At 67.9% G+C, this 54,875-nt stretch carries 59 protein-coding genes and 1 pseudogene (2 of these 60 only partly in view); 33 read left to right on the top strand and 27 right to left on the bottom strand.

All coding sequences use genetic code 11. From position 1 onward, the window contains the following. The 5 genes in view from tolB to ftsH are tightly spaced (at most 57 nt apart) and all read left to right on the top strand, a layout consistent with a single transcriptional unit that may run on beyond the window. Window positions 1-1,220, top strand: partial view of a Tol-Pal system beta propeller repeat protein TolB gene (gene tolB, locus FA740_RS12235; RefSeq protein ID WP_420873146.1) — the 3' portion only. It extends 100 nt beyond the left edge of the window; the window shows 1,220 of its 1,320 coding nt (coding positions 101-1,320); the start codon falls outside the window, past its left edge; its stop codon occupies window positions 1,218-1,220. Window positions 1,221-1,230: 10 nt separating this feature from the next. Further along, window positions 1,231-1,824: an OmpA family protein gene (locus tag FA740_RS12240; protein WP_136857060.1), complete on the top strand. Its 594-nt coding sequence runs from the start codon at window positions 1,231-1,233 to the stop codon at window positions 1,822-1,824. Next, window positions 1,824-2,726, top strand: a complete 903-nt coding sequence (locus tag FA740_RS12245) for a tol-pal system YbgF family protein (RefSeq protein WP_136857061.1) — start codon at window positions 1,824-1,826, stop codon at window positions 2,724-2,726. Before FA740_RS12240 ends, FA740_RS12245 begins: the two co-directional genes overlap by 1 nt. Next, window positions 2,723-3,949 (top strand): tRNA lysidine(34) synthetase TilS, encoded by a 1,227-nt coding sequence (gene tilS, locus FA740_RS12250; protein ID WP_136857062.1) that lies wholly within the window; start codon window positions 2,723-2,725, stop codon window positions 3,947-3,949. Before FA740_RS12245 ends, tilS begins: the two co-directional genes overlap by 4 nt. A 57-nt stretch (window positions 3,950-4,006) precedes the next feature. Continuing rightward, a complete protein-coding gene (gene ftsH, locus FA740_RS12255) occupies window positions 4,007-5,896 on the top strand; it encodes an ATP-dependent zinc metalloprotease FtsH (protein ID WP_136857063.1) in 1,890 nt (629 codons plus the stop codon). A 62-nt stretch (window positions 5,897-5,958) separates the two neighbouring features. On the opposite strand, the gene FA740_RS12260 is transcribed toward ftsH, so the two are convergent. Continuing rightward, window positions 5,959-6,315 carry an Ohr family peroxiredoxin gene (locus tag FA740_RS12260; RefSeq protein WP_338119667.1) on the bottom strand — a complete coding sequence of 119 codons (357 nt, stop codon included), beginning with the start codon at window positions 6,313-6,315 and terminating at the stop codon, window positions 5,959-5,961. 172 nt (window positions 6,316-6,487) lie between these two features. Between FA740_RS12260 and FA740_RS12265 the strand changes: the two genes are divergently transcribed. From FA740_RS12265 to folD, 3 genes are read left to right on the top strand one after another with little or no spacing between them, the layout of a single operon-like run. Next, entirely contained in the window at window positions 6,488-6,946 is a 459-nt protein-coding gene (locus FA740_RS12265) for a MarR family winged helix-turn-helix transcriptional regulator (RefSeq protein ID WP_136857064.1), read from the top strand. Window positions 6,947-6,990: 44 nt separating this feature from the next. Next, window positions 6,991-7,293, top strand: coding sequence for a chorismate mutase (locus FA740_RS12270; protein ID WP_136857065.1), 303 nt, complete (start codon window positions 6,991-6,993; stop codon window positions 7,291-7,293). Beyond that, window positions 7,290-8,165: a bifunctional methylenetetrahydrofolate dehydrogenase/methenyltetrahydrofolate cyclohydrolase FolD gene (gene folD / locus FA740_RS12275; protein ID WP_136857066.1), complete on the top strand. Its 876-nt coding sequence runs from the start codon at window positions 7,290-7,292 to the stop codon at window positions 8,163-8,165. Before FA740_RS12270 ends, folD begins: the two co-directional genes overlap by 4 nt. Here folD and FA740_RS12280 read toward each other — a convergent pair. The 6 genes from FA740_RS12280 to tldD form a co-directional block, all read right to left on the bottom strand. Then, complete coding sequence (locus FA740_RS12280; protein ID WP_136857067.1) at window positions 8,162-8,734, bottom strand: hypothetical protein; 573 nt, start codon at window positions 8,732-8,734, stop codon at window positions 8,162-8,164. The two genes, folD and FA740_RS12280, sit on opposite strands and share 4 nt — an antisense overlap. Window positions 8,735-8,810: 76 nt before the next feature. Next, window positions 8,811-9,440, bottom strand: coding sequence for a 3-oxoacid CoA-transferase subunit B (locus FA740_RS12285; RefSeq protein WP_136857068.1), 630 nt, complete (start codon window positions 9,438-9,440; stop codon window positions 8,811-8,813). Next, window positions 9,440-10,144, bottom strand: a complete 705-nt coding sequence (locus FA740_RS12290; protein WP_136857069.1) for a CoA transferase subunit A — start codon at window positions 10,142-10,144, stop codon at window positions 9,440-9,442. The genes FA740_RS12285 and FA740_RS12290 overlap by 1 nt, the downstream gene beginning before the upstream one ends. A gap of 102 nt (window positions 10,145-10,246) precedes the next feature. Continuing rightward, on the bottom strand, window positions 10,247-12,970 hold the full coding sequence (topA, locus tag FA740_RS12295; RefSeq protein ID WP_136857070.1) for a type I DNA topoisomerase: 2,724 nt from the start codon (window positions 12,968-12,970) through the stop codon (window positions 10,247-10,249). 93 nt (window positions 12,971-13,063) lie between these two features. After that, the gene (dprA, locus tag FA740_RS12300; protein ID WP_136857071.1) at window positions 13,064-14,224 is read right to left on the bottom strand and encodes a DNA-processing protein DprA; all 1,161 of its coding nucleotides are present in this window, start codon (window positions 14,222-14,224) and stop codon (window positions 13,064-13,066) included. Window positions 14,225-14,304: 80 nt separating this feature from the next. Further along, entirely contained in the window at window positions 14,305-15,726 is a 1,422-nt protein-coding gene (gene tldD / locus FA740_RS12305) for a metalloprotease TldD (protein ID WP_136857072.1), read from the bottom strand. A 226-nt stretch (window positions 15,727-15,952) separates the two neighbouring features. Between tldD and coxB the strand changes: the two genes are divergently transcribed. The 10 genes from coxB to FA740_RS12355 all read left to right on the top strand — a co-directional run bounded on the left by coxB (window position 15,953) and on the right by FA740_RS12355 (window position 24,860). Then, on the top strand, window positions 15,953-16,843 hold the full coding sequence (coxB, locus tag FA740_RS12310) for a cytochrome c oxidase subunit II (RefSeq protein ID WP_246053614.1): 891 nt from the start codon (window positions 15,953-15,955) through the stop codon (window positions 16,841-16,843). A 67-nt stretch (window positions 16,844-16,910) separates the two neighbouring features. After that, a complete protein-coding gene (gene cyoE / locus FA740_RS12315) occupies window positions 16,911-17,828 on the top strand; it encodes a heme o synthase (RefSeq protein WP_136857074.1) in 918 nt (305 codons plus the stop codon). A gap of 1 nt (window position 17,829) precedes the next feature. Further along, window positions 17,830-18,045, top strand: coding sequence for a hypothetical protein (locus FA740_RS12320; RefSeq protein ID WP_136857075.1), 216 nt, complete (start codon window positions 17,830-17,832; stop codon window positions 18,043-18,045). Further along, the gene (locus FA740_RS12325) at window positions 18,042-18,614 is read left to right on the top strand and encodes a cytochrome c oxidase assembly protein (RefSeq protein ID WP_136857076.1); all 573 of its coding nucleotides are present in this window, start codon (window positions 18,042-18,044) and stop codon (window positions 18,612-18,614) included. Before FA740_RS12320 ends, FA740_RS12325 begins: the two co-directional genes overlap by 4 nt. A gap of 32 nt (window positions 18,615-18,646) precedes the next feature. Further along, window positions 18,647-19,474: a cytochrome c oxidase subunit 3 gene (locus FA740_RS12330; protein WP_136857077.1), complete on the top strand. Its 828-nt coding sequence runs from the start codon at window positions 18,647-18,649 to the stop codon at window positions 19,472-19,474. 78 nt (window positions 19,475-19,552) lie between these two features. Next, a complete protein-coding gene (locus FA740_RS12335) occupies window positions 19,553-20,224 on the top strand; it encodes an SURF1 family protein (RefSeq protein WP_136857078.1) in 672 nt (223 codons plus the stop codon). Window positions 20,225-20,234: 10 nt separating this feature from the next. Continuing rightward, a complete protein-coding gene (thrC, locus tag FA740_RS12340; RefSeq protein WP_136857079.1) occupies window positions 20,235-21,611 on the top strand; it encodes a threonine synthase in 1,377 nt (458 codons plus the stop codon). Window positions 21,612-21,673: 62 nt separating this feature from the next. Then, window positions 21,674-22,882 carry a M16 family metallopeptidase gene (locus FA740_RS12345; RefSeq protein WP_136857123.1) on the top strand — a complete coding sequence of 403 codons (1,209 nt, stop codon included), beginning with the start codon at window positions 21,674-21,676 and terminating at the stop codon, window positions 22,880-22,882. Beyond that, window positions 22,882-23,463 carry a GNAT family N-acetyltransferase gene (locus FA740_RS12350; protein ID WP_136857124.1) on the top strand — a complete coding sequence of 194 codons (582 nt, stop codon included), beginning with the start codon at window positions 22,882-22,884 and terminating at the stop codon, window positions 23,461-23,463. Before FA740_RS12345 ends, FA740_RS12350 begins: the two co-directional genes overlap by 1 nt. Beyond that, entirely contained in the window at window positions 23,463-24,860 is a 1,398-nt protein-coding gene (locus FA740_RS12355; RefSeq protein ID WP_136857080.1) for an FAD-binding oxidoreductase, read from the top strand. The genes FA740_RS12350 and FA740_RS12355 overlap by 1 nt, the downstream gene beginning before the upstream one ends. Here FA740_RS12355 and FA740_RS12360 read toward each other — a convergent pair. Together FA740_RS12360 and FA740_RS12365 are read right to left on the bottom strand one after the other, a co-directional pair. Then, window positions 24,857-25,390, bottom strand: coding sequence for an adenine phosphoribosyltransferase (locus FA740_RS12360; protein WP_136857081.1), 534 nt, complete (start codon window positions 25,388-25,390; stop codon window positions 24,857-24,859). The two genes, FA740_RS12355 and FA740_RS12360, sit on opposite strands and share 4 nt — an antisense overlap. Further along, entirely contained in the window at window positions 25,387-25,989 is a 603-nt protein-coding gene (locus tag FA740_RS12365) for a flavin reductase family protein (protein WP_136857082.1), read from the bottom strand. Before FA740_RS12365 ends, FA740_RS12360 begins: the two co-directional genes overlap by 4 nt. A 113-nt stretch (window positions 25,990-26,102) precedes the next feature. Between FA740_RS12365 and FA740_RS12370 the strand changes: the two are divergent. Together FA740_RS12370 and FA740_RS12375 are read left to right on the top strand one after the other, a co-directional pair. Then, window positions 26,103-26,582: pseudogene (locus FA740_RS12370) on the top strand (GNAT family N-acetyltransferase); the annotation flags it as partial. A gap of 79 nt (window positions 26,583-26,661) precedes the next feature. Beyond that, on the top strand, window positions 26,662-27,450 hold the full coding sequence (locus FA740_RS12375; protein WP_136857084.1) for an EcsC family protein: 789 nt from the start codon (window positions 26,662-26,664) through the stop codon (window positions 27,448-27,450). A gap of 46 nt (window positions 27,451-27,496) precedes the next feature. Here FA740_RS12375 and FA740_RS12380 read toward each other — a convergent pair whose 3' ends face one another. Next, complete coding sequence (locus tag FA740_RS12380; protein ID WP_136857085.1) at window positions 27,497-29,029, bottom strand: ATP-dependent DNA helicase; 1,533 nt, start codon at window positions 29,027-29,029, stop codon at window positions 27,497-27,499. A gap of 96 nt (window positions 29,030-29,125) precedes the next feature. Between FA740_RS12380 and FA740_RS12385 the strand changes: the two genes are divergently transcribed. Then, window positions 29,126-29,332 (top strand): hypothetical protein, encoded by a 207-nt coding sequence (locus FA740_RS12385; RefSeq protein WP_136857086.1) that lies wholly within the window; start codon window positions 29,126-29,128, stop codon window positions 29,330-29,332. 130 nt (window positions 29,333-29,462) lie between these two features. Continuing rightward, a complete protein-coding gene (locus tag FA740_RS12390; RefSeq protein ID WP_246053615.1) occupies window positions 29,463-29,681 on the top strand; it encodes a hypothetical protein in 219 nt (72 codons plus the stop codon). 8 nt (window positions 29,682-29,689) lie between these two features. Here FA740_RS12390 and ccrA read toward each other — a convergent pair whose 3' ends face one another. Next, a complete protein-coding gene (gene ccrA, locus FA740_RS12395) occupies window positions 29,690-30,979 on the bottom strand; it encodes a crotonyl-CoA carboxylase/reductase (RefSeq protein ID WP_136857087.1) in 1,290 nt (429 codons plus the stop codon). 211 nt (window positions 30,980-31,190) lie between these two features. On the opposite strand from ccrA, the gene FA740_RS12400 reads away from it, so the two are divergent. Together FA740_RS12400 and FA740_RS12405 are read left to right on the top strand one after the other, a co-directional pair. After that, window positions 31,191-33,149: a protein meaA gene (locus FA740_RS12400; RefSeq protein ID WP_246053616.1), complete on the top strand. Its 1,959-nt coding sequence runs from the start codon at window positions 31,191-31,193 to the stop codon at window positions 33,147-33,149. A 56-nt stretch (window positions 33,150-33,205) separates the two neighbouring features. Continuing rightward, complete coding sequence (locus FA740_RS12405) at window positions 33,206-34,129, top strand: acyltransferase family protein (RefSeq protein WP_136857089.1); 924 nt, start codon at window positions 33,206-33,208, stop codon at window positions 34,127-34,129. A 60-nt stretch (window positions 34,130-34,189) separates the two neighbouring features. On the opposite strand, the gene rpmE is transcribed toward FA740_RS12405, so the two are convergent. The 9 genes from rpmE to FA740_RS12450 form a co-directional block, all read right to left on the bottom strand. Beyond that, entirely contained in the window at window positions 34,190-34,411 is a 222-nt protein-coding gene (gene rpmE, locus FA740_RS12410; protein ID WP_136857090.1) for a 50S ribosomal protein L31, read from the bottom strand. A 14-nt stretch (window positions 34,412-34,425) separates the two neighbouring features. Next, a complete protein-coding gene (gene rplS / locus FA740_RS12415; RefSeq protein WP_136857091.1) occupies window positions 34,426-34,809 on the bottom strand; it encodes a 50S ribosomal protein L19 in 384 nt (127 codons plus the stop codon). Then, window positions 34,806-35,681 carry a tRNA (guanosine(37)-N1)-methyltransferase TrmD gene (gene trmD, locus FA740_RS12420; RefSeq protein WP_136857092.1) on the bottom strand — a complete coding sequence of 292 codons (876 nt, stop codon included), beginning with the start codon at window positions 35,679-35,681 and terminating at the stop codon, window positions 34,806-34,808. Before trmD ends, rplS begins: the two co-directional genes overlap by 4 nt. Further along, window positions 35,678-36,193, bottom strand: coding sequence for a ribosome maturation factor RimM (gene rimM, locus FA740_RS12425; protein ID WP_136857093.1), 516 nt, complete (start codon window positions 36,191-36,193; stop codon window positions 35,678-35,680). Before rimM ends, trmD begins: the two co-directional genes overlap by 4 nt. Window positions 36,194-36,245: 52 nt before the next feature. Then, entirely contained in the window at window positions 36,246-36,599 is a 354-nt protein-coding gene (rpsP, locus tag FA740_RS12430; protein WP_136857094.1) for a 30S ribosomal protein S16, read from the bottom strand. Window positions 36,600-36,626: 27 nt separating this feature from the next. After that, window positions 36,627-36,923, bottom strand: a complete 297-nt coding sequence (locus tag FA740_RS12435; RefSeq protein WP_136857095.1) for a chorismate mutase — start codon at window positions 36,921-36,923, stop codon at window positions 36,627-36,629. Next, window positions 36,920-37,462 (bottom strand): GNAT family N-acetyltransferase, encoded by a 543-nt coding sequence (locus tag FA740_RS12440; protein ID WP_136857096.1) that lies wholly within the window; start codon window positions 37,460-37,462, stop codon window positions 36,920-36,922. The genes FA740_RS12435 and FA740_RS12440 overlap by 4 nt, the downstream gene beginning before the upstream one ends. After that, window positions 37,459-38,955, bottom strand: a complete 1,497-nt coding sequence (ffh, locus tag FA740_RS12445) for a signal recognition particle protein (protein ID WP_136857097.1) — start codon at window positions 38,953-38,955, stop codon at window positions 37,459-37,461. Before ffh ends, FA740_RS12440 begins: the two co-directional genes overlap by 4 nt. A gap of 174 nt (window positions 38,956-39,129) precedes the next feature. Then, window positions 39,130-39,717: an FMN-dependent NADH-azoreductase gene (locus FA740_RS12450; protein ID WP_136857098.1), complete on the bottom strand. Its 588-nt coding sequence runs from the start codon at window positions 39,715-39,717 to the stop codon at window positions 39,130-39,132. A gap of 99 nt (window positions 39,718-39,816) precedes the next feature. On the opposite strand from FA740_RS12450, the gene FA740_RS12455 reads away from it, so the two are divergent. The 3 genes from FA740_RS12455 to FA740_RS12465 all read left to right on the top strand — a co-directional run bounded on the left by FA740_RS12455 (window position 39,817) and on the right by FA740_RS12465 (window position 42,163). Beyond that, on the top strand, window positions 39,817-40,662 hold the full coding sequence (locus tag FA740_RS12455) for a LysR family transcriptional regulator (protein WP_136857099.1): 846 nt from the start codon (window positions 39,817-39,819) through the stop codon (window positions 40,660-40,662). A gap of 52 nt (window positions 40,663-40,714) precedes the next feature. Next, the gene (locus tag FA740_RS12460) at window positions 40,715-41,281 is read left to right on the top strand and encodes a peroxidase-related enzyme (RefSeq protein ID WP_136857100.1); all 567 of its coding nucleotides are present in this window, start codon (window positions 40,715-40,717) and stop codon (window positions 41,279-41,281) included. A 111-nt stretch (window positions 41,282-41,392) separates the two neighbouring features. Next, window positions 41,393-42,163 (top strand): division plane positioning ATPase MipZ, encoded by a 771-nt coding sequence (locus tag FA740_RS12465; protein ID WP_136857101.1) that lies wholly within the window; start codon window positions 41,393-41,395, stop codon window positions 42,161-42,163. A gap of 392 nt (window positions 42,164-42,555) precedes the next feature. On the opposite strand, the gene FA740_RS12470 is transcribed toward FA740_RS12465, so the two are convergent. From FA740_RS12470 to FA740_RS20090, 7 genes are all read right to left on the bottom strand, one after another. After that, complete coding sequence (locus tag FA740_RS12470; protein WP_136857102.1) at window positions 42,556-43,887, bottom strand: pyruvate dehydrogenase complex dihydrolipoamide acetyltransferase; 1,332 nt, start codon at window positions 43,885-43,887, stop codon at window positions 42,556-42,558. A gap of 12 nt (window positions 43,888-43,899) precedes the next feature. Next, a complete protein-coding gene (locus FA740_RS12475) occupies window positions 43,900-45,282 on the bottom strand; it encodes a pyruvate dehydrogenase complex E1 component subunit beta (RefSeq protein ID WP_136857103.1) in 1,383 nt (460 codons plus the stop codon). Window positions 45,283-45,297: 15 nt separating this feature from the next. Next, on the bottom strand, window positions 45,298-46,332 hold the full coding sequence (pdhA, locus tag FA740_RS12480; RefSeq protein WP_136857104.1) for a pyruvate dehydrogenase (acetyl-transferring) E1 component subunit alpha: 1,035 nt from the start codon (window positions 46,330-46,332) through the stop codon (window positions 45,298-45,300). Between the two features lie 107 nt (window positions 46,333-46,439). After that, window positions 46,440-46,733, bottom strand: coding sequence for an FtsB family cell division protein (locus tag FA740_RS12485; RefSeq protein WP_136857105.1), 294 nt, complete (start codon window positions 46,731-46,733; stop codon window positions 46,440-46,442). Between the two features lie 72 nt (window positions 46,734-46,805). Continuing rightward, on the bottom strand, window positions 46,806-47,585 hold the full coding sequence (locus FA740_RS12490) for a 23S rRNA (adenine(2030)-N(6))-methyltransferase RlmJ (RefSeq protein WP_136857106.1): 780 nt from the start codon (window positions 47,583-47,585) through the stop codon (window positions 46,806-46,808). Window positions 47,586-47,624: 39 nt separating this feature from the next. Continuing rightward, a complete protein-coding gene (locus tag FA740_RS12495; protein WP_136857107.1) occupies window positions 47,625-47,843 on the bottom strand; it encodes a hypervirulence associated TUDOR domain-containing protein in 219 nt (72 codons plus the stop codon). A 608-nt stretch (window positions 47,844-48,451) separates the two neighbouring features. After that, window positions 48,452-48,811 carry a DUF1127 domain-containing protein gene (locus tag FA740_RS20090; RefSeq protein ID WP_246053617.1) on the bottom strand — a complete coding sequence of 120 codons (360 nt, stop codon included), beginning with the start codon at window positions 48,809-48,811 and terminating at the stop codon, window positions 48,452-48,454. Window positions 48,812-49,017: 206 nt separating this feature from the next. On the opposite strand from FA740_RS20090, the gene FA740_RS12505 reads away from it, so the two are divergent. The 6 genes from FA740_RS12505 to FA740_RS12530 form a co-directional block, all read left to right on the top strand. Further along, window positions 49,018-50,109, top strand: coding sequence for an Mrp/NBP35 family ATP-binding protein (locus FA740_RS12505; RefSeq protein WP_136857108.1), 1,092 nt, complete (start codon window positions 49,018-49,020; stop codon window positions 50,107-50,109). A gap of 608 nt (window positions 50,110-50,717) precedes the next feature. Further along, entirely contained in the window at window positions 50,718-51,230 is a 513-nt protein-coding gene (locus FA740_RS19725) for a division/cell wall cluster transcriptional repressor MraZ (RefSeq protein ID WP_169306291.1), read from the top strand. A 4-nt stretch (window positions 51,231-51,234) separates the two neighbouring features. Next, window positions 51,235-52,197: a 16S rRNA (cytosine(1402)-N(4))-methyltransferase RsmH gene (gene rsmH / locus FA740_RS12515; RefSeq protein ID WP_136857110.1), complete on the top strand. Its 963-nt coding sequence runs from the start codon at window positions 51,235-51,237 to the stop codon at window positions 52,195-52,197. After that, entirely contained in the window at window positions 52,197-52,547 is a 351-nt protein-coding gene (gene ftsL / locus FA740_RS12520) for a cell division protein FtsL (RefSeq protein ID WP_136857111.1), read from the top strand. The genes rsmH and ftsL overlap by 1 nt, the downstream gene beginning before the upstream one ends. Then, on the top strand, window positions 52,544-54,376 hold the full coding sequence (locus FA740_RS12525; RefSeq protein WP_136857112.1) for a peptidoglycan D,D-transpeptidase FtsI family protein: 1,833 nt from the start codon (window positions 52,544-52,546) through the stop codon (window positions 54,374-54,376). The genes ftsL and FA740_RS12525 overlap by 4 nt, the downstream gene beginning before the upstream one ends. Further along, window positions 54,373-54,875, top strand: the start of a protein-coding gene (locus tag FA740_RS12530) for a UDP-N-acetylmuramoyl-L-alanyl-D-glutamate--2,6-diaminopimelate ligase (RefSeq protein ID WP_211243701.1). It continues 997 nt past the right edge of the window; only the first 503 of its 1,500 coding nucleotides appear in the window; it begins with the start codon at window positions 54,373-54,375; its stop codon lies beyond the right edge, outside the window. The genes FA740_RS12525 and FA740_RS12530 overlap by 4 nt, the downstream gene beginning before the upstream one ends.

Consider the following 54,875-nt stretch of genomic DNA (forward strand, 5'->3'; position numbering starts at 1 on the left):
TCACCGATGGCGTGATCGAGCCGATGTCCATCGCCATCCCCGCCTTTCACGGCGATGCCGAGATCGCGGCCCGCGTGCGCCAGGTCGTGGCGGACGACCTGACCGGCACGGGCCTGTTCCGTGAGATCCCGGCTGAGGCGCATCCCGCCCGCGCCGCCAGCTTTGCCGAGGCCGTCAGCTATGACGACTGGCGGGCGGTGAACGCGCAGGGCCTGGTCTCGGCCGAGGTGCGCCAGATGGGCGAGAATATCAGCGTCCGGTTCCGGCTGTTCGACGTCATCTCGGGGCAGCCGCAGGGCGACGGGATGCAGTTCGACGCCCGCGCCAGCGACTGGCGCCGCGCGGCGCACAAGATCGCCGACCAGATCTATGCCCGCCTGACCGGCGAGCAGCCCTATTTCGACAGCCGCGTGGCCTTCGTGCAGGAAACCGGCCCCAAGAACGCCCGCATCAAGCGGATCGGCGTCATGGATTACGACGGCGCGAACATCCTGTGGATGACCGACAGCTCGTCCCTGGTGCTGGCGCCGAAATTCTCGCGCGACGGGCGGCGGCTGCTGTTCACCAGCTATGACAGCGGCTTTCCCCAGATCCAGATCATGGACGTGGCCACCGTCAGCGCCCGGCCCCTGACCACGGAACAGAATGCGATGGCCTTTGCGCCGACCTTCAGCCCGGACGGGCGGTGGGTCGCCTATTCGCGCGAACAGGGCGGCAATACCGACATCTGGCTGATGGACGTGTCGACCGGGGCTCAGCGCGCGCTGACCAATTCGCCGGCCATCGACACCTCGCCCGGCTTCAGCCCGGACGGCCAGCGCATCGTCTTCGAGAGCGACCGATCCGGCACCCCGCAGCTGTACATCATGGGCCTGAACGGCGGAGAGCCCACCCGCATCAGCTTTGGCGAGGGGCGCTATGGCACCCCCGCCTGGTCGCCCAAGGGCGATCTGATCGCCTTCACCAAGCAGATCGGCGACCGGTTCCACATCGGCACCATGCGCACCGACGGATCGTCCGAGCGCATGCTGACCGAAAGCTTCTTGGACGAAGGCCCGACCTGGGCGCCCAATGGCCGCGTGGTGATGTTCACGCGCGCCACCCCCGGCGGAAACGGATTGCCGCGGCTGCATTCGGTGGACATCACCGGGCGCAACATGCGACCGATGAATCTTGACTTTGCCGCCTCGGATCCGTCCTGGGGACCCCTGATGCCATGAGGATGACATGATGAACGCCGCGACCAAGCCTGTCCTGCTGGCCGCCCTTCTGGGGCTGGCCGCCTGTGCCCAGCCCGCGCCGCCCGTGGCGCCGCCGGTGGTCGACCCCTATGCCAGCACGGGCGGAGGCGCGGTGTTCCAGGGCGATCTGGCCGGCGGCGTTCTGGGGGCCGAGGCCACGGCCCAGTATTTCCGCGGCACCATCGGCGACACGGTGCTGTTCCCGGCCGACCAGACCACCCTCACCCCCGAGGCGCGGGTGATCCTGGCCCGCCAGGCCGCCTGGCTGTCGCGTCATGCGGGCTTTACCGCCGTGGTCCAGGGCCATGCCGAAGAAACCGGCACCCGCGAATACAACCTGGCCCTGGGCGCGCGCCGCGCCAGTGCGGTGCAGGAATATCTGGTGGCGCAGGGCGTCGCCCCCGGCCGCATCCGCACCCTGTCCTTTGGCAAGGAGCGTCCCGCCGCGACCTGTTCCGACGAGGGCTGCTATGCCCAGAACCGCCGTGCCGTCACCGTGGTGACCGAGGCCGCGCCCGCACCGGTCGCAGCCATCGCGGCGGCCCCTGCCGCGGTCGGGGGCGTCACCGGGGCAGGCCTGTGATGCGGCTGGCCTCTGCGCTGATCCTGGCGCTGTCGCTGGCCGCACCCGCGCAGGCCGCGCCCGACTCGGCCACGCTGGCCGACATGCGCGCCCAGGTGTCCCAGCTGCGCAGCCAGCTGCAGGGCCTGCGGGCCGAGCTGGTGGCCTCAGGGGCGGCGGGGTTCCAAGCGGCGGGCGGGTCCAGCGCCATCGACCGCATGAACGCGATGGAGGCGCAGCTGATGCGCCTGACCAACCAGGCCGAACAGCTGCAGAACCGCGTCAACCGCATCGCCGATGACAGCGAGCGTCGCCTGGCCGATCTGGAGTTCCGCCTGTGCGAGGCCGAGCCGGGCTGCGATCTGTCGGCGCTGACCGTGCCACGGCCCCCCTCGGGCGTCAGCCCGCAGCTGGCACCCTCGGCCCCGGCGGCCAGCGGGGGCGGGCAGCCGGCCTCGACCCAGGCCGAGCAGACCGATTTCGACGCCGCCCGCGCGGTGATGGCGGCGGGGGACCATGCCCGCGCGGCCCAGCTGTTCGCCGATGTGGCCGAGACCCATGCCGGTGGTCCCTTGACCGCCGAGGCGCTGTTCCTGCGCGGACAGGCGCTGGATCTGTCGGGCGACCCGCGCGCCGCCGCCGCCGCCTGGCTGGAGGGCTTCGCCGCCGACCCGGACGGCGCGCGGGCCGGTGAGAGCCTGCTGGGCATCGCCCGCGTGATCGAGGGGCAGGGCGACGCGACCGCCGCCTGTCTGTATCTGGCCGAGGTTCCGGCCCGGTTTCCCGGCAGCCCGCAGGCCGTCGAGGCCGAGGCTCACGTGACCCGGCTTGGCTGCGGCGTCACCGACCTGGGCGTGCTGGACCCGCTGCTGGACCCCAACATGGACCCCGAGGCCGCCGCCGATCTGGCCGAACACCAGTGAGCCGCGATGTCGCCGCCCTGATCCGGTCGGCCCTGGACCGTCTGGCGGGTGATCTGCCGGCCCTGGGGCTGGCGGTGTCGGGGGGCGGCGATTCGGTGGCGCTGATGCAGGTGGCCGCCGAATGGGCACAGGGCCGCCGCGTGATGGTCGCCACCGTCGATCACGGCCTGCGCGAGGGCAGCGACGCCGAGGCCGAGGATGTGGCCCGCGCCGCCCGCGCCCTGGGCCTGCCGCATGCGATCCTGCTGTGGCGGCGCGACACGCAGGCGGGCAACCTGATGGCGCAGGCCCGCGATGCGCGGCTGCGGTTGCTGTCGGGCTGGGCGCAGCGCAACGATCTGCCTGCCGTTGCCCTGGGCCATACCGCCGACGACCTGGCCGAGACGCTGCTGATGCGGCTTGCGCGCGGGTCGGGCGTCGACGGGCTGTCGGCGATGGCGGATTGGCGCGATGCCTTTGACATGCGCTGGCTGCGCCCGATGCTGGGCGCCGGCCGGGCCGAGTTGCGCGACTGGTTGCGCGCGCGGGATGTGGGCTGGATCGACGATCCGACCAATGACAATGCCGATTACGACCGGGTGCGCGCGCGCCAGGCGATCGCCGCCCTGGGGCTGGACGTGTCGGGCCTGGCCCGCTCTGCCGCCCATATCGCCGAGGCGCGCGATGCCCTGGCCGAATACGCGGCGCTGGTCAGCAAGGAGACCGAGTTCGACCGCGGCAGCCTGATCCTGCCGCGTGGCCCTCTGCGCGACGCCCCGCCAGAGATCCGCCGCCGCATCCTGGTGGCCGCCTGCCGGTGGGTGACGGGTGCCGACTATCCCCCGCGCCGCGCCACGCTGATCCACGCGCTGGAGGCGGTGCTGGCGCAGGGCCGGGTGACGCTGGACGGGGCGATGATCTCTCCGACCGGCAGCGGGCTGCGCGTCACGCGCGAGGCCGCGGCGGCACTGCGTGCGCCTGCGGTCGCGGACGGCCCCTGGGACCGGCGCTGGCGGGTCGCGGGTCTGGCACCGGGCCAGCGGCTTTCGGCGCTTGGGGCGGAGGCGCTGTCGCGCCTGCCCTGGCGCGATTCGGGGCTGCTGCGGGACGAGGCTGCGGCCAGCCCCGCGATCTGGCAGGACGGGGCGCTGATCGCCGCGCCGCTGCTGCGCGACCATCCCGGGATCGCGCTGCGACCCCTGCGGGGCGCGGCAGATTTCCGCAGGCTGGTGAAGGCGCATTGAACCTGACGCGATAATCCCTATTTTCACATCAAACCGCATTCCGCCGGAGGACCCGAATTGGGCAACGCACGCAACTTCGCCTTCTGGGTGGTTCTGTTCCTGATGATCCTTGCCCTGTTCAACCTGTTCAGCGACGGGTCGGGGTCGATGAACCGCAACCAGATCAGCTATTCCGAATTCATTCAGCGCGTGCAGAACAACCAGGTCAGCGCCGTCACCATCGACGGCGAGGACGTGGCCATCACCGGCGCCAATGGCGAACAGTTCGCGACCGTGCGCCCGATGGGCGAGGATATCAGCGACCGCCTGATCCAGCAGGGCGTCGATGTCCGCGTGGTCAAGCAGCAGAGCAGCGGGCTGATGTCCATGCTGGGCGTCTGGCTGCCGTTCATCCTGCTGATCGGGGTGTGGATCTTTTTCATGAACCGCATGCAGGGCGGCGGAAAGGGCGGCGCGATGGGCTTTGGCAAGTCCAAGGCCAAGCTGCTGACCGAAAAGCACGGCCGCGTGACCTTTGACGATGTCGCGGGCATCGACGAGGCCAAGGAGGAGCTGGAAGAGATCGTCGAATTCCTGCGCAACCCGCAGAAGTTCAGCCGTCTTGGTGGCAAGATCCCCAAGGGCGCGCTGCTTGTCGGCCCTCCGGGTACCGGTAAGACCCTTCTGGCGCGCGCCATCGCGGGCGAGGCGGGCGTGCCGTTCTTCACCATCTCGGGGTCGGACTTTGTCGAGATGTTCGTGGGCGTCGGCGCCAGCCGCGTGCGCGACATGTTCGAGCAGGCCAAGAAATCGGCCCCCTGCATCCTGTTCATCGACGAGATCGATGCTGTGGGCCGTGCCCGTGGCGTGGGCATCGGCGGTGGCAACGATGAGCGTGAGCAGACCCTGAACCAGCTGCTGGTCGAGATGGACGGCTTTGAGGCGAACGAAGGCATCATCATTATCGCCGCCACCAACCGCAAGGACGTGCTGGACCCCGCGCTGCTGCGCCCGGGGCGCTTTGACCGCACGATCCACGTGCCGAACCCCGACATCAAGGGCCGCGAGCGCATCCTGTCGGTCCATGCCCGCAAGGTGCCGGTCGGTCCCGATGTCGACCTGCGTCTGATCGCGCGCGGCACGCCCGGCTTTTCGGGCGCCGACCTGATGAACCTGGTGAACGAGGCCGCCCTGGGCGCCGCCCGGATCGGTCGCCGCTTTGTCAGCATGGCCGATTTCGAGAATGCCAAGGACAAGGTCATGCTGGGCGTCGAGCGTCGCAGTCTGGTCCTGACGCCCGAGCAGAAGGAAAAGACCGCGTATCATGAGGCCGGTCACGCCGTCGTGGGTCTGTCGCTGCCGAAATGCGATCCGGTCTACAAGGCCACGATCATTCCGCGCGGCGGTGCCCTGGGCATGGTCGTCAGCCTGCCCGAGATGGACCGCCTGAACATGCACAAGGACGAGGCCAAGCAGCGCATCACCATGACCATGGCCGGCAAGGCTGCCGAGATCATCAAGTATGGTGAGGAGGGCGTGTCGAACGGCCCTGCGGGCGACATCCAGCAGGCCAGCGCCTTGGCCCGTGCGATGGTCATGCGGTGGGGCATGTCGGACAAGGTCGGCGCGGTGGACTATTCCGAGGCGCATGAGGGCTATAACGGCAGCACCGGCGGGTTCTCGGTCTCGGCCGCGACCAAGGAGCTGATCGAGCAGGAGGTCCGCGAGCTGATCGAGGCCGGCTATCAGGAGGCGCGTGCCATCCTGCTTGAGAAGGAGGTCGAATTTGAGCGGATGGCCAAGGGCCTGCTGGAGTACGAGACCCTGACCGGCGCCGAGATCGCCCGCATCCTGCGCGGTGACTCGATCGGCGGGGATGACGACGACACCCCGGCCAGCGTGATCCCCTCGGTGACCGCGATCCCGCGGACGAAGCCCGCCCCGGGCGGCGACCCGGCCCCGGCCTGAGACGACAGAACCCCGGTCCGATGGACCGGGGTTCTTTCTTGGTTCAAGCCAGCGTCCCTGGTTCAGGCCAGCGTCGGGGTGATGTCCAGCGTGCCGCCGGTGGCATGCGAATAGGGGCAGACCTTGTGGCCACCGTCGATCAGGTCCTGCGCCACGTCACGCTCCAGGCCCGGCAGGCTGACCACGATCTGGACGGCAAGGCCAAATCCGGTATCCTCGCGCGGGCCGATGCCGACCGTCACCTCGACCGAGGCATCGTCCGGCACGGCGACCTTGCGCGACGCGGCATAGTGGCGCATCGCCCCCATGAAGCAGGCCGCATAGCCGAGCGCGAACAGCTTTTCGGGGTTCAGCCCCTCTCCGCCGGGTCCGCCCCAGCTCCTTGGGCACGTCCAGGTCGAACGCCTGGCTGCCGTCATTCAGAGCGGTGTGGCCGTTGCGCCCACCCCCCGTCGCGGTTGCGGCGGTGTGATACAGGACCTTGGTGATCGTCGGTATTTCCTTTAACGGTAATATATCGTGCGCGATATAAGTAACCATGTTGCAATTGCAACTGTTGCGATCTGCGTCATGTGCAATTACATCGTGGATATGAGCGATGACCCCGCCTCGTCCAGTCCGTCGCCTTTCGACGCGATGCTGTGTTTCGATGTCTATGCCGCTAACCTGGCATTCGGGCGGGTCTACAAGCCATTGCTGGACCCGTTGGGCCTGACCTATCCGCAGTTTCTGGTGATGCTCAGCCTATGGATGGCCGACGGCCAGAGCGTCGGGCGCATCGGAGAGACCCTGGGACTGGACAGCAGCACGCTGACCCCGCTGATCAAGCGGCTGGAGGGCGCGTCCCTGGTCACCCGCCTGCGCGACACCCGGGACGAGCGGCGCGTGCTGGTGTCGCTGACCCCGCAGGGCGCCGCGCTGAAATCCGAGGCCGATCGCGTGCTGACCTGCGTGACCCGCAATACCGGGCTGGAGTCCGAGACCGCACGGCAGCTGCGCGAACAGCTGCGCCAGCTGCGCCGCGCCCTGCAGCAGCCGCTGAAGGGCTAGTCCCTCTTGCGATTTTGCGTCGCGCGGTGCATGGGTCGGGCACGATGACCCGGATCAATGACATTCCCGACATGCCCGCCCTGCGGGTCGAGATCGACGCCCTGGACGCGCAGCTGATGGCCCTGCTGGCGCGGCGCCATGCGCTGATCGACCGCGCCGCCCAGATCAAGGCCGGAAACGGCATGCCCGCCCGCATCGACGACCGCGTCGAGGAGGTGGTCGCCAATGTCCGCCGCCACGCCCAGGGGCACGGCCTGGACCCCGACCTCTATGACCGCCTGTGGCGGCAGCTGATCGAGGCCGCCATCGCCCAGGAAGAACGCCAGCTGAGCAAGGACCGCCCATGACCGCCCAGACCCTTGACGGCAAGGCCTTTGCCGCCCACCTGCGCGCCCGCATCGCCGCCCAGGTCGCCGATCTGGCGCCCCGGGGCATCGTGCCCGGCCTGGCCGTGGTGCTGGTGGGCGAGGACCCGGCCAGCCAGGTCTATGTCCGCTCCAAGGGGCGCATGACGCGCGAGGTCGGCATGACCTCGTTCGAGCATCGCCTGCCCGCCACCACCGACCAACAGACGCTGCTGGCGCTGATCGCGCGGCTGAACGCCGATCCGGCGGTGAACGGCATCCTGGTGCAGCTGCCCCTGCCCAAGGGCCTGGACGAGGCCGCCGTCATCAACGCCATCCTGCCCGAAAAGGACGTGGACGGGTTCCACATCCTGAACGTGGGCCGTCTGGCCACGGGACAGAAGGCGATGGTGCCCTGCACGCCCCTGGGCTGCCTGATGCTGCTGCGCGACCATCTGGGGTCGCTGGCCGGGCGCAACGCGGTGGTCATCGGCCGCAGCAACATCGTGGGCAAGCCCATGGCGCAGCTGCTGCTGCGCGACAGCGCGACGGTCACGGTGGCGCATTCGCGCACGCAGGACCTGGCCGCGCTGTGCCGTCAGGCCGACATTCTGGTCGCGGCGGTGGGGCGCGCGCATTTCGTTCAGGGCGACTGGATCAAGCCGGGCGCGACGGTGATCGACGTGGGCATCAACCGGACCGAGGCCGGGCTGGTCGGTGATGTCGATTTCGCCGCCGCTTCGCAGATTGCAGGGGCGATCACGCCGGTGCCGGGCGGGGTGGGGCCGATGACCATCGCCTGCCTGCTGGCCAACACGCTGACCGCGACGGCGCGCAGCAACGGCCTGCCCGACCCCGAGGGTCTGACCCCCTAGACCGCCAGCCGCGCCGCCAGCCGCAGCGCATGCGCGGGCTGGGTGGTGGCCACCGGCAGGACCGGGTCATAGGCCGCGCGGATCAGCGCGGCCAGCGCGGCCGAGGGCGTGACCTCGCCCGAGAAGGTCAGCGCGGATTGCATCATCAGCGTCTCGGCCAGAACGCCCGGATGGGCCTCGGCCAGCGGGCCGCCCATGTTCAGGAACATCAGGCAGGCGCGGATGGCCCCGGCCTCGTCAAAGCGGAACAGGCGATAGCGGTCGGCCTGCTGCCCGGCCAGACGCGCGGGCAGGTCGGCAATGCCGGTCAGCCGGTCCAGATCGGGCAGATCGGACAGCTCTGCCCAGTCCCGCACAAAGAAGATCATCAGGCTCGCGCCCGTCTCGGGGTCGGTCTCATCCATCGGATGGCGCGCATGGGCATAGCCCGCGCGCAGTGCGGCGCGCAGGATGTCCAGGCTGCCATCGGCCAGCCCGAAGACGACCGGCGCCACCGGCCGCCCCCACCGCGCGCACAGAAAGCTGCCGTCGGGGCGGGTGAACAGGCGTTCGATCAGGGGCGCGTCCATCGGCGGACCTTTCATCGCGGCTGGAATGACGGACGGGGGGCGCGGGCCCCCCGTCATCGGTTCGGATCGGTCGGTCTCAGACCAGCGTGGCCTGGGTCGCGGCGCGCAGCTCGTCCTCGGTCACGCCATCGGCCAGCTGGACGATGCGCAGCCCGCCCTCGACCACGTCCAGGGCGCCCAGATTGGTGATGATGCGGTCAACCACGCCCTTGCCGGTCAGGGGCAGGGTGCAGTCGCGCAGCACCTTGGATTCGCCCGCCTTGTTGGTGTGGTCCATGACCACGATCACGCGGCCCACGCCCGCCACCAGGTCCATCGCGCCGCCCATACCCTTGACCAGCTTGCCGGGAATCATCCAGTTGGCCAGGTCGCCCTGTTCCGACACCTCCATCGCGCCCAGGATGGCCGCCGCGATCTTGCCGCCGCGGATCATGCCAAAGCTGGTGGCGCTGTCGAAATAGCTGGTGCGCGACAGCTCGGTGATGGTCTGCTTGCCCGCGTTGATCAGGTCGGGGTCCTCATCGCCCTCAAAGGGGAAGGGGCCCATGCCCAGCATGCCGTTTTCCGACTGCAGGGTGATGTCCTTGTCGCCGACATAATTGGCCACCAGCGTCGGGATGCCGATGCCAAGGTTCACGTACCAGCCGTCCTCCAGCTCCTGGGCCGCGCGGGCGGCCATCTGGTTGCGATCCCAGCCCTTGGTCATCACACGGCCTCCTTCTTGCGGGTGGTGCGCTGTTCAATGCGCTTTTCGTGGCTGCCCTGGATGATCCGGTGGACATAGATGCCCGGCAGGTGGATCAGGTCGGGGTCCAGGCTGCCGCGCGGCACGATCTCCTCGACCTCGGCCACGCAGACCTTGCCGCACATCGCGGCGGGCGGGTTGAAGTTGCGCGCCGTCTTGCGGAACACCAGGTTGCCTGTGTCATCGGCCTTCCAGGCCTTGACGATGGACAGGTCTGCCACGATTCCACGTTCCAGGATATAGTCCTGGCCGTCGAAATTCTTGACCTCCTTGCCCTCGGCGATGACGGTGCCGACGCCGGTCTTGGTGTAAAAGCCGGGGATGCCCGCACCGCCCGCACGCATGCGTTCGGCCAGGGTGCCTTGGGGGTTGAACTCCAGCTCCAGCTCTCCGGACAGGTATTGGCGCATGAATTCGGCATTTTCGCCGACATAGCTGCTGATCATCTTCTTGATCTGGTGCGTGTCCAGCAGCTTGCCCAGGCCGAACCCGTCCACGCCGCAATTGTTGCTGGCGATGGTCAGATCCTTGACCTTGGCCTCGACCAGCGCGTCGATCAGCAGCTCGGGGATGCCGCACAGACCGAACCCCCCCGCAGCGATGAACATCCCGTCATGCAGAAGGCCGTCCAAGGCCTCTGCTGCCGTTCCATAGACCTTTTTCATCGGCCCTCCCCTGCTGAAATCCCGGTGATGGCCAAGTTGTTGCCCGCCCCCGCGACGGTGTCAATCGCAGGGGGCGGCTGTTAGCGCCGCGACCTCGGGCGGTCAGCCCTCCTTGGGTGGGGCCTTTGAGGGCGCGGCCTTCTTGGCGGGTGCCTTCTTTGCGGCAGGCTTCTTGGCGGCAGCCTTGGTCGTCGTCTTGGCTGCGGACTTGGCCGGGGCCTTCTTCGCGGCGGGCTTCTTGGCCTTGGCCGGGGATTTCGCGGCCTTCGCGGCGATCAACTCCAGCGCCTGTTCGACGGTCAGATCCTCGGTCGCGATGCCGCGGGGCAGGGTTGCGTTGACCTTGGCCCATTTCACATAGGGGCCGTACTTGCCGTCCATGATCTGGATCGGGCCGCCATCGGGATGCTCTCCCAGCTCGCGCAGGGGGGCGGCCGCCGCGCCGCGGCCCCCGCGGACCTGCTTGGCCGCCAGCACCTCGACCGCGCGGTTCATGCCGATGGTGAACACCTCGTCCACATCCGGCAGGTTGGCGTATTTCGAGCCGTGCTTCACATAGGGGCCGAACCGGCCGATGCTGGCCTCGATCAGCGCGCCATCCTCGGGGTGGGGGCCGACGGGGCGGGGCAGGGACAGCAGCTGCAGGGCGCGGTCCAGCTCCAGCGTGGCGGCATCCCAGCCCTTGGGGATCGAGGCGCGGGGCGGTTTCGGGACCTCTTCGGTCGCCTCGCCGCGCTGGACATAGGGGCCAAACCGCCCGGTTTTGAGGCTGATCTGATCGCCCGCATCCTCGCCCAGCACGCGGTCGCCCACCGGCGCCTCGCCGTCGGGCGATGACAACGGGCGCGTATAGCGGCATTCGGGGTAGTTGGTGCAGCCGATGAAGGCCCCGCCCGACCGCGCGGTCTTCAGGTTCAGCCGCCCGGCCCCGCAGACGGGGCATTCGCGCGGATCGCCGCCATCCGCGCGCGGCGGATACAGATGCGGGGCCAGCGCGTCGTCGATGGCCTCCAGCACCTCGGTGATGCGCAGCTCGGAGGTGCCCTCCAGCGCCTTGGAGAAATCCTTCCAGAAGCGGGTCAGAACCTCGCGCCACAACCGGTCGCCGGCGCTGATCTCGTCCAGCTCGTTTTCCAGATCGGCGGTGAAGTCATAGCTGACATAGCGCGGAAAGTATTTCAGCAGAAAGATCGTGACCAGCCGGCCCTTGTCCTCGGCGATCAGGCGGTTCTTGTCCTTGCGGACATATTCGCGGTCCTGGATCGTGGTGACGATGCTGGCATAGGTCGACGGGCGGCCGATGCCCAGCTCCTCCATCCGCTTGACCAGCGTGGCCTCGGTATAGCGGGGGGGCGGCTGCGTGAAATGCTGGCGCGCGGCGGCCTGCGCGCTGTCATTCGTCAGCAGGCCGGGTGCGCTGCGCTGTCCGGCGGGGGCGGGCGCGGGGTCGCCGCCCTTTTCGCGGGCCTTGACCAGATCGTCGTCAAAGGCGTTGGCGACCAGGCGCGCGACCTCTCCCTGGGTGATCGCGGGCAGGCGGGCGCTGTCCTCGCCGTCATCGTCGTCGCGGCCCTGGTCATAGACGCGCAGAAAGCCGTCGAACAGCATCACCTGACCAGTGGCGCGCAGGCCGACCTGATCGTCGGGGCTGGCGATCTCGACCGTGGTGCGCTCCATCCGGGCGGCCTCCATCTGGCTGGCGATCGTGCGCTTCCAGATCAGGTCATACAGCTTGCGCTGGTCGTCGGCGGTCAGCCGTGCCTTGTCGGGCGACACCATCATGTCGGTTGGGCGGATGCATTCATGCGCCTCTTGGGCGTTCTTGGCCTTGTTCTTGTACATGCGCGGCGATTTCGGCAGGTATGTCTCGCCGAACTTGGCCTTGATCGCGTCGCGGGCGGCCATCACGGCCTCGGGGGCCATGTCGATGCCGTCGGTCCGCATATAGGTGATCAGCCCGGCCTCATAGAGGCGCTGAGCCGCCGACATGCAGGCCTTGGCGCCCATGCCCATCTTGCGGCTGGCCTCCTGCTGCAAGGTCGAGGTCATGAAGGGCGGCCACGGATTGCGGCTGGCCGGCTTGGCCGCGACGGACGTGACCTTGAGGTCGCGGCTGGTCACCGCGCTCAGCGCCATGGCGGCCTGATCGGCGGTGGCCAGGTCGAACCGGTCCAGCTTTTTCCCGGCCAGCGACACCAGGGCGGCGTCGTATTCCTCGCCGCCGGGCGTGGCCAAGCGGGCATGAACGGACCAGTATTCGCGGGCGCGGAACGCCTCGATCTCCATCTCGCGGTCGACGATCAGGCGCAGGCAGACCGATTGCACCCGGCCCGCCGATTTCGCGCCCGGCAGCTTGCGCCATAGAACCGGCGACAGCTTGAACCCCACCAGATAGTCCAGCGCGCGCCGCGCCAGATAGGCGTCGACCAGCGGCTGGTCGATCTGGCGGGGGCGGCCCATCGCCTCGGTCACGGCAGTCTTGGTGATCGCGTTGAAGGTCACGCGGCTGACCTCGGCGCCCTTCTTGAGGGCCGGGGCCAGCGCTTCCAGCAGGTGCCAGCTGATCGCCTCGCCCTCGCGGTCGGGGTCGGTGGCCAGGATCAGCGTCTGGTCGTCCTTCAGCGCGTCCTTGATGGCCTTGAGATGCTTGCGGCTGTCGGCCGCCACCTCCCATTTCATGTCGAAATCGTTGTCGGTATCGACGCTGCCATCCTTGGGCGGCAGGTCGCGGACATGGCCGAAACTGGCCAGAACCCGATAGTCGGACCCCAAGTATTTCTCGATGGTCTTGGCCTTGGCCGGGGATTCGACGACGACGACGGGCATGATCACCTCGGACAACTGCAATGGGGCGGCAAGATGGGTGCCGGGCGGGGCAGTGTCAACGGGGGGTGACAGCACAACACCGCGGGATGGGTGTCACGACAGCGCCAGACGGCCCCCCGCCAGACGGGTGACGCGCCCCTGCAGCTCCAGCGACAGGATCACCGCATTCGCCGTGGCCGCGGGTACGCCCAGGTCGCGGATCAGGTCGTTCTCCTCGGTCGGGGAGGGGCCAAGCCGCGACAGGATGCGGCTCTCCAGGTGGATCGGGCCACCTGAATCGCGCGCGGGGCGCACCGGCTCGGGCGCCGCGATCGCGGATGCTGTGACCTCCCGCGGCGGGGCCAGCGGCAGGGTGGGGGCCAGCGGCCGCGTCAGGGCCAGCGCATCGGCGACATCGGCGGCGCTGCGCACCAGGGTGGCCCCGTCGCGGATCAGCGCGTTGCATCCGGCGGCCCGTGCATCCATCGGGTGTCCGGGCACGGCCATCACCTCGCGGCCCTGGTCCAGCGCGTTGCGGGCGGTGATCAGCGTGCCGGACCGCTGCGCGGCCTCGATCACCACGACCGCCTGCGACAGGCCCGAGACGATCCGGTTGCGGGTCGGAAAGTGCCGGGCCGCAGGCTCTGTCCCCGGGGGCTGTTCCGAAATCAGCGCGCCGGTTTCCGCGATCCGGGCGGCCAGGGCCGCATTTTCGGCCGGATAGATGACATCGACCCCGCCCGCCAACACGGCGATGGTGCCGGTGGCCAGCGCGGCGTCATGGGCGGCGGTATCCACGCCTCGCGCAAGGCCTGCGGCCACGACATAGCCCGCTTCGGCCAGGCCCGCGGCCATCCCCCGCGCCATCCGCAGCCCCAGGGACGAGGCGTTGCGCGCCCCGATTACCGCGATGGTGTCGCGCGACAGCCAGGCCGGATCGCCGCGCACCCACAGCACGGCGGGCGCGCCGTCGATCTGGCGCAGCGCATCGGGATAGGCGGCGCTGTCATGGCGCACCAGCCGCGCCCCGGCACGCCGGCCGGCGGCCAGTTCGGCGGCGGCTACGCCTTCGGGACAGCATTGATAATCGGCGATGCCGGACCCCGCCGCGATCTGGGGCAGGGCCTCCAGCGCGGCGCGGGCGCTGCCATGTTCGGCGATCAGCCGGTGAAAGGTCGCGGGCCCCACCCGGCGCGACCGGATCAGCCGCAGCACCGTCAGGTCGTCATCGACAGAGGGCAGCCCGAAACGGGCAGGCGCAAGTCCGATCGTCATGGGTCACCTCCGTCAGGTCTGCCCCAACAGATAGCCCAAGGGTGGTTAACAATCGGTTAGCGTCGGCGGTCCGGGCGCCCTCAGGCAGCCGATCCGCCGACCGTCAGCCCGCCGATCATCAATGTGGGCTGGCCCACGCCCACCGGAACCCACTGGCCCTGCTTGCCGCAATTGCCGATGCCGGGGTCCAGCGCCATGTCGTTTCCGATGGCGCGGACCTGCTGCAGGGCGGTCGCGCCGTCGCCGATCAGGGTGGCGCCGCGAATCGGGTCGCCCACGACGCCGTTCCTGACGCGATAGGCCTCGGTGCAGCTGAACACGAACTTGCCGTTGGTGATGTCGACCTGGCCGCCGCCAAAGCCCACCGCATAGATGCCGTCCCGGAGGTCGGCCAGGATCGCCGCCGGGTCGGCGTCGCCGCCGGGCATGTAGGTGTTGGTCATGCGCGGCATGGGCACATGGGCGAAACTTTCGCGCCGGCCGTTGCCGGTGGGGTCCACGCCCATCAGGCGCGCGTTCTGGCGGTCCTGCATATAGCCGGTCAGGATGCCGTCCTCGATCAGCACGTTGCGGGCGGGGGGCGTGCCCTCGTCGTCGATGTTGATGCTGCCGCGGCGGCCCTCGATGGTGCCGTCGTCGATGACGGTCACGCCGGGGGCGGCGACGCGCTGGCCCATCAGCCCGGCAAAGGCCGAGGCCTTCTTGCGGTTGAAATCGCCCTCCAGCCCGTGGCCCACGGCCTCGTGCAGCAGGATCCCCGGCCAGCCCGGCCCCAGGACCACGTCCATCACTCCCGCAGGCGCGGGGACCGAGCGCAGGTTGACCAGCGCGATGCGCAGCGCCTCGTGGACCAGGCCCTGCCAGTGGTCGGGCGCCATCAGCTGGTCCAGCCCGTGCCGCCCGCCGCCGCCCGCGCTGCCGCTTTCGCGGCGGTCGTTGTTCTCGACGATGACCGCGACATTCAGACGCGCCATGGGGCGGATGTCGGTGGCCAGCCCGCCCTCGGGGCGCAGGATGGCGATCTCCTGCAGGCTGCTGCCCATCGAGACCGTGACCTGAACGACACGCGGGTCCAGCGCGCGGGCAAAGGCGTCGATCTCTCGCAACAGGGCGATGCGGCGGGCGACGGGGATGCCCTCGGCCGGGTCGATCGCGGGATAGAGCGAGACCGGCCGCATCGGCGAGGGCAGCGCCGCCGTCCCGCCGCCGCGGCCCACGGCCAGACGGGCGGTTTCGGCCGCGCGGCGCAGGGATGCCTCTGTTATCTCGGTCGAATGGGCGTATCCGGTGACCTCTCCCAGGACCGCGCGCAGGCCAAAGCCGCGCCCCGCCATGAAGCTGGAATTGCGCAGCCGCCCGTCGTCGAAGACCAGCGATTCCGATTGGCTGCGTTCCAGGAACAGCTCTCCGTCATCGGCCCCAGCCACGGCGTCGCGCAGGACCCGCAGCGCGCGGTCGCGGTCCAGGTCGGTCGAGAAGGGATCGAAGGACGGTCGGGTCATGCGGGTCTCCTGGCGGGTTCGGAACGGGTTCGGGGCGGCGTCGTGTCGGGCGCGGCAGGGGGTCGCGTTCCCCTCGGGACCGGAAATACTGTAGGTATGACTTGCCCGGAGGGGCGAGATATGGTCATAGAACGGTCACTGTGAAAGGAAAAGGGGCAGCCTCCCGGCCGCCCCTGCGGCCATTGAGGCCGGGCCACTGCAACGGGATGGAATGATGGCAAAAGCGATGATGGGCCGTGCATTCGCGGCAGCGACGGGGTTCGCATCCGCGGGCATGCTGGCCGGGACGGCTGCGGCGCAGGGTGTGCTGGGCGATCTGCCCACGATCGGAAAGCCGGTCGCGGGGGGCATGGGCTTTCAGCCGGCTGCGACGGAACTGGCGCGCGACCAGCAATGGCTGGACTATTTCGTGCTGATCATCATCGCGGTCGTGACGGTGTTCGTCTGCGTGCTGCTGCTGATCGTGATCTTCCGGTTCAACAGCCGGGCGAACCCGGTTCCCGCGAAATTCACGCATAACACCCCGCTGGAGATCGGCTGGACGCTGGTTCCCGTGCTGATCCTGGTGGCCATCGGGGCGTTCTCGCTGCCGATCCTGTTCCGCAGCCAGGAGATGCCGGAAAATCCCGACGTCGTGGTCAAGGTCACCGGCCACCAGTGGTATTGGTCCTATGAATATCCCGACAATGGCATCGCCTTCGATTCGCTGATGCTGGCCGAGGATGAGCTGGCCGATTACGGCTATGCGCCCGATGAATACCTGCTGGCGACCGACACCGCCGTGGTCGTGCCCGTGGGCCAGACCGTCCTGCTGCAGGTGACGGCCAGCGACGTGATCCACTCCTGGACCATCCCGGCCTTTGCCGTGAAGCAGGACGCGGTCCCCGGCCGCATCGCCCAGGCCTGGTTCAACGTCGAGCGTGAGGGCACCTATTTCGGCCAGTGCAGCGAGCTGTGCGGCATCAGCCACGCCTATATGCCCATCGTCGTCAAGGCCGTCAGCCCCGAGGTCTATGCGGCCTGGGTGGCTGAGCAGGGCGGCACCCTGGGCGACGAGCCCGCCGCCACCGCCAGCCTGGACAGCGACGCCCGGATCGACCTGGCCCGCGCCGAGTGATCCGACCTAGAACCCAGGTCGCGGCGGCATCCTGCCGGCGCGGCCAAGGAAACAGAATGCAGGCGCGATGACCGATATCAACGCATACGAGGCCACCCCCGAGGCAGAGTTCGGCGATTTCGTCGCCCTGCTGAAGCCCCGCGTCATGTCGCTGGTCGTGTTCACGGCCTTTGTCGGCCTGTTCGTGGCCCCCGTCGACGTGCATCCCTTCATCGCCTTCTGCTCGGTCCTGTTCATCGCTTTGGGCGGCGGCGCCTCGGGCGCGCTGAACATGTGGTACGACCGCGACATCGACGCGATCATGAACCGCACCCAGACCCGTCCGATCCCCTCGGGGCGCGTGGATGGCGGTGCGGCCTTGGGCCTGGGGCTGGTGCTGTCGGTCATCTCGGTGATGATGCTGGGGCTGGTCGCAAACTGGTTCGCGGCCGCGTTCCTGGCCTTTACCATCTTCTTCTACGCCGTCGTCTATACCGTCTGGCTGAAGCGCTGGACGCCGCAGAACATCGTCATCGGCGGTGCCGCAGGCGCGTTCCCCCCGATGATCGGATGGGCCTGCGCCACCGGCGGGATCAGCATCGAATCGGTGTTGATGTTCGCGCTGGTCTTCTTCTGGACGCCGCCCCATTTCTGGGCGCTGGCGCTGTTCATGAAGGAGGACTATCACAAGGCCGGGGTGCCGATGCTGACCGTGACCCATGGTCGCCAGGTCGCGCGGCGCCACATCTTTGCCTATACGCTGGTTTTGGCGCCCTTTGCGCTGTGGCTGGGCCTGACCTCGGTCGGCGGCCCGCTGTACATGGCGGTGGCGGTGGTGCTGAACGCGGCCTTCATCCGCGGCGGCTGGCAGATCCTGCGCCGCGCCGAGGAGACCGCCATCGCCGATGGCTACGCGGTCGAGAAACGGGTGTTCAAGCTGTCGCTGTATTACCTGTTCCTGCATTTCTTGGCACTGCTGGTGCAAAGCTGGATCGGAGGCTGGTAACATGGCGCTGAGAACAGAACACGAGATCCATGGTCGCCGCAAATCGCGCAATGTCGGTCTGGGCGTCGTCCTGATCGGCTTTGTCGCGCTGGTCTTTGCGCTGACCGTCGTCAAGGTCCAGCAGGGTGGCCTGCTGGAGGCTTATGATCACCAGCCGCGCGTGTCGATGACGCCCATCGTGGAGCCGGTCGCGCCCGTCCAGGAGGTGCAGCAATGAAACGTCTCAGCCCCGAGGGCCGCACGGTCGCCATGCTGCTGGGCGTTGTCGTGACCATGGGCGCGCTGTCCTGGGCGGCGGTGCCCTTCTATGACTGGTTCTGCCGCGTCACCGGCTTCGGCGGCACGACCCAGACCGCCGAGAGCGCCTCCGACACCATCCTGGACGAGGTCGTGCGCGTGCGCTTCGACGCCAATGTGGACGCCAATCTGGGCTGGACCTTCCGCCCGATGCAGACCCGCATGGACCTGAAGATCGGAGAGAGCGGCCTGGCCTTCTACGAGGCGGTGAACACCTCCGACGTGCCGCTGACCGGCACGGCCAGCTACAACGTCGCCCCCGAGGTGACCGGATATTATTTCATCAAGGTCGAGTGTTTCTGCTTTACCGAGCAGACCCTGCAGCCCGGCGAGAGCATCGAGATGCCCGTCAGCTTCTATGTCGATCCCGAGCTTGTGGACGACCGCGATGCCGGTCATGTGCGTGACATCACGCTGTCCTACACCTTCCATCGGACCGAACCGCGCAGTGCCGCGCTTGACACCGGCGCGTCCGACACCATCAACTAAGACGAATACGAGGGAGCCGACGGGGATCCGCCATGGCGCATGCAAAGAACCACGACTATCACATTCTTCCGGCCTCGGTCTGGCCGTTCCTGACCGGCGTTGCGGTCTTCGTCATGCTGTTCGGCGCCGTGGCATGGATGACCGGCGAGGTCACGGTGATGGGCATCGCCATCACCGGGCCGTGGATGTTCGCCATCGGCCTGGTCGCGACCTGCTATGTCGCCTTTGCCTGGTGGGCCGACATGGTCCGCGAGGCCGAATCGGGTGACCACACCCCGGTCGTGCGCCTTGGCCTGCAATACGGCTTCATCCTGTTCGTGATGTCCGAGGCGATGCTGTTCGCGTCGCTGTTCTGGAACTTCATCAAGCACGCCATGTATCCCATGAGCGAGAACAGCCCCCTGGTCGACGGCGTCTGGCCCCCCGCAGGGATCGAGACGTTCGATGCCTGGCACCTGCCCTTCATCAACACGCTGATCCTGCTGCTGTCGGGCGTGGCCGTCACCTGGGCGCATCATGCCTGGGTGCATGAGGGCGACCGCAAGGTGGCCATCAACGGCCTGGCCATCGCCGTGATCCTGGGCATCATCTTCACCGGGATGCAGGCCTATGAGTACAGCCACGCGGCCTTTGGCCTGTCCGACACGGCCTATGCGGCGGCGTTCTACATCGCCACCGGCTTCCACGGGTTGCATGTCATCATCGGCACGATCTTCCTGGCCGTCTGCCTGCTGCGCCTGCAGCGCGGCCAGATGACCAAGGACCAGCATCTGGGGTTCGAGGCCGCCGCCTGGTACTGGCACTTTGTCGACGTGATCTGGCTGGTGCTGTTCGCCGTCATCTATGTCTGGGGCAGCTGACCCCCGACCCTGAGATCGACAGGCGCGCGGGGGTCTTCCCCGCGCGTTTTTCGTTGCCCTTTCCCCCGGGAGCGCCCCATGCGCCGCTATCTGTTTCCCCTGATCCTCGGCATCGTCGGCTGCGCCGTCCTGATCCAGCTGGGCCTGTGGCAGCTGGCCCGCGCCGACTGGAAGGAGGGGATGCTGGACCAGATCACCGTCGGCATCCAGGCCGACCCGGTGCCCCTGCCGGATGCGATCGATCCGTCGATGAAATACCTGCCCGTGACGGTCAGCGGCACCACCACCGGCGCCGAGATCGACGTGCTGTCCCACACCCGCGAACAGGGTGCCGGCTATCAGATCGTGTCGCGATTCGTGACCGATGACGGGCGCGCGGTCCTGGTGGATCGCGGTTTCGTCCCGCAGGAGGCCCGGCGGCTGGAGCGTCCGCCCGTGCGCCTTGACGTGACCGGCAACCTGCACTGGCCGCAGGACGCCAGCAGCTCCACCCCCGCGCCGAATCTGGATGAGAACATCTGGTTCGCCCGCGACGTGGAAGCGATGGCCGCGTCGCTGGACACGCTGCCGGTTCTGGTCGTGGCCAGCGCCATCCAGGGCGACAATCAGGGCGCCCGCCCGATGCCCGTCGCGATCGAGGGAATCCCCAACAACCACCTGTCCTATGCGGTGCAGTGGTTCCTGATCGCGGCCACCTGGGCGGTGATGACACTGGCGCTGATCTGGCGTATCAGGCAGCGCAGCTACTGAAGGATTTCCGATGCGTTACGTCTCGACGCGGGGCCAGGCCCCGGTGCTGAATTTCGAACAGGCCATGCTGTCGGGGCTGGCGCGCGACGGCGGGCTGTACCTGCCCGAGACGATCCCCCCCTTCGAGGGGTTGGACCAGCTGGACGGCCTGCCCTATGAGGAGGTCGCGTTCCGCGTCATCCGCCCCTTCACCGGCGACAGCTTCACCGATGAAGAGCTGCGCGGCGCCATCGACCGCGCCTATGCGCGGATCGCCCATGACGCCCGCGCGCCGCTGGTGCAGCTGGCCCCCGGCCACCACCTGCTGGAGCTGTTCCACGGCCCCACCCTGGCCTTCAAGGATTTCGCGATGCAGCTGATCGCGCAGCTGTTCCAGATCGCGCTGACGCGGTCGGGACAGCGCGTGACCATCGTGGGCGCGACGTCCGGCGATACCGGGTCGGCGGCGATCGAGGCGTTCCGCGGCATCGACAACGTGGACGTGATGATCATGTATCCCCACGGCCGCGTGTCCGAGGTGCAGCGCCGCCAGATGACCACGCCCCCCGCCGCCAATGTCCACGCGCTGGCCGTGACCGGGCATTTCGACGATTGCCAGGCGCGGCTCAAGGACCTGTTCAACGACCATGCCTTCCGCGACCATGTCGGGCTGGCGGGTGTGAACAGCATCAACTGGGCCCGCGTCGTGGCGCAGATCGTCTATTACTTCACCGCCTGCGCGTCGCTTGGCATGCGGCCCACCGATTTCTGCGTGCCGACCGGAAATTTCGGCGACATCTTCGCGGGGTCCATCGCGCGCCAGATGGGCCTGCCGATCCGCCGCCTGATCGTGGCGACCAACCAGAACGACATCCTGCATCGCGCCCTGACCAGCGGCGATTACCGCATGGGTGAGGTCGAGCCGACCATCAGCCCGTCGATGGACATCCAGGTCAGCTCGAACTTCGAGCGCGCGCTGTATCTGGCCTATGGCCAGGACGCAAACGCGATCCGCCAGCTGATGGAGGAGCTGAAACAGGGCGGCTTCAGCATCAGCCAGGGCGCACTGGAGGCGCTGCGCGAGCAATACGTCTCGGGCCGCGTGGGCGAACAGGAGACGCTGGACACGATCCGCGACATCCGCGCCCGCACCGGAGAGATCCTGTGCCCGCACAGCGCCGTGGGCGTCGCCGTGGCACAGCGCCATATCGAACCGGGCGTGCCGATGGTCACCCTGGCCACCGCGCATCCGGCCAAGTTCCCCGACGCCGTGGAACGCGCCATCGGCCTGCGCCCCGGCCTGCCGCCGCACATGGCCGACCTGTTCGACCTGCCCGAGCGTCTGACCCGGGTTGAAAACGACGTGGACGCGCTTAAGTCCCTGATCCTTGAACGGAGGACCGCGTGAGCCAAGACCCCACCCCGCGCCTGACGACCCTGCCCAACGGGCTGCGCATCGTGACCCGGCAGATGCCCGGCCTGCATTCGGCGGCCCTGGGCATCTGGGTCAGCGCGGGCGGCCGGAACGAGCGTGCTGACCAGAACGGCATCGCCCATTTCCTGGAGCATATGGCCTTCAAGGGCACCGCGACCCGCAGCGCCTTGCAGATTGCCGAGGCGATCGAGGATGTGGGCGGCTATATCAATGCCTATACCTCGCGCGACGCGACCGCCTATTACGTCCGCGTGCTCGAGGATGACGTCGATCTGGCCTTTGACGTTATCAGCGACATCGTCCTGAACCCGGTCTTTGACGACCGCGAGATCGAGGTCGAGCGTGGCGTGATCCTGCAGGAGATCGGTCAGGCGATGGACACGCCCGACGACATCATCTTCGACTGGCTGCAGGAGGCCGCCTATCCGGACCAGCCCATCGGCCGCACGATCCTAGGCCCGGCCGAGCGCGTCAGCAGCTTTGGCCGTTCCGATCTGGCCGGTTTCGTGTCCGAGAATTACGGCCCCGGCCAGATGGTCGTGGCGGCCGCCGGATCGGTCGATCACGACCGCATCGTGCGGCTGGCCGAAAAGGTGCTGGGCCATATCGCGCCGCGTCCGCAGGGCGCCCGCGAAGGTGCCCGCTGGCAGGGCCTGGAGACGCGCACCGTCAAACCGCTGGAGCAGGCGCATTTCGCGCTGGCGCTGGAGGGGCCGGGCTATCTGGCGCCCGATTTCTATGCAGCGCAGATCTTTTCGTCCGCGCTTGGCGGGGGGATGTCGTCGCGGCTGTTCCAGAAGATCCGCGAGGAGCGGGGGCTGTGCTACACCATCTTTGCGCAGTCGGGTTTCCATGACGATACCGGCATGCTGACCATCTATGCCGGCACCGGGGCCGAGGATCTGGGCGATCTGGCCACCCTGACCATCGACGAGATCAAGCGCGCCACCGAGGACATGTCCGAGGCCGAGATCGCCCGCGCCAAGGCGCAGCTGCGCGCGGGCCTGCTGATGGGTCTGGAAAGCCCCTCGGGTCAGGCCGAACGCATGGCGCGGAGCTTAGCGATCTGGGGGCGCGTGCCCGACGCGGCCGAAGTCGCGGAACGCATCGCCGCCGTCACCGCCGCGGATGTGCGCACCCATGCCGAGCGGCTGCTGGCGACCGCGCGCCCCGCGCTGGCCCTCTATGGCCCGGTCGAGGGTGCGCCGACGCTGCAGGCGCTGTCCGAAAGGCTGGCTGCGTGATCCTGGCGCGGCGCCGTCCTTTCCGGCTGGATGCCGAACGGATCGTGCTGCGCCTGCCCCTGCATTCCGATTTCAACGCCTGGACGGCGCTGCGGTCGGACAGCCGCGCCTTTCTGACCCCGTGGGAGCCGGTCTGGTCGCCCGACCACCTGTCACGCAAAAGCTTTACCAACCGCGTCTATTGGGCCGCGCGCTCGGCCAAGGCGGGGACCGCCTTTCCGCTGTTCCTGGCGCATCGCGACGGCACGCTGCTGGGCGCGATCACGTTGGACAACATCCGCCGCGGCCCTGCGCAATCGGGCACGATCGGCTATTGGATCGGCCAGCCCCATGCCCGCAAGGGCTATATGCGCGAGGCGATCGGCGTGCTGGTGCATCACGCCTTCACCGCGCTGGATCTGAGCCGCGTCGAGGCCGCCTGCCTGCCCGAGAACGCCGCATCGCGGGGCGTGCTGGAACGGTCGGGCTTCAAGTATGAGGGCGTGGCCCAAAGCTATCTGCAGATCGACGGTCGCTGGCGCAACCATGTGCTGTACGCCAACCTGCGCAGCGACCGGCGCGGTAAGACCGAGGTGCGCTGATGCTGACCCCCGCCGATGACCGCCTGGCCGCGATGCTGCCCGCAGGCGTGCTGCGCGACCCTGCGCCCCATTACACGGAGGAACCGCGCGGCCGCTATCACGGCATGGCGGGGCTGGTCGCGGCCCCCCGCGACGCTGACGAATGCGCCGCCATCATCCGCGCCTGCGCGGCAGCCCGTGTGGCCGTGGTGCCGCGCGGCGGCGGGACCGGGCTGGTGGGTGGACAGGTGATGGCCGACGGCGCCGCCCCCCTGATCCTGTCGCTGGAGCGGATGAGCGCCATCCGCGACATTTTCCCCGAGGAGGCCGTGATGATCGCCGAATCGGGCGTCACCCTGCAGGCGGCGCGGCAGGCGGCGGCGGGCGTCGGGCGACAGTTTCCGCTGTCACTGGCCTCGCAGGGCTCGGCCCAGATCGGCGGCGTGCTGTCGACGAATGCGGGGGGCGTGAACGTGCTGCGATACGGCAATGCCCGCGCCCTGTGCCTGGGGGTCGAGGCTGTGCTGCCCGACGGGTCGGTGATGCACGACCTAAAGCGCCTCAGGAAGGACAATACCGGATACGACCTGCGCGACCTGCTGATCGGGGCCGAGGGGACGTTGGGCATCATCACCGCCGCATCGCTGGTGCTGGCCCCGGTGCCTGCGGAAACCGGCGTCGCGATGCTGGTCGTGGACAGCCCCGCCGCGGCCCTGTCGCTGCTAGCCTTGGCGCAGGCGCGCATGGCGGGCGGCGTGACCGCCTTCGAGCTGATCTCAGGCCAGAGCCTGCATTTCCTGGACGCGGCCTTCCCCGACATGCGCCAGCCCTTTGCCGCGCGCCCCGACTGGCTGGTGCTGGTCGAGGTCGGGCTGCCCGCAGGCCTGTCCGCCGATGCCGCGCTGGAGGGGCTGTTCACCGCGGGCACCGAGGCCGCCCTTGTCCATGACGGCGTTATCGCGCAATCGGGCCAGCAGGGCGCCGATCTTTGGGCGCTGCGCGAGCATATCCCGCTGGCCAACCGGCATGTCGGCGCCATCGCCAGCCATGATATCAGCTTGCCCCTCTCGCAGGTGGCGCGGTTCATCGACGATGCGGGCGCGTGGCTGGCGGGGCAGGGAGACATGCGTGTCAACTGCTTTGGCCATCTGGGCGACGGCAACCTGCATTACAATCTGTTCCCGGCAGCGGGCCGGACCCGCGACGATTACGAACCCATCCGCCGCGACCTGTCGCGTGGCATCCACGAGATGGTCGTGGCGCGCGGCGGATCCTTTTCGGCCGAACACGGAGTCGGGCGTCTGAAGGCCGCCGATCTGGCGCGATGGGGCGATCCGGCGCGGCTGGCCGCGATGCGGGCGATCAAGGGGGCGCTGGACCCCCTTGGCATCATGAACCCCGGCGCGGTGCTGGCCTAGGCGCCTTCGAACTCGCACAAAGCGTGGACGGGCATGTCCATGCCCTCCAGAATGGCGCGCCCGCCCAGCTCGGGCAGGTCGATGACAAAGGCACAGCCGATGACATCCGCGCCAAGGCGACGGCACAGCGTGATCGCCGCGGCCGCCGTGCCGCCGGTGGCCAGCAGGTCATCCACGATCAGGACCTTTTCGCCGGGCCTCAAGGCGTCGTCATGGATCTCCATGATCGCCTCGCCATATTCCAGCTGATAAGCCTCGCTGATGACCGTCCCGGGCAGCTTGCCCTTCTTGCGGATCGGCACGAAGCCGGTGGAGAGCTGATGCGCCACCGCGCCGCCCAGAATGAAGCCGCGCGCCTCCAGCCCCACGACCTTGTCGATGCGCGTCCCGGCATAGGCATGCAGGATCTGGTCCACCGCCATGCGGAAGCCGCGCGCATCTGCGAATAGCGTGGTCACGTCGCGGAAGATGATTCCCTCGTGCGGGAAATCGTGGATGGAGCGGACATAGTCCTTGACGGTGCGGCTCATTCAGGGCGGTCCATTTCGAACAGGTCGGTCACGGCGGCATAGTCCTTGTACCCCAGACGCGCAATCCAGCCGCCCGCCGCGCGCGGGTCGAACCGACCGTCGACCACGCAATCGTCGCGCAGATGCACCCCCGTCACCACGCCGAAGACAGCGAAATTCGCCTGACCGGCCAGAGGCACGATCTGGGTCATCCGGCATTCCAGCGCCGCCGCGGCGCCTGCCACGCGGGGACAGTCGATGGTGGTGCAATCGGCGGCCTCGATCCCGGCGGCGTCGAATTCGCTGGTCCCGGCGGGCAGTGGCGCCGATGTCGCGTTGACTGCATCGCGCAGATCGCCGGTGGCGATATTCACGCAGAACACCCCCGTCTCGATGATCTGGGCCACGCTGTCCTTGGTGCCGGGACGGTCGCCCTTGGCGCCGGTTGAGGCGAACATCACCTGCGGCGGCACATAGGCCACGGCGTTGAAGAAGGAATAGGGCGCCAGGTTGTCGCCGTTGGACCCGCGGGTCGAGATCCAGCCGATCGGGCGCGGCGCGATGATCGCGTTGAAGGGATTGTGCGGCAGGCCGTGGCCGGCTTCGGGGCGATAGAACATGGGCGGCCTCCTCATGGCGTTCGGGCGCCAACCTGCCCCGGATTTTCGCGCGGTGCAATGTTTCGCACGGCCCCGACCCATGCTAAAGGCCCGCCCGACAGCAAGGAGGCGCGATGTACGAGATCTGCCCCGAAACCCCCGCCGACGAATCCGAGGTCGAGGGCCTTTACGATCTGTGCTTTGCGCCGGGTCGCACCGCGCTGTCCTCCTATCGCCTGCGTGACGGGGTGCCGCGCGTGGCCGATTTGTGCCTGCTGCTGCGCGCTGCGGGCGGCACGCTGATGGCCGCGATCCGGTTCTGGCCGGCGATGGTCGGCGACCATCCGGTGCTGCTGCTGGGGCCGATCGCGGTCCATCCCACCGCCCAGGGCGAGGGGCTGGGCGGTCTGCTGATGCGCGACAGCCTGACGCGGGCGCGGGCCACAGGGCATGACCGGGTGCTGCTGGTGGGCGACGCGCCCTATTACGGCCGGTTCGGCTTTATACGGCTAGACGATGTGCTGATGCCGCCGCCCACCAACCCGGATCGGGTGCTGGGTCTGGAACTTAGGCCGGGCGCGTGGGTTGGGGTGTCAGGACCGGTCCTGCGCGCCCCGGTGCCGAAGCCCTCCGATCCGCCCGCGCCGGACAGCACGGCCTGCACCCAGGTCGCCCATCCGAAAGATCCCGCCCATGACCGACCGCAAAGACCTGGTCCTGCCCCCGATCACTGACCCCGGTGTGCATGCCCAGATCGACCGCCTCGCCCGCCGCTATCTGGATGCGGGGGGCCTGGGGATGCAGATCCTGACCCGCATCGGCAACACCGCCGAAGGGCTGGTCGAACGCCTGCCCGGCTTTGTCCGCTCGCGGCTGGATTCGGTGACCCGCGCGGCGCTGACGCGGGCCTTCGGCGCGGCCAGCCGGTCACGCAAGGTGGTGCGGGACAGGGGCGACTGGTTCAACCGGATGGCCTCGACCGTGACGGGGGCCGCGGGGGGCGTGGGTGGCTTCGCGGGCGCCTTGGTCGAGCTGCCCTTCACCGTCACCCTGCTGCTGCGCGCGATGCTGGACATCGCGACCGAGCATGGCCTGGACCCCGATAGCGAGGAGGTGCAGATGGAATGCCTGCGCATCTTTGCCGCCGCTGGTCCCATGGCCGAGGATGACAGCACCGATCTGGGCCTGCTGGCTGCGCGTCTGTCGGTCACCGGCCAGACCGTGCAGGGCTTGGTCAGCAAGGTCGCCCCGCGTCTGTCCGTCTCACTGGGGCAAAAGATGGCCGCCCAGGCCGCCCCGGTCTTCGGCGCGGTGGTGGGCGCGTCGATCAACTATACGTTCGCCCGCTACTATCAGGAACTGGCCCGCGTCCATTTCGGCGTCATGCGCCTGTCGCAGGACACCGGTCTGCCCCGCGAGGCCCTGATCGAGGCGCTGCGCCTGTCCATCCAGTGCCAGGCACCCGCCGACCGCACGCGCTAAGCGGGGGGTCCGGGGGGCGGCAGCCCCCCGGCGTCGCGGGACGCAATCACTCTTCCTCGATATCTAGGGCCAAGGGGGCGACCGGGGCGACCAGATCCTCGGTCGACAGCGGGCCCGCGGGCCGCGCAAGCCGCGCCTTGGTCACCCAGTACAGACGCTCCTGCGCGCGGGTGATGGCGACATAGGTCAGGCGTTTCCACAGCTGTACCCCGGCCTCGGAGCGGTTCGACCAGGCGGCGGCGGCGATGTCGGGGCCAAAGACCTGCACCTCGGGCCATTGGCTGCCCTGCGCCTTGTGGATCGTGACCGCCGCCCCGTGCAGGAATGCCGCCCCCATGCGCGCCGCGAAGGGGATGAAGGGCTCCTCCTCTCCGGGCAACTCGATCTTGACGATGCTGGCGGCCGACAGGCGCGGGTCCTCGGCCCCGATCACGTGCAGGCGAGAGAACCCCGCCTTGCGGCCCGGCCCCAGATAGACGACCTGCGCGCCCTTGATCAGGCCGCGCGCCTCCAGGTCGATCCGCTTCTTGCGGTGCTTCAGCGGCAGCTCCAGCCCGTCGCAGATCAGCGGCTCTCCCGGCAGCAGCGCGTCGCCGGGCGCGCCAAAGGCGGTGCGGAACGCATGGATCAGCCGGATGCGCGTGGCGTTGCGCCAGACCAGCACCGGACTGCGCGCCATCAGGTCGCTCTCCACCCGTTCGGCCCAGACCACGCGGTCATCCTTGCGGGCGGCGTCGCGGATCATCTGCTCGAAATCGTCAAAGCCCAGCTGATCGTCGGCCAGCGCATGGGCCAGGTCCAGGATCGGGCTGTCATCAGCCTGGCGGTGGATGCGGCTCAGCATCAGGCGCTGCGGGGCGGCCAGCGTGTCAAAGACCATCGCCCCGGACTGCCCGACCGGGGCCAGCTGCGCCGGATCGCCGAACAGGACCAGCACCGGAAAGATCTCGCGCAGATCCTCGAACTGCTTTTCGTCCAGCATCGAGGCCTCGTCGATCAGCCCGACATCCAGACCCTCCTCGCGCCGGGTCCAGCCGCGGATGAAGTCCGACCCGCGCAGCCCGGCATTGGCCAGCGCCCCGGGAATCGAGGCGTGCTGGTCATAGAACGCCTTGGCCCGGTCCAGCGCGGTGTCCGACAGCTCGGGAATGACCGGGCGCTCTCCGCTGCCGGTCAGCCATTCGGCGATCTTCTCGTATTGCGGGTCATAAACGGGCGTATACAGGATGCGGTGGATCGTCGTCGCGGGCACGCCCCGCATCCGCAGCACGAAGGCCGCCTTGTTGGTGGGCGCCAGAATCGCCACGCTGCGGCGGTCCTTGCGCCTGCGGCCCTCGTAATCGGGGCTGATCAGCTCGACCCCGGCCTCCAGCAGGGCCTTGGTGATCATCGACAGCATCAGCGTCTTGCCTGAGCCGGCCTTGCCGATGACCGCCATGACGCGACCTTTTCCCGACTCGGGCGGATGCAGTTCCTCTGCGATGATGTCGATGCCCGCGGCACCGAAGGTCTCGGCCAGGGCATCCCAGGCATCGGCCTGGTCGGGCGACAGGGTCGGGGCGGGGACGGGGCTGTTCATGCCTGTCCCTTAGCCTGCCTTCGCGCCCAAGGCAAAGCGCCGCGCAACTTTTCCGCCCCCCGCCCGTGTCAGGGGGCACCGACCCGGAGAAACGCGATGATCGAACTGTTCTTCGTCACCTGCCTGCTGGCCGACCCCGACCGCTGCACCGATCACAGCCTGCTGTTCGAGGAGCAGAACGGCCTGTTCACCTGCATGCTGCAGAGCCAGTCCGAGCTGGCCAAATGGATGGCGACTCACCCGACCGAGCAGGTCCGCGAATGGAAATGCCGCTATGCCGGTCAGGGCGATCGCAAGGCCTGACCCTGCCCGTCACGGCATCAGGACTGCCCGGTGCCTGTGCAGGCGCGGGGACGCAGCCCGTGGCGCGGCGCTTGCGGTTTGGTGCGCCGCCGCGGCCATGCGATGATCATCGCCAGGGAGGGCAGACCGCGTGAGGTTCGCCATGATCGAGTTGTTCTTTGTCGCCTGCCTGTCCACCGACCCCGCCAGCTGCCGCGACCGCAGCCTGCTTTATGCCGAGGAGGTCGGGCTGATGACCTGCATGATGGGCGCCCCGGCCCAGCTGGCGCGCTGGTCCGAGGCCCATCCCGGCCAGCGCATCGCCCGCTGGCAATGCCGGATGGCGGGGCAGGCCGATCGCACGGCCTGACCTTTGGGTCAGCGGCGACCGGCCTCCAGCGCGTCCTCGAAGGTGCGCAGGCCGGTGCGCGGCGACTGGACCAGAACCGACATGTTGCCCGGCTTGTGCTCGTTGCGGAACATCTTCATATGGGCCGCCGGGATGTCGGCCCAGGGGAACACCTCGGACATGCAGGGGTCCAGGCGGCGCTCCAGCATCAGCTTGTTGGCGGCGCTGGCCTGCTTCAGATGCGCGAAATGCGATCCCTGAACGCGCTTCTGGTGCATCCACAGGTAACGGACGTCAAAGGTGCAGTTGAAGCCCGTGGTGCCCGCGCAGATGACGATCATGCCGCCCTTCTTGCAGACCAGCGTGCTGACCGGAAAGGTCGCCTCTCCGGGGTGTTCAAAGACGATGTCGACATTGTTGCCCTTACCGGTGATGTCCCAGATTGCGGCGCCGAACTTACGTGCCTCGCTGAACCATTCCTTGTATTCGGGCGTGTTCACGGTGGGCAGCTGGCCCCAGCAGCGGAATTCCTTGCGGTTGATGACGCCCTTGGCGCCCAGGGCCATGACGAAGTCGCGCTTGTCCTCCTCGCTGATCACGCCGATGGCGTTGCCGCCGGCCGCATTGATCAGCTGGATCGCATAGGATCCAAGACCCCCCGACGCGCCCCAGACCAGCACGTTCATGCCCGGCTTCAGCTCGTGCGGCTCATGGCCGAACAGCATGCGATAGGCGGTGGCCAGCGTCAGCGTATAGCAGGCCGATTCCTCCCAGGTCAGGTGGCGCGGGCGGGGCATCAGCTGCTGGGCCTGCACGCGGGTGAACTGGGCAAAGCTGCCATCGGGCGTCTCATAGCCCCAGATGCGCTGCGTGGGCGAATACATCGGGTCGCCGCCGTTGCAATGCTCGTCATCGCCGTCGTCCTGGTTGCAATGGATGACGACCTCGTCGCCGACCTTCCAGCGTTTGACCTTGTCGCCCACCGCCCAGACGATGCCGGACGCGTCGGAGCCGGCGATGTGATAGGGCTGCTTGTGCACGTCGAACATGCTGATCGGCTTGCCTAGGCCCGCCCAGATCCCGTTATAGTTGACGCCCGCCGCCATCACCAGGACCAGCACCTCGTTGCTGTCGATGGCAGGGGTGTCGACGACCTCCAGCTGCATCGCCTGATCCGGCTCGCCCTGCCGCTCGCGGCGGATCGTCCAGGCGTGCATCTGCGCGGGCACATGGCCCAGGGGCGGCATCTCGCCGATCTCATAGAGGTCTTTGACGGGCGCATTGTAAGGCGCGATCGGGGTCGGTGCGTCGAGGGCCATCTGCTTCTCCTGTCCAGTGCCGCAGCGCAGAATCAATGCGCCATGCTGATGCCTAATTACGAACGGTATAGCAACAATGCAATAGGAATTGCGCAACAAGCGCAATAAAATGTCCGACGCACTGCAGAATCTGCTGCGTTGCGGCGAATTGACGGCGCAGTTTTGTGTCTGTATCAAGATAAAGACAGAAATATTGTTGCGAGGATATGCCGTGGCCGACAAGGACAAACCCTGGTTGTTCCGCACCTATGCGGGCCATTCGACAGCGGCGAAGTCGAACGCACTCTATCGCACCAACCTGGCCAAGGGTCAGACCGGCCTGTCGGTGGCCTTCGATCTGCCGACCCAGACCGGCTATGACAGCGACCACATCCTGGCGCGGGGCGAGGTGGGCAAGGTCGGCGTGCCCGTCTGCCATCTGGGCGACATGCGGGCGCTGTTCGACCAAATCCCGCTGGAGCAGATGAACACCTCGATGACGATCAACGCGACCGCGCCCTGGCTGCTGTCGCTGTATATCGCCGTCGCCGAGGAGCAGGGGGCCGACGTGTCCCGCCTGCAAGGAACGGTCCAGAACGACCTGATCAAGGAATACCTGTCGCGCGGCACCTATATCTGTCCACCCGCGCCGTCGCTGGCGATGATCACCGACATCGCGGCCTATACGCGCCAGCATCTGCCGAAATGGAACCCGATGAACGTCTGCAGCTATCACCTGCAGGAGGCAGGCGCGACGCCGGAACAGGAGCTGGCCTATGCGCTGGCCACCGCCATCGCGGTTCTGGACGACCTGAAGGGCAAGGTCCCCGAGGAGAGCTTCCCCGAGATGGTCGGGCGGATCAGCTTTTTCGTGAATGCGGGCATCCGCTTTGTGACCGAGCTGTGCAAGATGCGCGCCTTCACCGAGCTGTGGGATGAGATCACCCGCGACCGCTATGGCATCGCGGAGGAGAAATACCGCCGGTTCCGCTATGGCGTGCAGGTCAACAGCCTGGGCCTGACCGAGCAGCAGCCCGAGAACAACGTCTATCGCATCCTGCTTGAGATGCTGGCCGTCACGCTGTCCAAGAACGCCCGCGCCCGTGCCGTGCAGCTGCCCGCTTGGAACGAGGCCCTGGGCCTGCCGCGTCCGTGGGATCAGCAATGGTCGCTGCGCATGCAGCAGATCCTGGCCTATGAGACCGACCTGTTGGAATATGGCGACCTGTTCGACGGCAACCCGGTGATCGCGGCCAAGGTCGAGGTGCTGAAACAGGGCGCGCGGGACGAGCTGGCGCTGCTGGACCAAATGGGCGGCGCGATCGCGGCCATCGACTATATGAAGGCGCGGCTGGTCGAATCGAACGCCGCCCGCCTTGGACGGATCGAGACGAACGAGACCATCGTGGTCGGCGTGAACCGCTGGCAGCAGGCCGAGCCCTCGCCCCTGACCGCCGGTGATGGCGGCATCATGACCGTCGATCCGGCGGTCGAGGCCGATCAGGTCGGGCGGCTGCAGGCCTGGCGCGCGGCGCGCGATGCGGGCGCGGTCGAGGCGGCGCTGGATGCGCTGCGCCAGGCGGCGCGGACGGGGGGCAATGTCATGCCGGCCTCGATCCAGGCGGCGCGGGCGGGGGTCACGACCGGCGAATGGGCGGGCGTGATGCGCGCGGTGCATGGCGAATATCGCGGCCCGACCGGCGTGTCGCAGGCGCAGTCGAACCGCACCGAGGGGCTGGAGGAGATCCGCGAGGCGGTCGACGCGGTCAGCGCCCGTCTGGGGCGGCGGCTGAAGTTCCTGGTGGGCAAGCCGGGGCTGGACGGCCATTCGAACGGGGCGGAACAGATCGCCTTCCGCGCCCGCGACTGCGGCATGGACATCACCTATGAGGGCATCCGCCTGACCCCGGAAGAGATCGTCGCCCGCGCGCAGGAGCAGGATGTCCACGTGGTCGGCTTGTCGATTCTGTCGGGCAGCCACATGCCCCTGATCGAGGATCTGATGGGCCGCATGCAGGCGGCCGGCCTGTCGCATATCCCGGTGATCGTCGGCGGCATCATTCCCGACGATGACGCGGCGCGGCTGGCGGCGATGGGGGTCGCGCGGGTCTATACCCCCAAGGATTTCCAGCTGAACACGATCATGATGGATATCGTCGGACTGGTCGCGCCCGGAGCCGAGGCCGCCTGAGCGGAACGCGAACCGCTTTGCATCGTTGAGGGGGCTGACAGGACAGGGCCCCCCTCATGACCGACCAGACCGCGCGCGCCAGCGCCATCGATCCGCTTCGCCTGATGCTGGCCTTGTTCGTGGTGGCGCTGCATGGCGGCTTTCCCGACGCGGCCCCGGCGCTGGTGAAACAGGCGCTGTTCAACGGCGTCTATCGGCTGGCGGTGCCGGTCTTTGCGCTGATCTCGGGCTATTTCTTTCTGGCGGCGATGCGGCGGGGGCAGGGCTGGCGCTATCTGCGGCGTATCGGGGCGGTCTATCTACTGTGGATGGTGATCTATCTGCCCTTCTACGGGCCGGGGATCGGCAGTTGGCATCATGCCCTGCGCCTGGTGGCGTTCGGCTATTTCCAGCTGTGGTTCCTGCCGGGTCTGCTGGTATCGGCGGTGCTGGTGATGGTGCTGCGCGCGCCGCGCGTGCTGGCAGGGGCGGCGGCGGCGATGGCGCTGATCGGGCTGGTGCTGCAATATCTGGTGCTGTCGGGGCAGGCGCAGATCCAGCTGGACCATTACCGCAACGGGCTGTTCGCGGTGTTCCCCTATTTCGCGATGGGCGTGCTGATGGCGCATGGCTGGGGCGCGGGCCTGGGGCGGCGGGTCTGGCCGCTGGCCGGGCTGGCGCTGGCCGCCGTCGTGACCGAGAGCCTGATCTGGTACCGGATCGCGGACGGGGGCTGGGGCGTGGACATGATGGCGTCGCTGCTGCTGGCCACGCCGCTGATGTTTCTGGCCGCACAGCGGGTCAGCGGCGGCTGGGACGGCAAGCAGATCGCCGGAATGGCGGCCTTCGTCTATTTCGTGCATGTCCTGATCATGCATGTCGCCACTGCCTTTGGCCTGACGGGCGATCTGAAGGCGCTGGTGGTGATGGCGTTGTGCTTGGGGCTGGCGGGGTTCCTGGCGACCGGAGGACGGCGCCCGGTCCTGGCCTTCTTTACCTGAGGCCGGAATGCGAAACGCCGCCCCGGGGGGCGGCGTCGGCAACATCCATGGCGGTGGGGATCAGAAGCCCAGGCCGGCATATTTGGATTTGAACTTGGTCACGCGACCACCGGCATCCATCAACCGCGACGAGCCGCCGTTCCAGGCCGGGTGCGAGGTCGGGTCGATGTCCAGCGACATCGTCTCGCCTTCCGAACCCCAGGTGGAGCGGGTCTGGTAGGTGGTGCCATCCGTCATCTTGACCGAGATGGTGTGATAATCGGGGTGAGTATCGTTTTTCATGGCGTGACCTCTGCTCAGGCTTTCGCGTCCGACAGCGGACGATAGTTGGTCTTTTCGACGATACGGGCGGATTTGCCGCGACGGTCACGCAGATAGTACAGCTTGGCGCGACGGACCTTGCCGCGACGAACGACTTCGATCGTGGCGATGTTGGTCGAATACAGCGGGAACACGCGTTCCACGCCCTCGCCAAAGCTGATCTTGCGGACGGTGAAGCTGGCCGCGATGTTGGCTCCGCCCTTGCGCGAGATGCAGACGCCCTCATAGTTCTGGACGCGGGTCCGGGTGCCCTCGGTCACTTTATAGCCGACGCGGATCGTGTCGCCGGCCTTGAAGTCGGGGATGGTCTTGCCAAGCTCGGCGATTTGCTCGGCTTCGAGTTGTGCGATCAGGTTCATCGCTTTGGTTCCTTGTCATGCTCGCGGTATATCCGCGATTGGTCTGATGCGCCCGAGCGCTGTCGGTCCTTAGCCGGGTCCACATGCGTCTCTGCATATGCCCGCCACAGATCGGGGCGGCGTTCTTGTGTCAGCCTCTCGGCCTCACCGGACCGCCATGCGGCGATGGCTGCGTGATTGCCCGACAACAGCACGGGCGGTATCTCGCGGCCATCCCAGAGGGCGGGCTTGGTGAACTGCGGCGCTTCCAGAAGACCCCGGTTGCCGATGGAAAAGGACTCCTCGGCCAGGGAATCATGATTGCCCAGCACGCGCGGTATAAGCCGGACCGTCGCGTCGATCAAGACCTGAGCGGCAATCTCTCCTCCGGTCAGGACATAATCGCCGATGCTGACCTCTTCGATGTCATGGGCGTCCAGAACGCGCTGGTCGACCCCCTCGAACCGGCCGCAGATCAGGGTGACGCCCGGTCCCTGTGCCAGCTGGCGGGCGCGGGCCTGCGTCAAGGGCTTGCCGCGTGGCGACATGTAGATGACGGGCAGGCCGGGGCCCGCCTCGCGCAGCGCCGCGTCCAGCACGTCGGGCCGGATCACCATGCCCGCGCCGCCGCCCGCGGGCGTGTCGTCCACATTGCGGTGCCGCCCCAGCCCGTGATCGCGCAGCGGGATCGTCTGCAGGTTCCACAGCCCCTGCGCCAGCGCCTTGCCGGTCAGGGACAGGCCCAGGATGCCGGGAAAGGCCTCGGGGAACAGGGTGATGATGCGCGCGGTCCAGGCGCCCGCGACCTGGGGTTCCGCCATCAGTTCGCGCGGGCGCAGGCTGGGGCGGGCGGTCAGGCGGCCATGCGATTTCGGCGGCGGCGCGTCGGTCATGCGTCGTCGCTGCTCCCGCCGTCACCGGGCGGGTCCACGACGATGCGGCGCGCGGCCAGATCGACGGTGGGCACGATGGCGCGGGTAAAGGGCAGCATCAGGATCTGCGCGCCGCCCACCACCTCGATGATGTCGCCCGCGCCGTGATCATACAGTGCGCGCACGCGACCCAGGGGGGTGCCGCCGGTATCGACGACATCCAGCCCGATCAGGTCGGCGTGATAGAATTCGTCATCGGGCAGCGAGGGCAGGGCGCTGCGCGGGGCCCAGAGCGTGACGCCGCGCAGGGCATCGGCCTGTTCCTTGGTGGTGACCCCGGTGATGCGCGCGCCCAGGGCGCCGGTGACCTCGCGGGTCAGCGTCACGCCAAAGCTGCGGGTGCCGTCCTCGGAGGTCAGGGGGGAGTAATTCGCGATGTCGGCAGGGTCCGAGCAGAAGCTTTTCAGCCGCACCTCTCCGTGGACCCCAAAGGCCCCCGCGATGGCGCCGACGCAGATGCGGTCTTCGGTCATGGCACACCCTTGCAAAAAAGGACTGGCGGGGGCTGCCCCCCGCCAGATCGGATCACTCGGCGTCGGCCGGTGCGGCTTTCTTGGCACGCTCTTCGGCGCGGGCCTTGGCTTTCTTGCCGGGCTCGGCCTTCTTCATGTTCTTGCGCTCGGCCTTTTCCTTGACGCCGGCGGCCTCCAGGAAGCGGGCGACGCGGTCCGTGGGCTGCGCGCCCTGGCCCAGCCAGTACTGGATGCGCTCGACATCCATCTTCACGCGCTCTTCGCTGTCTTTCGCCAGCAGCGGGTTGTAGGTGCCCAGCTTCTCGATGAAGCGGCCGTCGCGCGGCATGCGCGAATCGGAGGCGACGATGGCATAGTGCGGGCGTTTTTTGCTGCCACCACGGGCCAGGCGGATCTTCATGGACATGGATAGTCTCCTTGGGTTGTCGTCCGGTCAGGACTGATAATGTTCGTGGTGCCGAATGACTTCGGCGATCACGAAGGTCAGGAATTTGCGCGCGAATTCCGGGTCGAGATCGGCCTCGCGCGCGAGGCGTTCCAGGCGTTCGATCTGGCTTGCCTCGCGCGAGGGATCGGACGGCGGAAGGTCGTGCCGGGCCTTGAGACGGCCGACGGACTGGGTGTGCTTGAACCGTTCGGCCAGCGTATAGACCAGAATGGCGTCCAGCCGGTCGATGCTGGCGCGGTGATCGGCCAGCAGGTCGGCGGCGCGGGTGGTTGCGTCGGTCATGCGGCCTCCGGGGCGGGGTGGCGATAGACGAGGCAGGGGTGATCGAAGACCGGCGTCGCGGCGCCCCGGTCGCGCACCGCCCCAAGCCGTTCGGCCAGCGCGATCGAGCGGGCATTGGCCGGGTCGATATAGCTGACGGCGGTGGTCCAGCCCAGGTCGCGGAACGCGTGGGCCCGCGCGGCGCGGACAGCCTCGGCCACCAGACCCTTTCCTTCCACGGCCTGCGACCAGGCGGTCCAGCCCAGCTCACGCTCGGGCCAGCCGTCGGGATACCACGGGCCGACCATACCAAGGGGCATGTCCTCCTGCCCCTTGAAGCAAAAGACGAACATGCCGAAACCGCGCATCACCCAATGGCCGGTCAGATGGCCGAAGGCCCGCCAATAGGCGCCGGGCTTGGGTTCGGTCACGCCGCCGCCCACGAACTGTGCGCGGTCGGATTGATAAAAGCTGCGCCAATGCGGCCAGTCGCTGCCCAGGGGCGCGCGCAGGATCAGGCGTTCCGTTTCCAGAACCGGGGTGGGGGACAGGGTGATCATTTCTTGCCGAACAATCCGCCCAGACCGCCCGGCAGGCCCGCGCGGCCCAGCTGGCCGCCCAGACCCTTGGGATCGGCCAGCATCTTCTGCGCCTCTGCCATCTTGGCGGGGTCCAGGTTGTCCATGTCGGGCAGTCCGCCGCCCTTGCCGGTCATGGCGCGCATGGCCTGCTTGAGCATGCCGCCCTTGCCCATCTTGCCCAGCTTTTTCATCGTGTCGGCCATCTGCTTCTGCATCTTCAGCAGCTTGTTCAGATCCGACACGTCCAGACCCGCACCGGCGGCGATGCGCTTTTTCCGGCTGGCCTGCAGCAGGTCCGGGTTGGCCCGTTCCTTCTTGGTCATCGAATTGATCAGCGCGATCTGGTGGCGGATGACCTTGTCGTCATAGCCCGCGGCCTCGGCCTGCTTGGCCATCTTGGCCATGCCGGGCATCATGCCCATGACCGACTGCATGCCGCCCATCTTCTGCATCTGCTCCAGCTGGCCGCGCAGGTCGTTCATGTTGAACAGACCCTTCTGGAACCGCTTCATCATGCGCTCGGCCTGTTCGACCTCCAGCACCTGCTGGGCCTTCTCGACCAGGGCCACGATATCGCCCATGCCCAGGATGCGGCCCGCGACGCGTTCCGCGTCGAACGTCTCCAGCGCGTCCATCTTTTCGCCCAGACCCACGAAGCGGATCGGCTTACCGGTCACGGCGCGCATCGACAGGGCCGCGCCGCCGCGCCCGTCGCCGTCCATGCGGGTCAGCACCACGCCGGTCACGCCGACCTTGGCGTCGAATTCGGTCGCGACGTTCACGGCGTCCTGTCCGGTCAGGCCATCGACGACCAGCAGCGTTTCCCGCGGGTTCGCGATGTCGCGGACCTGCTGGACCTGCGCCATCAGCGCCTCGTCGATATGCAGGCGGCCGGCGGTGTCCAGCATCAGCACGTCATAGCCACCCAAGGACGCCTGGGTCTTGGCGCGCTGCGCGATCTGCACGGCGGTCTGGCCAATCACGATGGGCAGCGTGTCGACGCCGATCTGCTGGCCCAGGATGGCCAGCTGCTCCATCGCGGCCGGGCGGTTGGTGTCCAGGCTGGCCATCAGCACGCGCTTCTTTTCGCGGTCCTTGAGGCGCAGGGCCAGTTTCGCGGTGGTGGTGGTCTTGCCCGAGCCCTGCAGGCCGACCATCAGGATGGCGGCGGGCGGGTTGTCGATGCGCAGCGCCTCGGGGGCGTCCTCGCCCTGCAGCACGCGGATCAGCTCGTCATGGACGATCTTGACGACCTGCTGGCCGGGGCTGACCGATTTCGTGACCGCCGCACCGGTGGCCTTGGCGGTGACCGCCTTGACGAAGTTGCGCGCCACCGGCAGCGAGACGTCGGCCTCCAGCAGGGCGGTGCGCACCTCGCGCATGGCGGCGGTGACGTCATCCTCGGACAGGGCGCCCTGCTTGGTCAGCCGGTCGAAGACGCCGCCCAAACGGTCGGAAAGGTTCTCGAACATCGTCGGGCCTCCTGGTCCAAAACACTGTTGCCCCCGTGGGCGCAACGCGCTGACGGGGGGCGATCCCTGCGCAGGGCAGGGACCGGAAGGCTGTCCTTCCGGGAATTCAGGCTGCGATACGCAAAAACGGCCCCCGAGTCAACCTCAAGGGGCCGTCCATGCTGAATGGCCGGATCAGGCGGCGATCTTGTCCAGCGCCTGCTGCGCGCGCGCCATGGCCGCGTCGCGGTCAAAAGCCAGCCCGTCGGCCGCGACGAAGGTCACGTCGGTGATGCCCAGAAACCCCAGCATGTGGCGCAGATAGCCCGAGGCGTGGTCCAGGTCCGACCCCATCGGCGTGCCGGCGGCGGCATAGGCGACATAGGCGCGCTTGCCGGTCAGCAGACCCTCGGGGCCGGCCTCGGTATAGCGGAAGCTGACGCCGGCGCGGGCGATCTGGTCCAGCCAGGTCTTGAGCTGCGCGGGCAGGGTAAAGTTATAGATCGGCAGCCCGATGACCAGGACATCGGCGTCCTGAACCTCGGCCAGAAGGGTGTTCGACAGGTCGATCTGGGCCTGCTGGGCGGGCGTGGGGCTGTCGGTGCCGGCGCGCAGGGCCTGGAACCAGGCGTCGTCCATCACCGCCACGCCGTCGGACAGGTCGCGATGGGTCACCTGCGCATCGGGCTGTGCCGCGGTCAGGCGGGCCACGATATCGGCGGTCAGCTTGCGGGAAACCGAGGCGTCGCCGGTGATGGCGCTGTCCAGATGCAGAATGTTCATGGGTCGTCTCCGTCAGGGATGTCGTGTTGCATCCGATTTAGGCCTATGCACGTGCGAACGAAAGGGCGATAGTTGCGCAACAACTGTGCGGAGATGCACATGCAGATCGAATCCTGGGACGACATCCGGGTCGCATTGGCCGTGGCGCGCTGCGGCACCGTCAGCGGTGCGGCGGGGGAACTGGGCGTGCATCATGCCACCGTGATCCGGCGTATCGACGCGCTGGAGACGGCGCTGCGCGCGCGGCTGTTCCAGCGCCACACCCGCGGCTATGCCCTGACCGAGGCGGGGCGGACCCTGCTGGCTGCGGCGGGTGCGGCGGATGAGCGTTTCGCCCAGATGGCGGCGCAGATCGCGGGGGCGGGCGACCGCATCGAGGGAGAGCTGACCGTCACCTCGCTGCCCGAGCTGGTCGATCTGGTGATGCCGCGCATCACCGCGCTGATGCAGCGCCATCCGGGGCTGCGGGTGACCTATGCGACCGATGTGCGGCTGTTCCGCCTGGACGCCGGAGAGGCCCATATCGCCATCCGCGGCGGCGCCGAGCCGACCGAGCCCGACTATGTCGTGCGACCGTTGGGACGCCTGCACCATGTTCTCTATGCGTCCGAGGATTACCTGGACCGCCACGGCCCGGTGGGCGACCCGCGCGCGCACCGCTTTGCGCTGCCGGGGCCGGATGCGCGGGGGGCTCCCTACATGCGCTGGCTGCAGGACCGGATCGGACCCGAGAACATCGCCCTGATCGCGTCCGAGGCCGCCGCCCGCGAGGCAGTGATCCGCGCGGGGCTGGCCATGGGGCCGCTGCCCGACAGCCTGGCCACGGGGCTGCTGCCGGCGATCAGCTTGCGGGAATGGGACAGCACGCTGTGGCTGGTCACCCATGTCGATCTGCACCGCACGCCCAAGGTCCAGGCCGCCCTGGCCGCCCTGCGCGACGGCTGACCCTTTCCCCCGCGGCGCGCCTGCGGCAGGCTGCCCGTCAGGAGGAACCCCCATGACCCACCCCATCAGCCGTTTCGCCGTGCCCGACCTGGCCGATCTGCCCGAGGACATCCGCGACGCCATCGCCCAAGTGTCCGAAAAGTCGGGCTTTGTCCCCAACATCTTTCTGGCGCTGGCGCACAGGCCCGCCGAATTCCGGGCCTTCTTTGCCTATCACGACGCGCTGATGGACAAGGCCGAAGGTCTGACCAAGGCCGAGCGGGAGCTGATCGTGGTCGCCACCAGCGGGCTGAATCGCTGCCAGTATTGCGTGGTGGCGCATGGCGCGATCCTGCGCATCCGGGCGCGCGATCCGCGCATCGCCGATCAGGTGGCGATCAACTGGCGCAAGGCCGACCTGACGGACCGGCAGCGCGCCATGCTGGCCTATGCCGAAAAGGTCGCGCTGGCCGCGCAGGATGTCGTCCCCGCCGATCACGACGCGCTGGCGCAGGCAGGTTTCGATGCGGATGAGATCTGGGACATCGGCGCCATCACGGCGTTCTTTGCGATGTCGAACCGGCTGGTGAACGCGGCCGACATTCGCCCCAACGACGACTTTCTGATGCTGGGGCGCTGACGGGACGGCGTGATCGCGGGGTGACAGCCGCCGGTCGGTTGCGCGCGGCGGCTTTCCATCCGTTCACGCGGTCGTTAGGTTTCCGCGCAGGGGCAGGACAAGAGGCGGCCAGTGGCGCATATCATCGTGGTCGGAAACGAGAAGGGCGGCTCGGGCAAATCCACCACCTCGATGCATGTCACGACGGCGCTGGCCCGGATGGGGCACAGCGTCGGCGGCCTGGATCTGGACGTCCGCCAGCGCAGCTTTGGCCGCTATCTGGAGAACCGCGCCGCCTTCTGCGCGCGGATGGGGCTGGACCTGCCGATGCCGGTCCTGGCGCAGCTGGGCGATGGCCCCGACCCGCTGACCCCCGCGCTGGAGCTGCTGGAGAAGCAGTGCGACTTCATCCTGCTGGATTGCCCCGGCTCGCATACCAAGCTGAGCCAGATGGCGCATACCGTCGCGGATACGCTGATCACGCCGCTGAACGACAGCTTCGTCGATTTCGACCTGCTGGCGCGGATGTCGCCCGATGGCGAGGTGCTGGGCCCTTCGATCTATGCCGAGATGGTCTGGAACGCCCGTCAGCTGCGCGCGCAGGCCGGCGCGGGGCCGATCGACTGGCTGGTGCTGCGCAACCGTCTGGGCACGCAACAGATGCACAACAAGCGCAAGGTGGGCGGCGCCTTGGCCGCGCTGTCCAAGCGCATCGGCTTTCGCGTGGCGCCCGGATTTTCGGAACGCGTGATCTTTCGCGAGCTGTTTCCCAACGGCCTGACGCTGCTGGACCTCAAGGATGTCGGCACCGAGACGATGAGCATGTCCCATATCGCCGCCCGCCAAGAGCTGCGCGACCTGATCGCGGAGCTGCGGCTGCCGGGGGTCACCATCACCTTCTGACCGGGTGTGGCAGGCCCCGCCGCAGGGGCGGGACCGCGCCGGGATCAGCCCTGCTTGCGGGCCATGCCTTCGGTGCGGCAGATCGAAACTGCCTATTCCTTGGTCATGGCGGCGGGGTAGGAGAGGTGGGTATCCCACAGCACGATGGTCGGTGGGCAGTACTGGCAAGTCACCGGACCTTATTGGGGCGACCGAATAAGCTGCGCCAAGCTTCACACCGGCGATCAGCGTGCCGAAGGCACCAAGAACACAAGTCACTTTAAAATGTTTGCGAGGAGGTCGCTACGGGGGCGACGGCCCGCCGGACCCGAGGAGTCAGTCCCGCGCAACGCCATCGGCGGCAAGATGTCCAGCCTTGCCGCCGATGTAGAAAAACATTTTTTTAGAACAGCTTAAGCAAGCATTCCCATCGGGTTCTCCAGATGGGCCACGATTGCCTCCAGCAGTTGCGCGCCCAGTGCACCGTCGATCACGCGGTGGTCGACCGACAGCGTCATCGACATGACGTTGCGCACCACGACCTCTCCCTTTTCGACGACCGGGGTGGGGATGCCCGCACCCACGGCCAGGATCGCGCCATGCGGGGGGTTGATGACCGCGTCGAAGTTCTCGATCCCGAACATGCCCAGGTTGCTGATCGCAAAGCTGCCGCCCTGGTATTCGTGCGGGGCCAGCTTTTTGGACTTCGCGCGACCGGCCAGATCCTTCATCTGCGCGGACAGCGCCGACAGGGTCTTCTGATGCGCGTCCTTCAGCACGGGCGTGAACAGCCCGCCCTCGATCGCGACGGCCACGGCCACGTCCGACGGCTTGAGCTTGAGGATGCGATCCCCCGCCCAGACCGCATTCGCGTCCGGCACCTGCTGCAGGGCCAGCGCGCTGGCCTTGATGATGAAGTCGTTGACCGACAGCTTGATCCCCCGGCCTTCCAGCTGCTTGTTCAGCGTGGCGCGGAACTCCATCAGCGCATCCAGCTTGGCCGAACGGCGCAGGTAGAAATGCGGGATGGTCTGCTTGGCCTCGGATAGGCGGGCGGCGATGGTGCGGCGCATGCCGTCCAGCGCGACCTCCTCGGTCTCGCGGTCGGCGTACATCTTCAGCACGGCCTCGGTCGACAGGCCCTTGGGGGCCTGGGCGGGGGCTGCGGCTGTCGCGGGGGCTGCCTTGGCCTCGGGCTGGGCCGCTGCAGCGGCAGGCTTGGCGGCGCCGGGCTGGGCATTCTCGACATCGGCCTTGACGATCCGACCGCGGGGGCCGCTGCCTTGGATCTGGGACAGGTCCAGACCCTTGTCCTTGGCGATCCGGCGCGCCAGGGGCGAGGCAAAGACCCGGTCGCCCTTGGGCGCATCGTCCGCGGCTTTGGCATCACCGGCCACGGGCGCGCCGATCGGGCCGCCATAGCCCTTTTCGGCGGGTTCGGGCTCGACATCAGCCTTGGGGGCGGAGGCGGGCTTGGGCGCCCCGATGTCGCCGGCCTCCTCACCTTCCTCCAGCAGGACGGCGATGGCGGTGTTGACCTTGACCGCCGAGGTGCCCTCGGCGATCAGGATCTTGCCGATGCGGCCCTCGTCGACGGCCTCGAACTCCATCGTGGCCTTGTCGGTCTCGATCTCGGCGATCACGTCGCCGGACTTGACGGTATCGCCCTCTTTCACCAGCCATTTGGCCAGCGTGCCCTCCTCCATGGTCGGGGAGAGGGCGGGCATCAGGATTTCCGTAGGCATCGCGCAGCTCCCTTACTTGTAGGTGACTTTTTTCACGGCGTCGGCGATCTCGGCGGGCGTGATCAGCGCGTGCTTTTCCAGGTTCGCGGCATAGGGCATCGGCACGTCCTTGCCGGTGCAGCAGATGACCGGCGCGTCCAGATAGTCGAACGCGTTCTCCATCAGATAGGCCGAGATGTGGTTGCCGATGGCGCCCACGGGGAAGCCCTCCTCGACGGTCACGCAGCGGTTGGTGCGCTTGACCGACGACAGGATCGCGTCATAGTCCAGCGGGCGCAGCGTGCGCAGGTCGATCACGTCGGCCTGGATGCCGTCCTGTTCCAGCAGCTTGGCCGCCTCCAACGCATGGGCGACGCCGATGCCAAAGCTGACGATGGTCACATCGTCGCCCGAGCGCACCGTGTTCGCCTTGCCGAAGGGGATGGTGAAATCCGGCAAGTCGGGCACCTCGAAGCTTCGCCCGTAAAGGATCTCGTTCTCCAGGAAGATGACCGGGTTGTTGTCGCGGATGGCGGTCTTCATCAGACCCTTCGCATCGGCCGCCGAATAGGGCATCGCGACCTTCAGGCCGGGGATCGCCGCATACCATGCCGCGAAATCCTGGCTGTGCTGCGCGCCCACACGGGCGGCGGCGCCGTTCGGGCCGCGGAACACGATCGGGCAGCCCATCTGGCCCCCCGACATGTACAGCGTCTTGGCGGCCGAGTTGATGATGTGGTCGATGGCCTGCATGGCAAAGTTGAAGGTCATGAACTCGACGATCGGGCGCAGGCCGGCCAGGGCCGCACCGGTGCCGATACCGGCAAAGCCGATCTCGCTGATGGGCGTGTCCACGACGCGGCGGTGGCCGAACCGGGCCAGCAGCCCCTGGGTGATCTTGTAGGCGCCTTCGTATTCGCCGACCTCCTCGCCCATGATGAACACGGTCTCGTCGCGGTCCATCTCCTCGGCCATGGCCTCGCGCAGGGCTTCCCGCACGGTCATGGTCTTCATCTTGGTGCCTTCGGGCCAGTCGGGGCTGCGCGGCTTGGGCTGCGGGGTCGCGACCTCCTCGACGGCGGACTTGCCGGGCTGTTCGCCGGCGGCCTCGGGGGCCTTGGCCTCGGCGGGCTTTGCCTCGGCCTTGGGGGCGGGGGCCGCGTCGGCGTCCTCTCCCTCCTCGACCAGGATGGCGATGGGGGTGTTCACGGCGACGCCCTGGGTGCCCTCGGCCACCAGCAGCTTGCCCATGATGCCCTCGTCGACGGCCTCGAATTCCATCGTGGCCTTGTCGGTCTCGATCTCGGCGATGATGTCGCCGGATTTGACGGCGTCACCCTCTTTCTTCAGCCATTTGGCCAGCGTGCCCTCCTCCATCGTGGGGGACAGGGCGGGCATCAGGATCTCGGTTGCCATATGTCGTCATCCCCCTCAGGCGTGTTCTTCGGCGCTGCCCTGGGGCAGGTCGTCGGCGTAAATGTCGGTCCACAGCTCGGACAGGTCCGGCTCGGGGCTATCCTTGGCGAATTCGGCGGAATCGTTGACGATTTCCTTGATTTCCTTGTCGATCGCCTTGAGGTCCTCGTCGGTGGCATGCTTGCCGGTCAGCAGAAGGTCGCGGACGCTCTCGATCGGGTCACGCTCGTCGCGCATCTTCTGGACCTCCTCGCGGGTCCGGTATTTCGCCGGGTCCGACATCGAGTGGCCGCGATAGCGATAGGTCATGACCTCCAGGATGTAGGGGCCCTTGCCGGCGCGGCAATGCGCCACGGCCTTCTCGCCCGCCGCCTTGACGGCCAGCACGTCCATGCCGTCGACCTGTTCGCCGGGGATGCCGAAGGCCTCTCCGCGACCGAAGAAGGTCGTCGATTTCGTGGACCGCTTGACCGACATGCCCATGGCATACTGGTTGTTCTCGATCACGAAGACGACCGGCAGGTCCCACAGCTCGGCCATGTTGTAGGTCTCATAGACCTGGCCCTGGTTCGCCGCACCGTCGCCGAAATAGGTGAAGGTGACGTTGTCATTGCCCAGATACTTGTCGGCAAAGGCCAGCCCTGCGCCAAGTGGTACCTGCGCTGCCACGATGCCGTGGCCGCCATAGAAATGCTTTTCGCGGCTGAACATGTGCATGCTGCCGCCCTTGCCCTTGGAATAGCCGTCCTGACGCCCGGTCAGCTCGGCCATGACGCCGCGCGCCTCCATTCCGCAGGCCAGCATGTGGCCGTGGTCCCGGTAGCTGGTGATGCGCTTGTCGCCTTCCTTGGCACAGGCCTCCAGGCCCACGACCACGGCTTCCTGCCCGATATAGAGGTGGCAGAATCCGCCGATCAGACCCATGCCGTACAGCTGGCCCGCCTTCTCCTCGAATCGCCGGATCAGCAGCATGTCCCGATAGTATTGCAGCAACTCGTCCTTCGACACGTTCGAAGGTGCCTCCTGTTGGGGGCTTGGTTTCCTGGCCATGCGGCGTATCCTCTCTGGATGCGTTACGGATAGTTCAGCGTTAAACTATCCGTAGCGCATCGCCCGCAGCCGTGCAATCCCGCAGCCCCGACCCGCAGATCCGCGCCTCAGCGCAGCAGCACCTCGTCGGCGCGCAGCAGGCCCAGGACCTCTCGGGCGCGTTCGTCCAGCAGATCCAGGTCCAGGTAATCGTCCGACAGGCGGCGGGTCAGGTTCTGCATGCGCGCGACATCGGCGCGCAGCGTGTCGCGCGCGGTCTGCAGCTCGGCCGTCTCGGCCTGGATCTGGATGCGCCGTAGGATGCCCGACGGCCCCTGCACCGCCGCATAGGCGAAATAGAGGGACAGCAGCACGGTCAGGACCAGAAAGACGGTGGCGCCGATGGACAGTCGTTGGGGCATGGGGGAATCCTTGTCGCGGGGTCGATCATGCCACAGCGCAACCGGCGGGGGAATCCCCGTCGGCGGCCCCGGTCAGGCGCGGTCGCGGAGCATCGCCTCTAACTGGCGGGCGTGGTCTGCCAGCCCCCAGGGCGGGTTCAGCACGATCATCCCCGATCCGATCATCGAATGGCCGGGCCGCGCGGGCGGAAAGGCGACCTCCGACAGCAGGGCCTCGGGGAAATCGCTGGTCAGCTGCGCGGTCATGCCCAGATGGCGGTGGTCGGTCAGGATCGGATACCACAGCGCAATGACGCCCACGTTCCATTTCCGCGCGATCAGCCCGATCTGGCGGGGAATCGCGGTATAGTCGGTCTTGACCTCATAGCTGGGGTCGATCAGCAGCAGGCCACGGCGCGGTTCCGGGGGGCAGACGGCCTGCGCCATCTGGAACCCGTCCTGCTGGTGGATGGTGGCAAAGCCCGCGACGCGGCGCAGGGCCTGGCATTCCGCCGGATGCAGCTCGGCCAGATGGGCGCGATCCTCGAACCGCAGGAAATGCCCGGCGATCAGTGGCGATCCGGGATAGGCGCTGTCGCCACGCAGGGCGCGAATCGCGGTCAGCGCGCGGATCAGGGGGTGATCGTCCGGCAGCCAGCCTTCGGCCGTGGCGCGGGCGATGCCCTGGGCGGCCTCTTGGGTCTTCTGCGCCTCGGGCGCAGTCAGGTCATAGAGGCCGCGCCCGGCATGGGTTTCCAGATAGGACAGCGGCTTGTCCTTGCGGGTCAGATAGTCCAGCGCGACGGCCAGCAGGGCGTGCTTGTGCAGGTCGGCCAGATTTCCGGCATGATAGGCGTGTTGATAACTGAGCATGGGCCAGCCATAGCGCGCCGGGCGCGGCCCGAAAAGCCGTCAATCGTCGCTGCGGCGCAGTTCCGACCGGCCCTTGAGGACGCGATCACCGTCCTGCTGTTCGATCAGATAGGCGGGGTCATCGCGGCTGGCCTTGCGGCTGACGCGGCTGCCCTTGATCGTCCGCTCGACGTCATCGGTAAAGATGTCGGTAATGGTGCCGCTGGCCGTATGGCCCGCCCAGCTCCATTCAACCTTGGTGCCCTTGCGCAGAATCATGACGCCTCCGACGATCTGTCGGAGGCAATGCGCGATGGGGTGTTCCGGTTCCGGATAAGGGCGCGGCGACCTCCAGGGAGGAGGAGGGAGGTCGCCGCTGAACGCTGGCCCAGGGAGGAGGAGGGGCCGCGTATGGGGTGCGGTAGGGCCAGGGAGGAGGAGGGCCGTACCGCCAGCGCCAGATCCGGGAGGGAGGAGAGGACCCGGCGCAACCGTTTGCCGCAATTTGGGCGGCTATGAAGGCGCGGCGACCTCCAGGGAGGAGGAGGGAGGTCGCCGCTGAACGCTGGCCCAGGGAGGAGGAGGGGCCGCGTATAGGGTGCGGCAGGGCCAGGGAGGAGGAGAGGCCGTGCCGCGAACGCCGGGTCCGGGAGGGAGGAGGAGAGGACCGGGCGTATCTGGGTGCCGCGAATGGGGCGGCTATGAATTTTGTGCGGCGACCCCTGGGAGGGAGGAGCGGGGCCGCCGCTTCGCACAGGAACCCGGGGAGGAGGGTCAGGTTCCTTGGCAACTTTGGGCGGCATCCTCAGGGAGGAGGAGAGAGGATGCCGCCATTCCCGGACCCAGGGAGGAGGGGAGGGCCGGGAAAGCGAATTCTTTGTTGACCCTTAGCGGGCCGAACCCCAGGCCGCTTCGTGGGCCAGGCGGGTGATCATCGAACGGCTGATGCCCAGATCGTCCAGATCGCGGGTCGTCAGCGCGTTGAGTTCACGCACGGTCTGGCGGTAAACGGCGCGGCGGGCGCGGTTTTCCTGCATCCGCTGGATCGCGGTCATCAAGCGGCCACGCAGGCCGGCTTCGGCGGCGGTGTTCTGTGCCTGGGCGATAACAGCCATTGTCGTATCCTTTCGGTTCATCTCGTCTGCGCCGTTCCCGGATTGGCCCGGCGTTTCGTTGGATTGAAGATGACCCCTTTGCCGCGATTGCACAACGGACGGTTTCGTAATGCTGCCATGCAGCAATTGCATGACTGACGCTGACCTATCGCCCCGCTACGTCATGAAATGTTGACATAAAATTGACACGATACATCTGTTAGCGATCACGCCGCGCGGCCAAAAAGTGCCTGTTTGAAAGCGGTTAGCCGCCCGGGGCACGGAATGTCGCAGGGGGTGTTGAGGCCGGCGGTTCTGTGCTTCATGCTGGCTAACACACAAGAGACGAGGTGCCTTCCATGTCCGTCAGCCGCGAAGCGATCCTTACGGCAATCGCCGATATCCCCCTTCCGCAGGGGGGAACGCTGGGTCAGGTGGACCTGATCCGGGCCCTGGTGGTCGATGAGGGCCTGGTGCGATTCGTCCTGGAGGTCGAGAACGCGGCCACTGCCGAGGCCATGAAGCCGGTCGAGGCCGAGGCCCGCGCCCGCATCGAGCGGCTGGACGGCGTGAGCCGCGTCCAGATCGTGATGACCGCGCCCGCCAACCCCGCCCCGCCCCGCGCGGTGTCGGGCCAGGGCGAGGCGCCGTCGCTGAAGATCGGCGGCCACCCCAAGCCGCAGGGCGGGCCGCAGGCCATCCCCGGCGTGCGCCACATCATCGCCATCGGCTCGGGCAAGGGTGGGGTGGGGAAATCGACCGTCACCTCGAACCTTGCCGTGGCGCTGGCGCGGGCGGGCCGCAAGGTCGGGCTGCTGGACGCGGATATCTATGGCCCCTCGCAGCCGCGCATGATGGGCGTGTCGGGGCGGCCCGCCAGCCCGGACGGGCAGCGCATCGAGCCGCTGCATGCGCATGGCGTCACGGTCATGTCCATCGGCCTGATGCTCAAGGAGGGCGAGGCGCTGGTCTGGCGCGGCCCGATGCTGATGGGCGCCCTGCAGCAGTTGCTGCAGCAGGTGAACTGGGGCGAGCTGGACGTGCTGCTGATCGACCTGCCGCCCGGCACCGGCGACGTGCAATTGAGCCTGTGCCAGAAGGCCCCGGTCACCGGCGCGATCATCGTGTCCACGCCCCAGGACGTCGCCCTGCTGGACGCGCGGCGCGCCATCGACATGTTCGGCAAGCTCAAGACCCCGGTCCTGGGGCTGATCGAGAACATGTCCACCTATATCTGCCCCAAATGCGGGCACGAGGCGCATCTGTTCGGTCATGGCGGCGTCGCCACCGAGGCCGAGGCGCTGAACCTGCCCTTCCTGGGCGCCCTGCCGCTGGAGCTGGAGGTGCGTCTGGCCGGCGATTCGGGTCGTCCGGTGGCCTTGGGTGACGGCGCCGTGGCGCAGGCCTATGCGCAGTTGGCCGACCGTCTGGTCCAGGACGGCATCGCCTGAGGCGGGAATTCACGGGACTTCCGGGATAGCACGGGACGGGAGGGGCAAAACCCCTCTCGGTTCCGTGATCCGATGTGAGCGGGCGCTGAAAATCCTGCCGCTTGCCCAGAGTTTCAGCTTGCCTGGCCGTGAACTGTGGTGATTTCGCCTCAGGGGGTGAAAAAACATCGGCGCGACCTGCCTTCTATATCTGGTGTGCCTTTCCGGCCACGCTACCAGCCCTCGGTGTAATCGCGCAATTCGCCGTGCCTTGGGTGATTCGGGGCCTGTCGAACTCATGCGCGGAATGCGGCCTGCGCCCCAAGAATGCCGTTGCTTCCCATGAAATCCCATGTCACAACCGGATCACGAAAACGGGCAGTGAATGGGGCGCCAAGACCCCGGACAAGGCGAAGCAGAGTTCATACAGGCAACCGTTTTCCAACATAGTCGGCCCGCTTGCGCGAGCAGCACCTCCCCCAGGTGGCGCAGGCAGGGTCGGCAACCAACCCCGCAAAGGGGCCCGGGTAATCGGGAACGAGGGCGGCGGATCGGGCAGTGGCAGCGGCCCGATCCGCCCTTTCTCTTTCGGACGTCCCGAAAGAGCAGGCAGTGAGGGCGGGTGCCAGGTGGCGCGTAAGTTCAGAGGCACCGAAACCGTCAAGGTCGATGGAAAGGGTCGGATGTCGATCCCGGCCCGTCTGCGCCGCGTGTTCGATGCCGGAGACCCCTCATTCGCAGGCGCCAATACCGGACGCACGCAGCTGGTGGTCGTCTATGGTCCCGACTGGTGGAACTGGATCGAGCTCTACACCATCGAGGCGATCGAGGAGATCGACGAACAGATCGATCGCCTGACCCGCGGCAGCCAGGAGCGTCGTTGGCTGGAGCTGCTCATGAACGGCCAGTCCACCGACCTTGAGATCGACCGCGAGGGGCGTCTGGTCCTGCCCGCCAAGCTGCGCGACAAGCTGGGCTTCGGCGAGGGCACCGAGACGATCTTTGAGTCGCGCGGCGACTATATCCAGGTCTATCACCCCGAGACGCGCCCCAAGGATGTCGAGGCGCTGGAGGAGTTCGCCGCCAGCAAGGGCCCCGAGTTCGACCCCCGCGCCTTCCTGCACCAAGCGAGCGAGGGCTGAGGCCATGTCCGATCCGCATATCCCCGTTCTTCTGGCGCCGCTGCTGCGGGCCGTGGCGCCCGTGGCCGGCGTCTGGCTGGACGGCACCTTCGGCGCGGGCGGCTATGCCCGCGGGCTGCTGGAGGCGGGTGCTGCGCAGGTGATCGGCGTGGACCGCGACCCCGCGGTATTCTCCATGGCCGAGGCGTGGCGCGGCCAGTACGGCGACCGGCTGCGGCTGGTCGAGGGGACGTTTTCCGACATGGACAGCCTGGCGGGCCAGCCGCTGGACGGGGTGGTGCTGGACCTTGGCGTCAGCTCGATGCAGCTGGATCAGGCGGATCGCGGGTTCTCGTTCATGCGCGACGGGCCGCTGGACATGCGGATGGGGGGCGACGTGCCCTCGGCTGCCGATCTGCTGAACAGCGCCGAGGAATCCGAGATCGCCGATGTGCTGTATCACTACGGCGAAGAGCGCGCCGCGCGCCGCATCGCGCGGGCCATCGTCGCCGCGCGTCCGCTGACGCGGACCACGCAACTGGCGCAGGTGGTCACCGGCTGCCTGCCGCGCGCGAAACCCGGCCAGAGCCACCCCGCCACCCGCAGCTTTCAGGCGATCCGCATCTGGGTGAACGACGAATTCGGCCAGCTGGTCGCGGGCCTGTCCGCCGCCGAGCGCGCGCTGAAGCCCGGCGGGCAGCTGGCCGTGGTCAGCTTTCATTCGCTGGAGGACCGCATCGTCAAGCGGTTCATGCAGGCCCGCGCCGACGCGGGGGGCGGCGGCAACCGATATGCCCCGGTCACCGCGACGGTTCAGCCCGCCTTCACGCTGCCGCTTCGGCGCGCGATCGGGCCGGACCCTGACGAGCTGGACGTTAACCCCCGCGCCCGTTCGGCATTGCTGCGGGTGGCGGTGCGCACCGAGGCGCCCGCGGGCAGCGTCGATGCGCGGTCCCTGGCGATGCCCAGCCTGCCGGGGGGGCGCTGATGCGGTCGCTGGCCTATCTGGCCTGCGTGCTGGTGGTCATGGGCATGGCCTTCTGGGCCTATCGCGAAAATTACGCGACCCAGGCCGCCATCGGAGAGATGTCCCAGGTCCAGCGCGAGATCGCCGGCCTGCGCGAGGAGCTGGGCGTGCTGCGGGCCGAATGGGCGTTTCTGAACCGTCCCGACCGCCTGCGCCAGCTGGTCGACCTGAACTTTGAGCGCCTGCAGCTGGTCCCGGTGGAATCGGGCCAGTTCCTGGACCTGGACCATATCGACTATCCCAAGCCGCCGCCGCCGCCCGAGCCGCTGCTGACCCCCGAAACCGACCTGTCCGAGGATGAACAGCCATGATCCGCACGCCCTTGCGCCCCCTGGCCCGCATTCTTCGCGCCCGCGAACGCGGCGAGAACCCCGATGACATCGAGGCCGAGAACCGCCGCCGCCGCCACGAACAGATCCAGGACCGCGCCCGCCGTCGGGCCGAGGGGCGGCTGATCGTCATGGCGGGCTGTTTCCTGCTTGCCTTCGGCACGGTCGCGGCGCGCATGGGCACGCTGGCCTCCAGCGAGGCGGCCGAGCCGCGCGGCCAGGTGCTTTCGGCGCAGATCATCTCTCAGCGGGCGGACATCACCGACCGGCGGGGCCGGGTGCTGGCCACGAACCTCTTGACCCATTCGGTCTATGCCCACCCCCACCAGATGGTCGATCCGGTCGGCACCGCGCGCGGGCTGGCGCAGATCTTTCCCGATCTGGACGTCGAGCGGCTGACACGCGATTTCACCGGCGACCGCAAGTTCATGTGGATCAAGCGCAAGATCAGCCCCGAGCAGATGCAGGCCGTCCACGACCTGGGAGAGCCCGGCCTGCTGTTCGGCCCGCGCGAGATGCGCATCTATCCCAACGCCGACGTGGCCAGCCACATCCTGGGCGGGTCGGGTTTCGGCAACGAGGGCGTCAACAGCGCCGAGGTGATCGGCATCGCGGGCGTCGAGAAGGCGTTCGACGCCTGGCTGCGCGATCCGGGCAACGAAGGCGCGCCGCTGGCGCTGTCCATCGACCTGACCTTGCAGCAGGCGATGGAGGATGTGCTGTGGTCGGGCATGAACGTCATGAACGCCAAGGGCGCCACGGGCATCCTGATGGAGGTCAAGACAGGAGAGATCCTGGCCATGGCCAGCCTGCCCGATTTCGACCCCAATGATCGCCCCCGCCCCCTGCTGACGGGCGAACCTTCGGACAGCCCGCTTTTCAATCGCGCCGTGCAAGGCCAGTACGAACTGGGATCGACCTTCAAGATCTTTCCCGTCGCGCAAGCGCTGGATCTGGGGTTGATCAACCCCTCCAGCGGGATCAACGCGCAGGCGCCGATGCGCATCGGGCGGTTCCTGATCAACGATTTCCACAATTACGGGCGCGAGCTGTCGGCCACCGATGTGATCGTGAAATCGTCGAACGTGGCGACGGTGCGGATCGCGCAGATGATCGGGCCCGACCGTCAGCGCGATTTCCTGGAAAAGCTGGGCCTGTTCGTGCCGACCCCCATCGAGATGGTCGAGGCGCCCACCGGCCAGCCGCTGGTGCCGACGCGCTGGCCCGCCGTCACCTCGGCCACGGTCAGCTTTGGCCACGGTCTGGCGGCCAGCCCGCTGCACCTGGCGGTGGCCTATGCGACCATCGCCAATGGCGGCAAGCGCGTGACGCCGACGCTGGTCCACGGTCGCCAGCGCCCCGAGGGTGCGCAGGTCCTGTCGCCCCGCGCCGCCGCCATGTCGGTGGACATGCTGCGCCAAGTCGTCACCCGCGGCACCGCCCGTCAGGCCGAGGTCCCCGGATACGAGGTCGCGGGCAAGACCGGCACCGCCGACAAGCCCCGCGCCGCGGGCGGGTACTACAAGAACAAGGTCATCGCGACCTTTGCCGCGGTCTTTCCGGCCAGCGATCCGCAATATGTGCTGATCGTGGCCCTGGACGAGCCCTCGACCGTGATCAACGGGACCGAGGTGCGCACCGCTGGCCACACCGTGGTGCCCGTCACCGCCGAGGTGATCCGCCGCATCGGCCCGCTTTTGGGGCTGGAGCCGGTGGGCGGCGACGAAAACCTGCCGACGATCGCTGCGCGCTTTGCGCCGCGTGTTGAACCCGAGGATCAGGCTGCGGTAAGGCTCGTCGCAAATCAATGACGGGTGGGATCGTGGACAAGGATGATGTGACGCTGTCGCAGCTGGGGCTGTGCGCACCGGGCGGGCGCGACCCGCAGATCACGGGGCTGTCCATCGACAGCCGCACCGTGCGGCCCGGACACCTGTTTGCGGCCCTGCCCGGATCGGCGGTGCATGGCGGCGAATTCATCCAGTATGCGATCCGCATGCAGGCGGCGGCGGTCCTGACCGACCGGCAGGGCGCCGATATCGCCGCCGATGTGCTGGCCGGTTGGGACGGCGCGCTGATCGTGGCCGAGGACCCGCGCGCGGCCTTTGCCGGGGCGGCGTCGCTGTGGTTTCGCGACCAGCCCGACCATGTCGTGGCCGTCACCGGCACCAGCGGCAAGACCAGCGTGGCCAGCTTTACCCGCCAGATCTGGCAGGCCCTGGGCCACAAGGCGATCAGCCTGGGCACGATGGGCGTCGAGGGCGACCACCATGCCACCTTGGCCCACACCACCCCCGACCCGCTGACCCT

Origin of the sequence: Paracoccus hibiscisoli, assembly GCF_005048265.1 — a bacterium.
In the GTDB taxonomy this organism is placed as follows: Bacteria; Pseudomonadota; Alphaproteobacteria; order Rhodobacterales; family Rhodobacteraceae; genus Paracoccus; species Paracoccus hibiscisoli.

Excerpts from the sequence above, each read along its gene's own strand:
- rimM (WP_136857093.1), bottom strand. The coding sequence starts at position 36,193 with ATGACCGAAGACCGCATCTGCGTCGGCGCCATCGCGGGGGCCTTTGGG.
- rpsP (WP_136857094.1), bottom strand. The coding sequence starts at position 36,599 with ATGTCCATGAAGATCCGCCTGGCCCGTGGTGGCAGCAAAAAACGCCCG.
- pdhA (WP_136857104.1), bottom strand. The coding sequence starts at position 46,332 with ATGGCCAGGAAACCAAGCCCCCAACAGGAGGCACCTTCGAACGTGTCG.
- FA740_RS12380 (WP_136857085.1), bottom strand. The coding sequence starts at position 29,029 with ATGAACAGCCCCGTCCCCGCCCCGACCCTGTCGCCCGACCAGGCCGAT.
- coxB (WP_246053614.1), top strand. The coding sequence starts at position 15,953 with ATGATGGGCCGTGCATTCGCGGCAGCGACGGGGTTCGCATCCGCGGGC.
- rsmH (WP_136857110.1), top strand. The coding sequence starts at position 51,235 with ATGTCCGATCCGCATATCCCCGTTCTTCTGGCGCCGCTGCTGCGGGCC.
- FA740_RS12385 (WP_136857086.1), top strand. The coding sequence starts at position 29,126 with ATGATCGAACTGTTCTTCGTCACCTGCCTGCTGGCCGACCCCGACCGC.
- ftsL (WP_136857111.1), top strand. The coding sequence starts at position 52,197 with ATGCGGTCGCTGGCCTATCTGGCCTGCGTGCTGGTGGTCATGGGCATG.
- FA740_RS12525 (WP_136857112.1), top strand. The coding sequence starts at position 52,544 with ATGATCCGCACGCCCTTGCGCCCCCTGGCCCGCATTCTTCGCGCCCGC.
- FA740_RS12475 (WP_136857103.1), bottom strand. The coding sequence starts at position 45,282 with ATGGCAACCGAGATCCTGATGCCCGCCCTGTCCCCCACGATGGAGGAG.
- FA740_RS12280 (WP_136857067.1), bottom strand. The coding sequence starts at position 8,734 with ATGGACGCGCCCCTGATCGAACGCCTGTTCACCCGCCCCGACGGCAGC.
- FA740_RS12325 (WP_136857076.1), top strand. The coding sequence starts at position 18,042 with ATGAAACGTCTCAGCCCCGAGGGCCGCACGGTCGCCATGCTGCTGGGC.
- FA740_RS12240 (WP_136857060.1), top strand. The coding sequence starts at position 1,231 with ATGAACGCCGCGACCAAGCCTGTCCTGCTGGCCGCCCTTCTGGGGCTG.
- folD (WP_136857066.1), top strand. The coding sequence starts at position 7,290 with ATGACCGCCCAGACCCTTGACGGCAAGGCCTTTGCCGCCCACCTGCGC.
- ffh (WP_136857097.1), bottom strand. The coding sequence starts at position 38,955 with ATGTTCGAGAACCTTTCCGACCGTTTGGGCGGCGTCTTCGACCGGCTG.
- FA740_RS12460 (WP_136857100.1), top strand. The coding sequence starts at position 40,715 with ATGACCCACCCCATCAGCCGTTTCGCCGTGCCCGACCTGGCCGATCTG.
- FA740_RS12485 (WP_136857105.1), bottom strand. The coding sequence starts at position 46,733 with ATGCCCCAACGACTGTCCATCGGCGCCACCGTCTTTCTGGTCCTGACC.
- FA740_RS12285 (WP_136857068.1), bottom strand. The coding sequence starts at position 9,440 with ATGACCAAGGGCTGGGATCGCAACCAGATGGCCGCCCGCGCGGCCCAG.
- FA740_RS12405 (WP_136857089.1), top strand. The coding sequence starts at position 33,206 with ATGACCGACCAGACCGCGCGCGCCAGCGCCATCGATCCGCTTCGCCTG.
- FA740_RS12245 (WP_136857061.1), top strand. The coding sequence starts at position 1,824 with ATGCGGCTGGCCTCTGCGCTGATCCTGGCGCTGTCGCTGGCCGCACCC.
- FA740_RS12345 (WP_136857123.1), top strand. The coding sequence starts at position 21,674 with ATGCCCGGCCTGCATTCGGCGGCCCTGGGCATCTGGGTCAGCGCGGGC.
- FA740_RS12335 (WP_136857078.1), top strand. The coding sequence starts at position 19,553 with ATGCGCCGCTATCTGTTTCCCCTGATCCTCGGCATCGTCGGCTGCGCC.
- FA740_RS12495 (WP_136857107.1), bottom strand. The coding sequence starts at position 47,843 with ATGATTCTGCGCAAGGGCACCAAGGTTGAATGGAGCTGGGCGGGCCAT.
- FA740_RS12455 (WP_136857099.1), top strand. The coding sequence starts at position 39,817 with ATGCAGATCGAATCCTGGGACGACATCCGGGTCGCATTGGCCGTGGCG.
- FA740_RS12435 (WP_136857095.1), bottom strand. The coding sequence starts at position 36,923 with ATGACCGACGCAACCACCCGCGCCGCCGACCTGCTGGCCGATCACCGC.
- FA740_RS20090 (WP_246053617.1), bottom strand. The coding sequence starts at position 48,811 with ATGCAATTGCTGCATGGCAGCATTACGAAACCGTCCGTTGTGCAATCG.
- dprA (WP_136857071.1), bottom strand. The coding sequence starts at position 14,224 with ATGACGATCGGACTTGCGCCTGCCCGTTTCGGGCTGCCCTCTGTCGAT.
- FA740_RS12355 (WP_136857080.1), top strand. The coding sequence starts at position 23,463 with ATGCTGACCCCCGCCGATGACCGCCTGGCCGCGATGCTGCCCGCAGGC.
- tldD (WP_136857072.1), bottom strand. The coding sequence starts at position 15,726 with ATGACCCGACCGTCCTTCGATCCCTTCTCGACCGACCTGGACCGCGAC.
- FA740_RS12265 (WP_136857064.1), top strand. The coding sequence starts at position 6,488 with ATGAGCGATGACCCCGCCTCGTCCAGTCCGTCGCCTTTCGACGCGATG.
- FA740_RS12260 (WP_338119667.1), bottom strand. The coding sequence starts at position 6,315 with ATGACGGCAGCCAGGCGTTCGACCTGGACGTGCCCAAGGAGCTGGGGC.
- FA740_RS12290 (WP_136857069.1), bottom strand. The coding sequence starts at position 10,144 with ATGAAAAAGGTCTATGGAACGGCAGCAGAGGCCTTGGACGGCCTTCTG.
- FA740_RS12490 (WP_136857106.1), bottom strand. The coding sequence starts at position 47,585 with ATGCTCAGTTATCAACACGCCTATCATGCCGGAAATCTGGCCGACCTG.
- FA740_RS12270 (WP_136857065.1), top strand. The coding sequence starts at position 6,991 with ATGACCCGGATCAATGACATTCCCGACATGCCCGCCCTGCGGGTCGAG.
- FA740_RS12360 (WP_136857081.1), bottom strand. The coding sequence starts at position 25,390 with ATGAGCCGCACCGTCAAGGACTATGTCCGCTCCATCCACGATTTCCCG.
- FA740_RS12450 (WP_136857098.1), bottom strand. The coding sequence starts at position 39,717 with ATGAACATTCTGCATCTGGACAGCGCCATCACCGGCGACGCCTCGGTT.
- trmD (WP_136857092.1), bottom strand. The coding sequence starts at position 35,681 with ATGACCGACGCGCCGCCGCCGAAATCGCATGGCCGCCTGACCGCCCGC.
- FA740_RS12320 (WP_136857075.1), top strand. The coding sequence starts at position 17,830 with ATGGCGCTGAGAACAGAACACGAGATCCATGGTCGCCGCAAATCGCGC.
- FA740_RS12505 (WP_136857108.1), top strand. The coding sequence starts at position 49,018 with ATGTCCGTCAGCCGCGAAGCGATCCTTACGGCAATCGCCGATATCCCC.
- FA740_RS12440 (WP_136857096.1), bottom strand. The coding sequence starts at position 37,462 with ATGATCACCCTGTCCCCCACCCCGGTTCTGGAAACGGAACGCCTGATC.
- FA740_RS12330 (WP_136857077.1), top strand. The coding sequence starts at position 18,647 with ATGGCGCATGCAAAGAACCACGACTATCACATTCTTCCGGCCTCGGTC.
- thrC (WP_136857079.1), top strand. The coding sequence starts at position 20,235 with ATGCGTTACGTCTCGACGCGGGGCCAGGCCCCGGTGCTGAATTTCGAA.
- rplS (WP_136857091.1), bottom strand. The coding sequence starts at position 34,809 with ATGAACCTGATCGCACAACTCGAAGCCGAGCAAATCGCCGAGCTTGGC.
- FA740_RS12375 (WP_136857084.1), top strand. The coding sequence starts at position 26,662 with ATGACCGACCGCAAAGACCTGGTCCTGCCCCCGATCACTGACCCCGGT.
- FA740_RS12470 (WP_136857102.1), bottom strand. The coding sequence starts at position 43,887 with ATGCCTACGGAAATCCTGATGCCCGCCCTCTCCCCGACCATGGAGGAG.
- FA740_RS12365 (WP_136857082.1), bottom strand. The coding sequence starts at position 25,989 with ATGTTCTATCGCCCCGAAGCCGGCCACGGCCTGCCGCACAATCCCTTC.
- ccrA (WP_136857087.1), bottom strand. The coding sequence starts at position 30,979 with ATGGCCCTCGACGCACCGACCCCGATCGCGCCTTACAATGCGCCCGTC.
- rpmE (WP_136857090.1), bottom strand. The coding sequence starts at position 34,411 with ATGAAAAACGATACTCACCCCGATTATCACACCATCTCGGTCAAGATG.
- topA (WP_136857070.1), bottom strand. The coding sequence starts at position 12,970 with ATGCCCGTCGTCGTCGTCGAATCCCCGGCCAAGGCCAAGACCATCGAG.
- cyoE (WP_136857074.1), top strand. The coding sequence starts at position 16,911 with ATGACCGATATCAACGCATACGAGGCCACCCCCGAGGCAGAGTTCGGC.